Origin of the sequence: Curtobacterium sp. MCBA15_009 (assembly GCF_001864895.1) — a bacterium.
Classification (GTDB): Bacteria; Actinomycetota; Actinomycetes; order Actinomycetales; family Microbacteriaceae; genus Curtobacterium.
The window spans coordinates 148,462-205,150 of the sequence record NZ_MJGO01000041.1; the positions used below are offsets into that span (position 1 = coordinate 148,462).

Below are 56,689 nucleotides of genomic sequence, written 5' to 3' on the forward strand. Positions count from 1 at the left end.
CCGCCGCCGCCGCCGCCGCCCGCCGGCCGTGGCCCTCCGCCGCCGCCCGCCGGCCGTGGCCCTCCGCCGCCCGCCGGCCGTGGCCCGATGCCCGCCGTCAGTCGTCCGTCGTCAGCCGTCAGTCGTCCGTCGTCAGCCGTCAGCCGTCAGCCGTCAGTCGTCAGCGAGGATGCGGTCCCGCACCTTGCGCCGGAGCACCTTGCCGATCATCGAGCGCGGCAGGTCGTCGACGACGACGATGCGCCGCGGCACCTTGTAGGCCGCGAGCTGCTCCCGCGCCCAGGCCCGCAGCGCCGCAGGGTCGAACGAGGACGGGTCCTTCGGCACGACGGCGGCGACGACCTGCTCGTTGCCGGCCGTGGTGATGCCGACGACCGCGACCTCCTTGACGCTGGGGTGCTTGAGCAGGGCGTCCTCGACCTCGGAGGGCGAGACGTTGAAGCCGCCCGTGATGATGAGCTCCTTGAGGCGGTCGACGATCCGGACGTACCCGTCCGCGCCGATCGAGACGATGTCACCGGTGCGGAACCAGCCGTCGGACGTGAAGACCTCGTCGGTGGCCTCGGCCTTGCCCCAGTACCCGCGGAACACCTGCGGGCCGCGGACCTGCAGCTCGCCGGGCTCGTCGGTGCCCAGGACCTTCTCGGCGTCGTCCGGGTCGACCACGCGGGCCTCGGTCGACGAGAGCGGCAGCCCGATCGACCCGAGGCGCCGCTCCGGCGACACCGGGTTCGCCATGAGCACGGGGGAGCACTCGGACAGGCCGTAGCCCTCGACCAGGTAGCCGCCGGTCCGGGACTCCCACGGTTCGACGATCTCCTGCGAGAGCGGCATCGCGCCGGAGATGCCGATCTCGATGCCCGCGAGCGACACCTTCGCCGAGTCCGCCGCGTGCTGCAGGCGGGCGTAGATCGGCGGCACGGCCGGCAGGAACGTCGGCGGGTGCTTCTTCACGGCGGTGAGCACGAGTGCCGGGTCGAAGGACGGGAACAGCACGAGCCGCGAGGCCATGCTCATCGCGAAGGTCAGGCACAGCGTCAGGCCGTACGCGTGGAACATCGGCAGCACCGCGTACACGACGTTGTCGCCCCGGCGGACCTGGGGGACCCACGCTCGGGACTGCGCGGCGTTGGCGAGCAGGTTCCGGTGTGTCAGGACCGCACCCTTCGGCGTGCCCGTCGTGCCGGAGGTGTACTGGATGAGCGCGACGTCGTCGGTGGACGGCCGCGGGTGGCGCTTCGACAGCTTGCGCGAGCCGACCAGGTCGTCCCACTTCGTCGTGCCGCGCACCGAGGTCGTCAGCTTCGCACGGGACTCGCGGGCCTTCGCGACGGGCAGGGCGAGCGCGAGGCGCGTGCTGCGGGGCATCGCGCGGGTGAGGTCGACGGACACGATCGCGTCGAGTGCGACGTCCGCCGGGAAGTCCTGCAGCGTCGCCACGGACTTGTCCCAGGCGATGGCGACCTTCGCCCCGTGGTCCTCGAACTGGTGGCGCAGCTCGCGCGGCGTGTAGAGCGGGTTGTGCTCCACCACGATCGCGCCGAGCCGGAGCACCGCGTAGAACGCCACGACGTGCTGCGGGCAGTTCGGCAGCACGATCGCCACCCGGTCGCCGGCGCCGACCCCGAGCTTCCGCAGACCGTTCGCCGCCCGGCGGATCTGCTCCTCGAGTTCGCCGTAGCTGGTGGTGCGCTTGAAGAACTCCAACGCCACCCTGCGGGGGAACTCCTGCGCGGACTGTTCGACGAGGTCGACGAGCGAACCGCGCTGTTCGTCGATGTCGTGCGGGACCCCCGGGGCGTACGAGGCAAGCCAGGGACGAGGCGTGTCGATGCTCACGCGACCAACCTAGCGGCCTCCCCGAGCGCATTGTCAGGGGCGCGACGGACCATGGCGTCATGCCCTCTGTCTCCGACGCCTTCCGCTCCCGCCTCAACGACACGTTCACGGGTGGGGCGACCGGCAAGCCGGAGTGGATCGACGAGCTCGAACAGGGCGACGACGCCGGCTTCTTCGGCCCGGGATCGGCCACGTGGGCCGTGCACGGCGGCAAGCAGACCATCGTCGCCGGCGTCCGGGCGCTCCTCGTGCAGGCCCTGCACCCGGGGGCGCTCGCCGGGGTCGCCGACCACTCCCGGTACCGCGAGGACCCGTTCGGGCGGCTCGCGGGCACCATCCGCTGGATCTACACCGTCTCGCACGGCGACACCGCGACGGCCCGGGGCGCGAGCGCCTGGGTGCTCCGCCTGCACGAGCGGGTGCGGGGCCAGTACGTCGACGGGCACGGCATGCCCCGCGACTACTCGGCGAACGACCCCGACCTGGCGAAGTGGGTCCACCTGGCCTTCACCGACGCCTTCCTGCGTGCTGCCCAGCGCTGGGGCGACCCGATCCCGGGCGGTGCCGACGCCTACGTGCGCGAGTGGGCGACGGCCGGCCGGCTCATGAACGTGGTCGACCCGCCAGAGTCCGAACCGGAGCTCCGCGCGCAGATGGACGGCTACCTGGACCGCGGCGAGCTCGCCGTCACCCCGCGGACCCGCGACGTGGTGAAGTTCATCCGCAACCCGCCGCTCGCGCTCATGCTCCGGCCGGGGTACCAGGCGCTCTTCCAGGGCGCGGTCTCGACGCTCGACCCCCGCCACCGCTCGATGCTCGGCCTGCGGTCGCCGTCGATCGGCCCCGTGGAGCTGCCGGTCGGGCGGGCGACGGGCCTCGTGCTCGACGGCCTCGGCGCGGTGCTCGGCGACCAGACCGGCACCGAGCGCGCAGCGCTCGTCCGCATCGCGCGGCTCGACCGCGAGCGCGGCGTGGCAGCGGCGGGTGCGGACCTGGACCCGGCCGTGTGACGGACGGGAGGCCCGGTGCCAGCCGGCACCGGGCCTCCTGTCCGGCAGGTGGTGCGTCAGAAACCGGACGGCACCCGGGGTGTGTACGCGGAACCGAGCCGCGTGACCTCGTCGTCGGTGAGCGTGATCGAGGCGGCGGCCACCGCGTCGTCGATGTGGTGCTCCTTCGTCGCGCCGACGATCGGGGCGGAGACCGCGGGCTGCCGCATCACCCAGGCGAGGGCGACCTGCGCCATGCTCGCGTCGTGGGCCTCGGCGACCTGCTGCACCGCGTCGACGATCGCGCGGTTCGCGTCCTCGTCCTGCTTGTAGAGCGTCTTGCCGAACTGGTCGGTCTCGGCCCTGCTCCCGGAACCCTGCGCGTCCCACGGGCGCGTGAGCTTGCCGCGGGCGAGGGGGCTCCACGGGATGACGCCGACGCCGGTGTGCGCGCAGAAGGGGAGCATCTCGCGCTCCTCCTCGCGCTCGAGCAGGTTGTACTGGTCCTGCATGCTGACGAAGCGGGTCCAGCCGTGCAGGTCGGCGACGTGCTGCATCTCGGCGAACTGCCACGTCCACATGCTGCTCGCGCCGATGTACCGGGCCTTGCCGGCCTTGACGACGTCGTGCAGGGCCTCCATCGTCTCCTCGATCGGCGTGTGCGGGTCGAAGCGGTGGATCTGGTACAGGTCGACGTAGTCCGTGCCGAGGCGGGTGAGCGACGCGTCGATCTCGTGCATGATCGCCGCACGGGACAGCCCGGCACCGTTCCTGCCCGGGCGCATCCGGTTGAAGACCTTCGTGAAGACCTGGACGTCCTCGCGCGGGGCGAGCTCCTTGAGGAGCGTGCCGGTGATCTCCTCGCTGCTGCCGGCCGAGTACACGTTCGCGGTGTCGAACGTGGTGATGCCCTGCTCGTAGGCACGGCGGACGAACGGGCGGGCGTCGTCGAGGCCGACGCTCCACTCGTGCGAGCCCTTGCCCGGGTCGCCGTAGGACATCATGCCGAGGACGACGCTGCTCATCTCGAGGCCGGAGGCGCCGAGGCGGACGGTGCCGGCGGTCGGGGTGCTCGTGCTGCCCGGGCCGTGGGTGCTCGTGGCGGTGTTGGTGCTCGTGGGGGTGCTCGTGGTCGTGCTCGTTCCCGTGGGGTCGTTGCTCGTGTCGGTCGTCATGCGGCCACCCTGGCATCGCGGCCTGTGACCGCGAGCAGGCGGGTCTGGAGCGGGGCGTCCTCGGTCACGTCGACCGGCGCCGCGTACAGCCCGGTGGCGGCGAGGTCCTCGATCTGCGGCTCGAAGTACTCCCACACCGCCTGCACGAGCTCCGGCGGCAGCGTCTCCTCGGTGCCGGTCGCCCGCGCGAGGTCCCACGTGTGGATCGTGATGTCGCTCGTCTGCTCGGTGAGGTACTGCGCGGCGGGCACCACGTCGGTGCTGAGGTGCACGGGCACGTCGGCGGGCGTCCGCTGCCACGCCTCGCCGGCCGCGGCGGCGTACCTCGCCCACTCGGCGGCGAGGTCGTCGCCGATCGGCTCGAGGTCCGCCGCCGCCTGCGCGTGGTCGCACCCCGTCAGGAGCTTCGGGATCCACCGCTGCTCGTCGACCACGTGGGCCACGAGGTCACGGGTGGACCACTCGGAGTCCGGGGTGGGGGCGTCCCAGTCCGTGACGGCGGCGACCCGGCGGCCGAACTCGGCTGCCGCGAGGGCCTGCATCGCGATCCAGTCGGTGGCCATGGGGTGCTCCTGTTCGTCGTGCGAGGGTGCTCGGTGTTCTCGTGTTGCTGGTGGTGCTCGATGTTCTCGTGTTCGTTGCCAACGGGGGAGCGCTGGTGGGGATTCCCGGTGGTGTTGGGCTTCCCGCGGTCGCCCCGGCTCTCGGTCGGGTGGTCGCCCTGCAGGCTGGGGTCCGTTGGGGGGTCGGCTTGCGGGCTGCTGTCTGGCGTCTGGCGCCTCTCCGTTGACGTTACGCGAAGGTGGCCGCCGCCGAGCGGGCGGTAGACCCGGGTCCTCGGAGGTGGTAGTCGGGTCTTTCGCCCGTTCGGTCTGACCTCGATCCGTTGTGGCGCTCGAGGCTCGCCCGGTGACTGTAGCGGTCCTGGTGGCGGAGTCGGGCGAGGGTGCCGGGTGCCGGGTGCCGGGTGCCGGGTGCCGGGTGCCGGGTATCGGGCGGGGTGCGGGGTGCGGCGGGTCGAGCGGGCGAAATGACGGAGTCGCGTCCGGGCTGCACTGAGCATCTCCGCCCGGTCAGCTCGAGCGCTCGCAGCGGGCCTGGTGTGCTCACACGGCAACGTCGTCGGAGGTGCCGAGCGGGCGGAGTTGCTGGGTCGAGCGTGGTCGTGACCCGGGTGTTTCGCCCGGTCGCGACGTCCCCGGTGGGCAAGGCGGCATGGCGGGATTTGTCGGCCGATGGGGTTCGGGGCGTTGGGTCGGATGCGCCGGGAAACGACGAACGCCCCGACTCCGTGGGGAGCCGGGGCGATTGTCTCGGGTTCGGGTGGTGCTGTTCGGTGCCCTCGGTGGGGCTTGTCCGAAGGGGACTCAGGCCGCCTGGAGGACGAACTGGACGTCGAGGTTGATGGTGACGTCGTTGCCCAGGGTGAAGCCGCCGGCCTCGAGCGCAGCGTTCCAGTTCACGCCGAACTCGGTGCGGTCGATCTTCGTCGTGGCCTCGGCGCCGAGCTTGACCTGGCCGTAGCCGTCGGTGGTGACGCCACCGAACTCGGTCTTCAGGGTGACGTTCTTCGTGACGCCACGGAGCGAGAGCTCGCCGTCGATGAGCATGTCGTCGCCGTCTTCGCGGATGCCGGTCGACTTGAAGGTCATCTGCGGGTGCTCCTCGGCGAGGAAGAAGTCGCCGGTCGCGAGGTGCTGGTCACGCTGCTGCTGCTTGGTGTTGACGCTGGCGACGTCGATCGAAGCCTCGAGCGTCGTGTCGAGGGGGTTCTCGGCGGTCACGAGGGTCGCGTCGAAGCGCTCGAAGGAGCCCTTGACCTTGCTGATCGCGAGGTGACGGACCGAGAAGGTGACCTCGGAGTGCGTCGGGTCGATCTTCCAGGTGCCGGTCTGGTAGCCGGGGATGGCGGAGGCGGTGAGCGTCATGAGGGTCCTTCTTCCGAACGAGAGTGGGTCGTGTAGCACGATCGATGCGCCTGCATCGAGTTGATAGTACGACAGTCTGCACCCTTTTGGTTGAAGCGTCAACCAATGTTCACTGTCATGTCGCGAGACCTTCGATCGTGCGGTCCGTGGATGCCGGTCTGCAACAGGCGTCTCAGGCGCTGGACGAAGCGTTCGACGCCGCGGCCCACGTCGACTGCGGTCGCGCGAACGAGCCACCAGTCGACGTCCTTCAAGTGCTCGCCTCGGGTGAGGTCCTTCCGGAACGTCGACGGATCGGTGCGGTGCAGGTCACTCTCGTACTCGATGGCCACACGGGCCTCGACGTAGGCGAGGTCCACGCACGCCACCCACCTGCCGTCGACGACCACGTCGTGGTTCAGCGACGGTTCCGGTAGCCCGTGCCGCACGAGGGCCAGCCGTGTCCTGGTCTCGCCAGGAGACCGTGACCCGGCACGGATCTCGTCGAGGGCGAGTCGGAGCTTCCGGACGCCCCTGCAGCCCCTCCGCTCGGCGACCGCTGCGGCGAGCTCGTCGAGTGTCGCCCATCCCAGCCATCCGACCAGCGCGTCACCTGCCACGATGAGCTCGTCGAGGGTGAGCATCGTCGCGAGCGCGACGAACGTGTCGGCGGGAGCGCTGAGACGGACCCCGCGGGATTGCGTCGCCCGCACCGTTCCAGCGCGCGCTCGATGGCCGACTGCCCCGCGAACGCGGAGCGCCTGGTCGGGTCCGATGGTCGTGACGTGCAGCCGAGGAGCGCCTTCGTGTCGTCGGGGCAGCGGGATGCCGAGGATCGCGGCCGCGGTGACGTGGCTGAAGACCTGATCGCGACGCAGCCGCGGAGCGAGCGCTCGTGCACGTTCCTCGACGGTGCGTGGCGTGGTCGCAGAACGGATGCCATGGAACGGCCGGACGAGGTCCTTTGCGTCGAGTCGACAGCGGGAAACGCCACGGTGCAGGGCATCGCGCACTCGGAACGAGGTGTCGCGGAGGGCCATGGGGAGCCGACGTCTGGCGGTCATTGCCACAGCGTGTGGGCGAGCCGACGTGGTCGGGGTGCATCGACCTGCCGCTGTGGACGGTGGCGAGCGGAGCGCGAGTGTGGAGGAGTACCTGCGCTGCCGAGCGGGCGGAAACCCTGGTCGGAGGGGCGTGCGTACCCGGGTCTTTCGCCCGCTCGCCCACTCGGCCGCGCGGCAAGTGTGGCTCAGGGACGACGGCGAGGACGGCTCGGCCGCGGCGAGGGCGGGTCAGCGCGTCCTGCAGAGGACTCCGCTGCCGAGTGGGCGGAAAGGATCACCGGACGGACATGCAAACCAGGGCCTTTCGCCCGCTCAGCAGCCCGGCGGCCGGCGGCCAGGCGCGCAGCGGCCCAGCGGCCCGCCCGGCGGCCGGCGGCCAGGCGCGCAGCGGCCCAGCGGCCCGCCCGGCGGCCGGCGGCCAGGCGCCCGGCGGCCCGCCCATTAGGCCGCCCGGCGGCCCAGCAGGGCCATTTGGCCAGCAGCACCCCCTCCGATGCTCGCGCCCCTCCGTTGCCCGACCCCGCCCCGCCGCGCCCCGCTCACCCCCGCCCCACCACTTCTCCACAGGTACTCGCACGACCCCGCACGGCGGCGCGCGCTCCAGTAGCGTCGACACCATGGAATTCAGGTACCTGGGCAACTCCGGACTCAAGATCTCCGAGATCACCTACGGCAACTGGCTGACGCACGGCTCGCAGGTCGAGAACGACGTCGCCACCCAGTGCGTGCGGGCAGCGCTCGACGCCGGGATCACCACGTTCGACACCGCGGACACGTACGCCAACACCGCCGCCGAGACCGTCCTCGGCGAGGCGCTCAAGGGCGAGCGGCGCCAGTCCCTCGAGGTCTTCACGAAGGTCTACTGGCCGACCGGCCCGAAGGGGCACAACGACGTCGGGCTCAGCCGCAAGCACATCATGGAGTCGATCGACGGCTCGCTCGAGCGACTGCAGACCGACTACGTGGACCTCTACCAGGCGCACCGCTACGACCACGAGACCCCGCTCGAAGAGACCATGCAGGCCTTCGCCGACGTGGTCCGTCAGGGCAAGGCGCTGTACATCGGTGTCAGCGAGTGGAACGCCGAGCAGATCCGCGCCGGCGCGGCGCTGGCGAAGGAGCTCGGTTTCCAGCTCATCTCGAACCAGCCGCAGTACTCGATGCTCTGGCGGGTCATCGAGGGCGAGGTCGTCCCCGCCTCGAAGCAGCTGGGCCTGAGCCAGATCGTCTGGTCGCCCATCGCGCAGGGCGTGCTCACCGGCAAGTACAAGCCGGGTCAGCCCCTGCCCGAGGGTTCGCGAGCCACCGACGAGAAGGGCGGCGCGGACATGATCAAGCGGTTCATGCGCGATGAGGTCCTCGAGGGTGTCCAGCGCCTCCAGCCCGTGGCCGACCAGGCGGGTCTGACGCTCGCGCAGCTCGCGATCGCGTGGACGCTCCAGAACGAGAACGTCGCGAGTGCGATCGTCGGGGCCTCCCGCCCGGAGCAGGTCACCGACAACGTGAAGGCAGCGGGCGTCACGCTCGACGCGGACGCGCTGCGCGCGATCGACGAGGCACTCGGCGACATCCCGGAGCGCGACGCGTCGAAGACGGTCAGCCCCGCGTCGCGCCCCGCGTAGACGCAACCGCACGACGGACGGGAGGCCCGTGGCGACGTCGCCACGGGCCTCCCGTTCGATCCGGAGCCGATCTGGAGCCGATCTGGACCCGATCCGGCCCGATCCGGCGTCGACCCGGCGTTCCCGGCGGATGAACGGCATGTGTCGCCAAGCTGGCAGACGCCTCCGTAAGCCTGTACCCCACCCAAACCCCATCGAGGAGTCCCCCGAATCGGGGGCATGACCCGATTGGATACCCCCGTTCTGGTGTCGCCCGACACCGGGACGGTGGCGGCCGTGCGACCCGGCACGGTAGCGCGCCTGCTCGCCACCGCGAGGCAACTCGCGTCCTTCGGCACCATCGGTGCCGTCTGCTTCGTGATCGACCTCGGCGTCTACAACCTGTTGCGCGCAACGGTCATGCCCGACGGCCCCATCGCCGCGAAGATCGTGTCCGCCGTCGTGTCGACCGCGGTGGCGTGGCTCGGCAACCGGTTCATCACGTTCCGCGCCGAGCGCCAGATCGGCCGACGCGAGACCGTGCGCGAAGGCCTGCTCTTCGCTGCGACGAACCTCGTCGGCCTCGGCATCGCCGCGGCGTGCCTCTTCGTCTCGCACTACGTCCTCGGGTTCACCTCCACCCTCGCCGACAACGTCGCCGGCAACGGCGTGGGGCTCGTGCTCGGCACCGTGTTCCGGTTCGCCGCGTACAAGGCCCTCGTCTTCCGTTCCACCGACGCTCACGCGAAGGAGCTCGCCGAATGACCATCTCCGCCACGCTGCTGACGGCCGCAGGGCCGCTGCTCCAGCCCGACGACGGGACCGGGACGACGCGGAACGTCCCGAACCGTGGGACCACCGACGTGCCGACGGGAGGCTCGGGTCAGGTCTCGCAGACCGCCTGGTCGGTCGGCGAGTGGGTCGGCTACTCCGCTCTGGTCGCCGTGTCCGTGCTGCTCACGATCATCGCGTTGACGACGCTCTGGTGGATGCTGCACGCCTGGCGCTCGCGCGACGCGCTCAAGTCGACGAGCTTCAGCCAGACGCCGCGTCCGGCCGCGCACCGGTTCACCCTGCTGGTGCCGGGCCGCCACGAGCAGGACGTCATGGGCCAGACCCTCGACATGCTCGCGACCCAGGACCACCCCGACTTCGAGATCATCGCGATCGTCGGCGAGGACGACCCCGAGACGGACGCGGTCGTGCGTGCGGCGGCGGCTCGGCACCCCTCGCTGATCAAGGTCGTCGTCGACGACACCGCGCCGAAGAACAAGCCCAAGGCGATGAACCTCGCGCTCGAGCACGCGACGGGCGACATCGTCGGCGTGTTCGACGCCGAGGACGAGGTGTACCCGCACCTGCTGACCCTCGTCGACTCGCGGTTCCAGGAGACCGACGCCGACGTGGTGCAGGGCGGCGTGCAGCTCATGAACTTCCGGTCGAGCTGGTGGTCGCTCCGGAACGTGCTCGAGTACTACTTCTGGTTCCGTTCGCGCCTGCACTTCCACGCCGGTTCGAAGTTCATCCCGCTCGGCGGCAACACGGTCTTCGTGACCCGTGAGCGGCTGGAGTGGTCGAACGGCTGGGACGCACACTGCCTCGCCGAGGACTGCGAGCTCGGCGTCCGGCTCTCGGCCGACGGCGCGAAGGTCGTCGTCGCCTACAGCCCCGAGGCCGTCACCCGCGAGGAGACCCCGCCGACCTTCGCCTCGCTGCTGAAGCAGCGGACGCGGTGGAACCAGGGCTTCCTGCAGGTCCTCGGCAAGGGGGAGTGGAAGAAGCTGCCGTCGTTCCGCCAGCGCTTCTTCGCCCGCTACATGCTCACGATGCCGTTCATCCAGGCGGCCACCGGGCTGCTCATCCCGCTGAGCGTCCTCATGATCCTGTTCGTGAAGGTGCCGACGGCGATCGCCCTCGTGTCCTTCATCCCGGTCGCGCCGACGCTCATGCTGCTCGCGGTCGAGGTCGTCGGACTCAACGAGTTCGGCCGCCTCTACAAGGAGAAGGTGCGGATCCGCGACTACGTGAAGCTCGTGCTCGGCCTCGTGCCGTACCAGGTCTTCCTCGCCGCCGCGGCCGTGCGGGCCGTCGTCCGGCACGTCAAGGGCCAGAACGGCTGGGAGAAGACCGAGCACACCGGTCAGCACCGGACCGCCGTGCAGACGGACGAGGTCGTCGGGTTCGCCTCGTCGCTCACCGGTGCCGCCGCTGCGGTCCCGGAGGACCGTGAACTCGCCGGCACGACCGCCGGAGCCGGCTCGACCACTGGAGGCGCCCGATGACCGCCAGCATCACCAACACCACGGGCATCCCGATCCGGGGCGCCGCGGCGTCCTCGGGCGCTGGTGCCTGGTTCCGCCGGCACGCCGCCAGCCTGGCCTGGCTGCTGCCCGTCGTCGCCGTCACCGTGATGGTGCAGCTCTGGAACATGTCCGGCACCCCGCAGCGCATCGACGACGAGGGCACGTACACCGCCCAGGCCTGGTCGATCCTGCACCTCGGCGAGATCACCCACTACACCTACTGGTACGACCACCCGCCGCTCGGCTGGGTGCAAATCGCCGGCTACACCGGACTGACCGGGGCGTTCGGACGCTACGAGTTCGCCGTCGAGGCCGCTCGTGAGGCGATGGTCTTCTTCTCCGCCGTCTCGAGCATCCTGCTGTTCGTCCTGGCCCGCCGCCTCGGTGCCGGGCGGATCACCGCCGCCGCCGCGAGCCTCGTGTTCGCCGTGTCGCCGCTCGCCCTGCAGTACCACCGCACGGTCTACATCGACAACGTGGCGACGCCGTGGCTCCTCGCCGCGTTCGTGCTCGTGCTCAGCCGCCGTCAGCAGCTCGCCGGGTTCACCGCGGCTGCCGCCTGCCTCGGTGTGGCGGTGCTCTCCAAGGAGACGTACCTGCTCGCGCTGCCGTTCCTCATCTGGCTCGCGGTCCGCCGTGCGGACAAGAGCACGCGCCGCTACACCCTCAGCGTCGCCGGCGCGGTGCTCGTCGTCATCGGCGGCGGGTACCTGCTGCTCGCCGCAGTGAAGGGCGAGCTGCTGCCGGGCAGTGGACGGGTCAGCCTGTGGGAGGGCATCACCTACCAGCTCGGTTCCCGTGCAGCGTCCGGTTCGGTGTTCGACGGAGGCAGCCTGGCGAACGACGCCGCGGCGCAGTGGTGGGCGCTCGACCCGGTGTTCATCGTGCTCGGGTCCGCCGCAGCCGTCGTCGGACTGTTCCTGCGCCGCGTGCGACCGATCGCCGCGATGCTCGTGTTCCTGCTCGCGTTCATGTTCCGCCCGAACGGCTACCTGCCGGTGCCGTACGTGATCATGCTCATCCCGTTCGCCGCACTCCTCGTGGCGTACACGGCCGAGCGTGCCCTGCTGTCGGTCGCCGGACGCGTCCGCACCCGCACACGTCTGAGCGGCGCCACCCGACGGGGCCTCGGCATCACGTGGGCCGTGGTCACCGCGGCTGCGCTCGTCGTGGCCGTTCCGCTCTGGGGGACGCAGCTGCGCGGCTTCCTGTTCGGGAACCTCGACCTGCCGATGCAGCAGGCCGAGCAGTGGGTCGGCGACAACGTCTCGAAGTCCTCGCGGCTGCTCGTCGACGACGCGATGTGGGTCGACCTGGTCGACGACGGCTTCGCCCGGAACAACGTCGTCTGGTACTACAAGCTCGACACCGACGGAGCCGTGGAGCGGCAGTCGCCGAACGGGTGGAAGGACTCGGACTACGTCATCACGACGGACTCCATGCGGACCGGCGGCAACTCGTCCGCCGACGTCAGCCAGGCGATCCGCAACTCCACCGCGGTCGCGTCCTTCGGCGCCGGTGACCAGCAGGTCGAGGTCCGCCGCATCCACTCCGAGGGCCTGACCGCCGCCGAGACCGCCATCACCCGCGCGACCGACGTGCGCAAGACGATGGGGACCGAGCTGGCGTCCAACCCGGCGCTGCGTGCGGACGACGGCACGAAGTCGCAGTTCCGCGCCGGCCAGGTCGACTCCCGCGCCATGATCGCCCTCGGCCAGGTGCTCGCCGACCAGGACGTGCGGGTCAGCCGCTTCACGCCGCTCACCGGCGAGGACGGCCAGCCCTTCCGCACGGTCGTGCTGCACACGAGCGACGCCGCGGGTGCCGAGCGGGTGGCGGCGACCTTCCAGGCGCTGTCGTCCTCGTTCCGTCCGAGTTCGGTCGAGCGGGACGGGGAGCGCGTCACCGTGACGTACGCCCCGTCCGACCCGACCACGACGCCCACGAGCGCCTCGTGACCCCGGCGACGGACGGGACCAGCCAGGGGCGCGAGGTGGCCGCGGCGTCCGTCCCCGCTGGGGAGTTCGCGTCCGCCGGCGCCAGCGGCACGGTCGGTCGTGTCTTCGTCGTCGCCGCCGGCGAACGGGCGAAATGCCCGAGTCCCGTCGGGAACGACCATGGTCTTCCGCCCGCTCGCCGAGGGGGACCGGAGGCAGGGGCGGGCACGACCGAGTCCGACACCGGCGAGCGGGCGAAATGCCCGGGTCCGGTCCAGGGCGACCGTGGTCTTCCGCCCGCTCGCCGAGCGGGACCGGAGGCAGGGGCGGGTGCGGCCGAACCCGTCGCCGACGAGCGGGCGGAATGCCCGGGTTCCGTCCGGGACGACCGTGGTCTTCCGCCCGCTCGCGGAACCCGGACGGCCGCCGGCCCGAGCAGGACCAGGACCCCGACCCCGACCAGCACCCCGAACCCGACCAGCACCCTGCACCCGAGCAGCACCCCGCACCTGACCCGCACCACGACCCGAAGGAGCACGACCATGCACGCATCCGCCGCCACGTCATCCACGGCATCCACGTCATCCGCCTCCACCCACGGACGTCGCACCCGTCGACGCCGCACCCTCGTCGTCGGCGGCCTCGCCGCCACCCTCGTGGCCGCGACCGTCGGCCTCGCCGCGCCGCAGACCGCATCCGCCGCCACCGCCGAGCAGGGGTGGCTCCGCGTCGGGCACCTCTCGCCCGACACGAAGGGGGTCGACGTCGAGCTCTCGAGCCTGTCCGGCGGCAAGACCGTCTTCGAGCTCGACGACGTCACGTACGGCCAGGTCAGCGGCTACGAGAAGCTGCCGGTCGGCACCTACGTGCTCTCGATGCGCGCCGCGGACGCCCCCGACTCCACGCCGGTGATCTCCACCGACGTCTCGGTCCAGCAGGGCGACGCGAGCACCGTCGTCGCGTACGGCACGAACGACGACCTCAAGACGACGGCGTTCACCGACGACCTGCAGCAGCCCGGCGACGGCAAGGCGAAGCTCCGGCTCGTCCAGGCCGCCACCACCGCGAAGAAGGTCGACGTCAGCACCTCCGAGGGCACCGCCATCGCCGAGGACGCCGCGTTCGGCAGCGCCACGAAGTACGCCACGGTCGACGCGGGCAAGTGGACGCTCGACGTCTCGGGCAGCGGGCAGCGTGGTACTGCGAAGGTCGACCTCGCGGGCAACACCGTCTCGACCCTGTTCGTCCTCGACGACAGCAAGGGCGACCTCACGGTGGTCCCGGTGACGGACGCCGCGGCGACCGCCGCGACCCCTGCCGGCGGCGTGCAGACCGGCGGTGGCGGCGCAGCCGCCGACCGTCCGCTCACCGAGGCGGTCCACACCGCCATCGCGACGCTCCGTTCGCTGTTCCGCTGAGCGCGCGGACGGGAGGCCCGTGGTGCGCGGGCAGATCGCCTGACGCACCCCGGGCCTCCCGTCCGGCACCGCCGGCGCGGCCGACACGGCCGCTGCAGCGCACGACGCAACCATCCACGGAAAGGCAGGCCCGCATGACCCGCAGGACCTGGGTACCCCTCACCGCCGCCGCGGCGATCGTCGTCGCCGTCGGGATCGCCCTCGTGGCGGTACGACCCTGGGGCACGGGGACGACCGCGGAGGGCGGCCCCGCCGCCACGCCGATCTCGACCAGCGCGCCCGACACCGCGCGGACGCCCGGGGCGTTGCGCTCCGAGTTCCTCGACCGCTACGTGCAGGACGGTCGCGTCGTCCGCACCGACCAGGGCGGCGACACCGTCAGCGAGGGGCAGGCCTACGGGCTGCTCATCGCCTTCGCGAACGACGACCGCGAGCGGTTCGACGCGATCTGGGACTGGACGAGCACGCACCTGGTCACCGACGACGACCTGCTCGCCTGGCGGTGGACGCCCGACGAGGGCATCGCCGACGGCCAGTCCGCGAGCGACGCCGACCTCGACGCGGCACGGGCCCTCGTGCTCGCCGGCTCCGCCTGGGGCGAGGAGCGGTACACCGCCGCCGGCAAGCGCATCGCGGCCGCGATCCTCGAGCACGAGACCGCGGAGACCGAACTCGGCACGATCCTGCTGCCCGGGCCGTGGGCGGACACCGGGTCGGCGGCCGGCGCCGGACCCTACCGGTACAACGCGTCGTACGCGTCGCCCGCCGCGTTCACCGTGCTGGCGGACGCGACCGGCGACGACCGGTGGAACGCGCTCGACCGGGGTTCCCGGGCGGTCACGACGGCCGTGCTCGACGGCGCACGGCTGCCGAGCGACTGGTCGCAGGTGCACCGCGACGGGAAGGTCGACCCGATGCCCGCCACGGGCGGGGACGGCCAGGTCGTGTACGGGTACGACGCCATGCGGATGCCGCTGCGGTACGCGGAGTCCTGCACGGCCGACGACCGGGCGCTCGCCGGGGCACTCGCCCCGACCCTCGGGCGGTCGACGCAGCTCGCGTCGCAGCTCGACCTGGGCGGCACCGCGGTGACCGGGGACACCAACGCGCTGGCCTTCGTCGCGCGGGCTGCCGCCGAGCAGGCCGCCGGGTCGGACGAGGCGGCGCGTGCCGACCTCGGACGCGCGGACCGGACGGCAGCGACCACGCCGACCTACTTCGGTGACGCGTGGGCGGCGCTCGGCGCCACGATGCTCACCTCGACGGTGCTCGGGGGGTGCGCCTCGTGAGCGGGGAGGATCTCCGCCCGGGTGACGGCGCCGGCGACGGTGCTGGTGGAGCCGGGTTCGGTGGGCGTCGGGGACGGCGCTCGTCGGGGCGGTCGACCACCGGTCGGCGCCGGGAGCTCGTCGTCGGTGCGGTCGTGGCCGCGGTCCTGGTGGCCGGCGGCGTCACCGGCGTGGCGGTCGCCGGGGGGTCACGCGGGACCGAGGGGACACCGGTCACGGACCCGTCGTCTCCTCCCTCGTCGTCGTCTTCCTCGCCGTCGTCTCCTTCGTCCTCGGATCCCTCTCGGGCCGACGGCTTCCAGGACCCGGCCGCCCCGCAGGCGCGTTCGACCGCCACCCCGGTGCGCGTCTCGATCCCGGCCATCGGCGTGGAGTCCTCGCTCGAGGACCTGCACCGCGGCGCCGGCGGCGAGCTCGACCCGCCCGTCGACTGGGACAGCGCCGGGTGGTTCAGCGACGGCATCGTCCCCGGGGCGGTCGGTCCGTCGGTGATCGCCGGTCACGTCGACAGCCCCACCAGCGCCGCCGTCTTCTTCCGGCTCGACGAGCTGGTCGCCGGCGACGAGGTCCACGTCCGCATGTCGGACGGCAGCACCCGCACCTTCACCGTCGACCGGTCGGAGCGCGCCGCGAAGGCGGCGTTCCCGACGAGCGACGTCTACGGCACCACCCCGACACCGCAACTGCGGCTGATCACCTGCGACGGCACGTTCGACACCGCCACGGGGCACTACACGGACAATCTGATCGTGTTCGCAGACCTCTCGTCGGACTGACCAACGAGCAACCGATACATTCGATGTGGAGCACGAGGAGCACCATGAGCGAGACCCTGGTCATCATCCCGACCTACGACGAGGCAGAGAACGTCCGTCCCATCGTCGAGCGCACGCTCGCCGCGACCGACGACAGCGTGCACGTGCTCGTCGTCGACGACAACTCGCCCGACGGCACCGGAGCGATCGCCGACGCCATCGCCCGCGAGACCGACCGGGTCCACGTCATGCACCGCACCGTCAAGGACGGCCTCGGCGGCGCGTACCTGTCCGGCTTCGCCTGGGGCCTCGAGCACGGCTACGACAAGCTCGTCGAGATGGACGCCGACGGCTCCCACCACCCGGAGTACCTGCCGTGGATGCTCGAGCTCGCCGACACGAACGACCTCGTGCTCGGGTCCCGCTGGATCAAGGGCGGCGAGGTCGAGAACTGGCCCTGGTACCGCGAGCTGCTCTCGCGTGGCGGCAACCTGTACACCCGCCTGGCCCTCGGCATCGCCGTCCGGGACGCGACCGGCGGGTTCCGGGTCTTCACCTCGCGGGCGTTCGAGCGCATCGACCTGGCCGGCGTCGCCTCGAAGGGCTACTGCTTCCAGGTCGATCTCTGCTGGCGCGCCCTCGAGGCCGGTCTGCGGGTCGTCGAGACCCCGATCACCTTCACCGAGCGGGAGTTCGGCGTCTCGAAGATGAGCGGCAACATCGTGCGTGAGAGCCTGGCCCTCGTGACGAAGTGGGGCATCGACCGCCGTCTCCGCGAGGCGCGCTCCCTGGTCAAGGACCACCGGAAGCTGCCGTCGGTGCGGGCCAACGCGCACGCCGTGGCGGACCACACCGCCTGACCGTCGCCAGCCGGGCCCCGGTCGGGTTCCGGGGTCGGGTTCGGGGTCGGGCCGCGGCGCAGGACGGGGCCGGCTGGGCCGTCTGGCTCGTGCGGCCGAGTACCGCGCCGAAGCGACACTGTTCCGCGGGTGTTCGGCAGCAGGATGACGCGTTCGCGGGAGCAACCGTCAGCCTCCGCCGGACAGCCCGCGCCAGGACCGACAGCCCCGGCGTCGACGACGGGGCGACCCCAACGACGGCGCCCACAACGGCGGCGCCCGCATCGGCGGCGCCCGCAACGACGACAGCCTCCCGCTCGCGCGGGAGGCTGTCGTCGTCTGACGCAGGGGGAGGGCCGCTAGCGCAGCACCACCACACCACGCCCACGGAACCGCACGCAGCCGGCCTCGACGTCGGCCGCGCCGAAGCGGTAGAGCTCCTCGCCGGTGGCGCCGGGCACGGGGACCTCGGCAGCGTCGTCGAGGAAGTTCACGACGACGTGCACCGGGGTGACGTCCGGTCCGAGCAGACCACGGGTCAGCACGAGCCAGCGACGGTCCTCGCTGAACCGCACGGCGTTCGCTTCGTACCGGTGGTCGACGAACGCCTGGTCCGTCCGGCGCAGCGCCACGAGGACCCGGTAGGCCCGCAGGATCGTCGCGCCCCGCTCCGAACTGACGTCGGCCCAGTCGAGCTTCGAGTTCGTGAACGTCGTCGGGTCCTGCGGGTCCGGGACGATCGACTCGTCCCAGCCGTGCTCGGCGAACTCGGCGATGCGCCCCTCTGCCGTCGCCTTGCCGAGGTCGGGCTCGGGGTGTGAGGTGAAGAACTGCCACGGTGTCGTCGCGGCGAACTCCTCGCCCATGAACAGCATCGGTGTGAACGGCCCGAGCAGGGTGAGCGCGGCAGCGATCACCAGGCCCTCGTCGTCCAGCGTCGCCGCGAGGCGGTCGCCGGCGGCGCGGTTGCCGATCTGGTCGTGGTTCTGGTTCGTCACGACCAGAGCGGTCGCGGGCGAGGTCGCCCGGTCGATCGGACGCCCGTGCCGCTTCCCTCGGAACGACGACCACGTGCCGTCGTGGAAGAACCCGTGCTCGAGCACCTTCGCCAGCGCCGACAGGGGGGCGAAGTCGGCGTAGTAGCCGTTCGTCTCTCCGGTCAGGGCCACGTGCACCGCGTGGTGGAAGTCGTCCGACCACTGCCCGGTCAGCCCGTAGCCCGCGGCCTCGCGCGGACGGAACATCACCGGGTCGTTCAGGTCGGACTCGGCGATGAGCGACAGCGGCCGTCCGACGGACGCCGAGTAGGCGTCGGTCTCGTCCGCCATCTCGGCGAGCACGTGCGGGCGCGAGGTGTCGCGGATCGCGTGCACGGCGTCGAGCCGGAGCCCGTCGACGTGGTGGTCGCGGAACCACATGCGGACGTTGTCCAGGACGTACCGGCGGACCTCGGGGTGCTCGACGTTCACGGAGTCGCCCCAAGTGTTCGCGAGGCCCTGCACCAGGTACGGCCCGTACAGCGGCAGGTAGTTCCCGCTCGGTCCGAGGTGGTTGTAGACGACGTCCTGGATGACGCCGAGGCCGAGCGAGTGCGCCGTGTCCACGAAGCGGTCGTACGCGTCGGGTCCGCCGTACGGGGCGTGCACCGCGAACCAGCCGACGCCGTCGTAGCCCCAGTTCCACTCGCCGTTGACGGCGTTGACCGGCAGCAGCTCGACGAACTCGACGCCGAGCTCGACCAGGTGGTCGAGCTTCTGCGCCGCCGCGTCGAGGGTGCCCTCGGGCGTGAAGGTGCCGATGTGCATCTCGTAGACGACGCCGCCGCGTGCCGGCCGCCCGGTCCAGGCCTCGTCGGTCCACGCGAAGCGCGCGGGGTCGACGACCTCGGACGTGCCGTGCACGCCGTCGGGCTGGTACCGGCTGCGCGGGTCCGGCCGGACGGCGTCGTCGTCACCGATGCGGAACCCGTAGCGGGCGCCGACGACCGGCGCGATCGCGTCGGTCGTCCACCAGTCGTCGTCGCCGCGGGTCAGCGGGTACTCGACGTCGTCGACGACCAGCCGGACGCGGTCCGGCTCGGGCGCCCAGACGGCGTAGCGGTCGGGTGCGGTCATGCGTGACCCTCCAGGATGTCGATCTCGGCCTGCGCATCGGTCTCGGGTGCGTCGGTCGTCGCGGCGGTGGCCGGACGGGAGGCCCGGCTCGTCTCCGGTGCAGCGGTCGCCGCGTCGACGTGGTCGGGATCGACCACGGTCTCGGCGGGGACGAGCAGCGCGACCGGGTAGGTGGCGAGCAGTTCGGACAGGGCGATGCCCCGCGATGCCGGGAACCGTCGGCCGGTGAGCACGTCGACCCGCTCGAGGGGGACCGGGTGGACGAGCGTGTCGCCCCACCCGCCGACCCGCTCGAGGCCGATCGGCAGCCGCGTCGCGACCGTCACGGCGCCGCCGCGGTCGAAGGCGAGCACGTGGTCCGCCGCGCTGCCGGACGCCTCGAGCGCCAGGTACCGGGTGAAGAGCTCCTGGTGGTCGCGACGGAGCCGCAGGGCACGCGTCGTCACGAGGAGCTTCACCGCACCGTCGAGACCGACGTCCGGCAGGCGCTGCGGCCCGTCGTCGTCCGGGCCGTCGACGGCGGCGAGCGTGTGCCGGCGTTCGGTGTAGTCGACCGGCCGACGGTTGTCGGGGTCGACGAGGGAGCGGTCCCAGAACTCGGTGCCCTGGTAGACGTCGGGGACGCCGGGGGCGGTGAGCTGCACGAGCTTCTGGCCGAGGCCGTTCGACCAGCCCGCCTGGTCGATGCGCTCGTCGAGGGCGTCGAGCACGGCGACCACGGCGGGGTCGTCGAACGCGGCGTCGACGATCGCGTGCATCTGCGACTCGAAGGCCTCGTCCGGCTCGGTCCACGTGGTGCTGTCACCGGCTTCGCGCGAGGCCTTCTCGGCGTAGGCGTGCAGGCGCTCACGGCTCGCGGGCCGGGCGCCGACGATCGCCTGCCAGAGCAGGTCGGCGAAGACGCGGTCCTCGAGCGGCACGAGCGACTGGAGCCGCTCGAGCGTCGCGCTCCACTCGGCGCCCAGCTCGGCGAGCACGGCGATGCGTGCGCGGGTGTCCTCGCTGCGCTTGGTGTCGTGCGTGGTGAGGGTCGTCATCGTGTTCGGCCAGCTGCCGAGCCGCTCGCGCTGCGCCTGGTGGAAGGCGTCCACCGGGACAGCGAAGACGCTCGGGTCGCTGCCGACCTCGCTGAGCGACGACAGGCGCGAGGTGCGGTAGAACGCGGTGTCCTCGACGCCCTTCGCCATCACCATGCCGCTCGTCTGCTGCAGCCGGAGCGCCGCCGCGTTCATCGGGTCGACGAGCGCGGGAGCGATCCGGTCGATGACGTCGTCGAGGTCGGGTCGAGCCTCGGCGGCGCGTTCGAGCGCGGTGATGAGGTGGTGGGCGCCCTCGGGCAGGTACGTGCGGTACACGTCGAAGGACGCCACGAGCTCGGCGACCGCGTCGACGACGCGCTCGTGCGTGATGGCGTCCGACCCGGCGACGGTCGGTGCGAGCAGCCGCGCGAGCCGCTCGACCTCGCTGCCGAGGATGCCGTCCGCGATGCCGCGGCGGGTGTCGTGCGTGAGCTGCTGCCAGTCGGCCGGCTCGGCGCCGGACGCGGCCGTCAGGTCGGTCTCGCCGGCGGGGTCGACGAACACGCGGTCGAAGACGCCGAGGGCGTCGTAGCCCGTCGTGCCGTCGACCGGCCAGGAAGACGGCAACTGCTCGCCCGGCTCGAGGATCTTCTCGACCAGGGTGTACGCCCCGCCGGTCAGCTCCGCCAGGTCCTGCAGGTACCCGGCCGGGTCGAACAGACCGTCCGGGTGGTCGATGCGGAGACCGTCGACCAGACCGTCGCGGAACCAGCCGCCGATGACGCCGTGCGAGGCCGCGAAGACCTCGGGCTCCTCGACGCGGATCGCCGCGAGGGTGTTCACCGCGAAGAACCGGCGGTAGTTCAGGTCGTGGTCGGCGCGCTTCCAGTGCACGAAGGCGTAGTGCTGCCGCTCGTGCACCGCGTCGACGGTGTCGCCGTCGTGCACGGTGCCGGGAGCCGTCGGGTACGCGGTCTCGCCGACCCGGAGCACCGGCCGTGCCGGGTCCGTGGTGTCGAGCGTGACCGCCTTGAGCAGACGGTCGTCGAGCACCGGGACGCGGACCTTGCCGTCGCCGGCGTCCCAGTCCACGTCGAACGCCCAGGCGACGGGCGAGCCCTGCCCGAGTTCGAGCAGGGACCACCACCAGGGGTTCGACTCGGGCGTCGCGACGCCGACGTGGTTCGGGACCACGTCGACGAGGACGCCGAGTCCGGCGGTGTGCGCGGCCTCGGCGACGGCACGGAGCGCGTCGTCGCCGCCGCGCTCGTCGTCGACCCGCGTGTGGTCGACGACGTCGTAGCCGTGGTTCGACCCCGACTCGGCCTGCAGGACGGGGGACAGGTAGATCCAGTCCGCCCCGAGGTCGCGCACGTAGTCGACGACGTCGCGCGCCGCCGTGAGGTCGAAGTCCGCCGAGACCTGCAGGCGGTACGTGGACACCGGGACGCGTCGTGCGGCGCCCGTTGCGTCGGCGGTCATCGGGCGGTTCCGCTCGGCGCGGTCGAGCCGGCCGGGTTCGCCGGGGTGACGGCGTCCTGCGGGGCCACGGGCGCCGGAGCGCCGTCGTGCTGGACCTCGACGGGGGTGACGGTGACCTCGTGGTCGGGCTCGGCGCGCAGCACGATCATCGACCGCGCCGGGACGTCGAGCGGGGTCCCCGCCTCGACGACCTCGTCGCGGGCGCCGGGCTGGGCGGTGTCGATGCGGACGGTCCAGCCGGGCGCGTACTCCTCGGGCGGCAGGGTGAAGGTCACCACGTCGTCGTGCGCGTTGAAGTACGTGATGAACGCGACGTCGGTGACCCGCTCGCCGCGGGCGTCACGCCCACGGATGCCCTCGCCGTTCAGGTACATGCCGACGCTCTTGCCGAAGCCGGAGTCCCAGTCCTCGGGGTCCATCGCGTCGCCCGAGGGGGTGAGCCAGACCACGTCGGGCAGGGGCTCGCCCTCGCCGCGGCGGACCGGACGACCGTTGAAGTACCGGGTGCGTCGGAACGTCGGGTGGTCGTGGCGGAGCTTGACGACGTCGGCCGTGAACTGGATGAGTTCCTCGTCCGCGGTGTCCCAGTCGATCCAGCTCAGCTCGGAGTCCTGCGCGTAGACGTTGTTGTTGCCGGACTGCGACCGGCCGAGTTCGTCACCGTGCGCGAGCATCGGCACGCCCTGGCTCAGGAGCAGGGTCGCCAGGAAGTTCCGGCGACGCTGGAGCCGCAGCTCGTTGACGGCCTCGTCGTCGGTCGGGCCCTCGGCGCCGGAGTTCCAGGACCGGTTGTGGCTCTCGCCGTCGTTGTTGTCCTCGCCGTTGGCCTCGTTGTGCTTCTCGTTGTAGGCGACGAGGTCGTACAGCGTGAAGCCGTCGTGCGCGGTGATGAAGTTGATGCTCGCCTTGGGCGTGCGGCCGTCGTGCTCGTACAGGTCGGCCGAGCCCGAGATCCGGGAGGCGAACTCGCCGAGCGTCGACGACTCCCCGCGCCAGAAGTCGCGGACGGTGTCGCGGTACTTGCCGTTCCACTCGGACCACTGGGGCGGGAAGTTGCCGACCTGGTAGCCGCCGGGGCCGACGTCCCACGGCTCGGCGATGAGCTTGACCTGCGACACGATCGGGTCCTGCTGCACCAGTTCGAAGAAGGCCGACAGCCGGTCGACCTCGTAGAACTCGCGCGCCAGTGCCGACGCGAGGTCGAAGCGGAACCCGTCGACGTGCATCTCGGTCACCCAGTAGCGCAGCGAGTCGAGGATGAGCTGCAACGAGTGCGGGTGCCCGACGTTGAGCGAGTTCCCCGTGCCCGTGTAGTCCATGTAGAACTTCTTGTCGTCGTCGACGAGGCGGTAGTAGGCCGCGTTGTCGATGCCGCGGAACGACAGCGTCGGGCCGAGGTGGTTGCCCTCGGCGGTGTGGTTGTAGACGACGTCGAGGACGACCTCGATGCCGGCGCGGTGCAGCTCGCGCACCATCGTCTTGAACTCCTGGACCTGCTGGCCCTGGTCGCCCGACGACGAGTACGCGGAGTGCGGCGCGAAGAAGCCGATCGTGTTGTAGCCCCAGTAGTTCGACAGACCCTTGTCCTGCAGGGTCGAGTCGTTCACGAACTGGTGCACGGGCATGAGCTCGAGCGTCGTGATGCCCAGGCGCTGGAGATGCTCGATCACCGCGGGGTGCGCGACGCCGGCGTAGGTGCCCCGCTGCTCTTCCGGCACGTCGGGGTGGGTCTCGGTGAGGCCCTTGACGTGCGCCTCGTAGATGACGGTCTCGCCGTAGGGCGTGCGCGGCGGACGGTCCCCCTGCCAGTCGAAGAAGGGGTTGATGACGACGCCCTTCATCATGTGCGAGGCGGAGTCGTCGTCGTTCGTGGAGTCCGGGTCGCCGAACGTGTACGAGAAGAGCGACTGGTCCCAGTCGATCTCGCCGCTGGTCGCCTTGGCGTAGGGGTCGAGCAGGAGCTTCGACGGGTTCGAACGCGCGCCGCTGGCGGGGTCGTACGGCCCGTGGACGCGGAAGCCGTACTCCTGACCGGGACCGACGTTCGGCAGGTAGGCGTGCCAGACGTAGGCATCGACCTCGAGGAGGGGGACGCACTCTTCGTTGCCGTCGGAGTCGAAGAGACAGAGTTCGACACGCTCGGCGACCTCGCTGAAGAGCGCGAAGTTCGTGCCGCTTCCGTCGTAGGTCGCACCGAGCGGGTACGGGTTGCCGGGCCAGGTGTGCAAGTGGTCCTCCAGGTGTGGGTTTCGCCAACATATCGGTGTGACCCGACCGCGTCCGCAGACAAGTCGAAGGTGTGGACTGCTCACGCGGGACCCCACTTGTGGAGGGATGGACGAGTAGCGTCACGCCCATGGCCAACATCGTGTCCCAGATCGCAGATAAGGTCCGCCCGACCGGCGTCTCCACGAACTACGGAGATCCCGTCGAGGTCGGCGACCAGACCATCATCCCGGTGTCCCTCGGCTGGTTCGGCTTCGGCGGCGGCGGGGACGACGAGAACGGCGGCGGCGGGGGCGGCGGGGGCGGCGGCGCCTCGGTGCCCGTCGGCGCGTACGTCCGTCGGCCCGGCCAGGACCTCGAGTTCGAGCCGAACCTCATCTCCCTCGTCGCGGTGAGCATCCCGCTGGTCTGGGTGGCCGGCAAGGCGCTCAGCAAGGTGATCCGCGCCCTGAAGAAGTGAGCCACTGACGGAACGGGAGGCCCGTGGCGGATCCGCCACGGGCCTCCCGTCCGTCACGCGGTCGCGACCGCGTCTAGACTGCGAGGACACACACGGGAGTCCGGGACCACCGGGCTGAGAGGGAGCGAACGGCGCTCCGACCGTCGAACCTGATCCGGATCATGCCGGCGCAGGGAGGAGTCCAGCACCATGTCTTCTGGCACGTCCACGAACGTCCCCACCAGCCCTCGACGATCGCTGCGGTGGCGCGTCGTCGACATTGTCGTCGCGAGCGTCCTCGCCGTGGCGCTCGGCGTCGTCTTCCGCCTCTGGGAGTTCGGCTACGAACCGATTAGTGTCGTCATGGACCTGGTCCTGCCGGGCACCAAGGCCCTGTTCGGCGGTGTCTGGCTGCTCGCCGGCCCCGTCGTCGCCATCGTCGTCCGGAAGCCCGGCGCTGCCCTCTACGGCGAGATGGTCGCGGCCTCGGTCGAGGCGCTCTTCGGCACCCAGTGGGGGTGGCTGACGCTCGAGGCCGGGCTCGTGCAGGGCCTCGGCGCCGAGGTCGTCCTCGCCCTGTTCCTGTACCGCGTGTACCGCCTGCCCGTCGTCGTGCTCGCCGGTGCGGCGGCCGGCCTCGCGCTCGGCATCAACGACACGGTGCTCTGGTACCCCGGGCTCGACGTCGCCTTCAAGCTCGTCTACGTGGTCTGCGCGATCATCTCCGGCGCGGTGATCGCCGGCGCCGGCTCGTGGGCCGTCGTCCGGGCGCTCGCCCGCACCGGCGTCCTGTCGTCCTTCGCGGCCGGGCGAGAGCACACGCGGCGCTCGCCGCGCGCCCTGGTGTGACGGCGTCGGGTCCCGCCGGCACGGGGGCGGCCCGCATCGCCTTCCGCGGGTGGGGGTGGCGGTACCCGGAGCGTGCCGAGTGGGCGGTCCGTGGCGTCGACCTGACCGTCGAGCCGGGGGAGCGGGTCGCGGTCGTCGGACCCTCCGGCGCCGGCAAGTCCACCCTGCTCCGGGCCGTCGCCGCAGTGCTGCCCGACGAGCCGGACGCCTCCGACGACACAGCGGCCTCGGCCTCGGGCACGGTCCTCGTCGACGGCGTCGACCCCCGCTCCGTCCGCGGACGGGTCGGCCTCGTCATGCAGGACCCCGAGGCGCACACCGTGATGTCCCGCATCGGCGACGACGTCGCGTTCGGCTGCGAGAACACCGCCGTGCCGCGGGACGAGACCTGGGCGCGGGTCGTCGAGGCCCTCGGCGTCGTCGACCTCGACCTGCCGCTCGACCGCTCGACCACGCAGCTGTCCGGTGGGCAGCGGCAGCGGTTGGCGCTCGCGGGCGTGCTCGCGATGCGCCCCGGCGCACTCGTGCTCGACGAACCCTGCGCCAACCTCGACCCGGCCGGCGTCGTGCAGGTCCACGACGCCGTCCGGGCACTGCTCGACGAGACCGGGGCGACGCTGCTCGTCGTGGAGCACCGCATCGGCACCTGGCTCGACCTGGTCGACCGGCTCGTGCTCCTCGAGCCCGCCGGAGGCGTCGTGGCCGACGGCCCCGTGGCCGAGGTGCTCGCCGCGCACGGCCCCGCGCTCACCGCCGCGGGCGTCTGGGTGCCCGGGGCCGAGCCGGCGCGGGGGTCGGCGCGCCGGGGTGGGGGCGCGGGTGCGGGTGCGGGCGCGGGTGCGGGTGGCCGCGGGGGGAGCGGGGTGATCGGCCGTTCTTCGCGAGCGGGCGGAATGCCCGGGTCGGTCGGCGGGGAGAGTGCGGCATTCCGCCCGCTCGGTGAGCCCGCGGCCGAGGGGGCCGCCGTGAGCGCGAGTTCGAGCGAGAACTCGGGCTCGGCTGCGGACGCTGGCTCGGGTGCGCGTCGTGGGCGAGGTCCTTCCGCGCGAGCGGGCGAAAGACCTGGGTCGTCGAGTGAGAGCACTGCGGCATACCGCCCGCTCGGCGAGTCTGCGGCCGACGGAGCTCCAGGGAGACCGCGTCGGGTTTCGGGTGGCCGCCGTGGGTGGGCCCTGCCTGCGCGAGCGGGCGAAAGCCCCGGGTCCTCCGTCGAGAGCAGTGCGGCATTCCGCCCGCTCGACGTACCGAGCGCCCTCGACACCGCCGCCGAGCCCGGCGCCCAGCAGGACGTCGTGCTGCTCGAGGCCGTGGGACTCAGCACCGGACGAAGCACCACGTGGGGCAGCGCGGCCAGCCCAGCCAGCGCAGCCAGCAGCCCCGCGAGCACGTCGGGCCCCGGTCGCTCCGCTGCCCAGGCGGTCGGCCGGGGGATCGACCTCCGGGTCCGGGCCGGCAGGGTCCTCGCGATCACCGGCCCGAACGGCGTGGGGAAGACGACGCTCGGCCTGACCCTCGCCGGGCTCCTGCCCCCGGTCGCCGGGACACTCCGTGCCACCGACGCCCTGACCCGCGGTGCGGGTCCGGCGCCACACGCCTGGTCGAGCCGCGTGCTCGCAGCCCGCATCGGGACGGTCTTCCAGGACCCCGAACACCAGATCGTCGCCCGCACGGTACGCGACGAGGTGCTCGCCGGTCCGCGTGCGCTCGGTCACGCGGACACCGCGGACGGCCTGGAGGCCCTGCTCACCACCTTCGGGTTGGCCCACCTGGCCGACGTGGACCCGTTCACCCTGTCCGGCGGCGAGCAACGTCGGCTCGCGATCGCCTCCGCCATCGCGACGCGCCCGCCGGTGCTCGTCCTCGACGAACCGACGTCCGGTCAGGACCGAGCGACGTGGGAAGCCGTCGTGCAGCGCCTCGGGGCCCTCGCCGACGACGGGACCGCGGTCGTCGTCGTCACGCACGACCGTGACCTGGTGCGGGCGCTCGACGCCGACGAGGTGGTGCTCGGTCCGGACGGGATCGTGCCCGTGCCGGCAGCGGACGGCGATGTGGCAGTGCTCGCGCCTGTGCGGCGGCCGGACGTGGCCGGTCTCGTGATGAGTGCGGGCGCGATCCTGCCCCTGGGACGCGACCCGGAGCAGGACGCGCCGACCGTCTCCGAGACGCGGGCGGTGTCGTCGGGGCGGGTCGTGCCTCCCGGCCCGTCCGCGACCCGTGGGGTCGACGGCGTGCAGCCGGTCGCTTCGTTGCTCGGGGTGCTCGCGCTCGGGGTGTGCCTGGTGCTGAGCCTGGACATCGTGTCGGCGGCCGTCGCCCTGGCGATCGAGGTCGTGCTGCTGCCGCTCCTGCGGATCCCGGTGTGGACGCTGCTGGTGCGGACGTCACCGGTGCTGGTCGCCGCGCCGCTGACCGCGGTGAGCATCGCGCTGTACGGCAGTCCCTCCGGTCGGGAGTGGTTCGACCTCGGCTTCGCACACGTGACCGACGGGTCGCTGACGCTCGCGCTCGCCACAGCGCTCCGTGTGCTGGCCGTGGGGGTGCCGGCGCTGGCGCTCTTCGTCCGGGTGGACCCCACCGACCTGGCGGACGGGCTCGCCCAGGTGCTGCGGCTGCCCGCGCGGTTCGTGCTCGGGGCGCTCGCGGCGATCCGCATGACGACGCTGCTCGTCGACGACTGGCGGCAGCTCGCGATGGCCCGGCGGGCGCGGGGCCTGGCGGACTCGGGGCGGCTGCGGCGTGCGGCGTCGATGGCCTTCTCGCTGCTCGTGCTGGCACTGCGCCGGGCGACGACGCTCGCGGTGGCGATGGAGTCGCGGGGGTTCGGCGCTCCCGGGCCGCGGACCTGGGCCAGGGCGGCGCGGTTTTCGTGGCCGGAGTGGGCGATGGTCGGCGTGCTCGTCGGCATCGGGGCGGCGTCGATCGCCGTGGCGGTCGTCGCGGGGACCTGGCGTGGCTGACACCGGCGGCGCAGCCGACCGAGCGGCGGTCGAGCCGGCCGCCGTGGACGCCGGCGGGGGTGCCGACGGGGCAGCGAACGGAGCGGCGGTGGAGCCGGCCGCGGCGGACGCCGGCGGGGCAGCCGGCGGGGCGGCGGTCGAGCCGGCCGCCGTGGACGCCGGTGGGGCTGCGGACGGGCTGGCGCAGGACCTCGCGGCGGTCGCCGCCGGGGCGGCCGCGGCGTCGGGCGGGCGGCTCGTGGTGCTCGTCGACGGGCGGTCGGGGACGGGCAAGACGACGCTCGGCAACGCCCTGGCGGGGTGGCTCGGCGCCGAGGTCGTGCACCTCGACGACGTCTACCCGGGATGGGACGGGCTGCGGGCAGCGGCGGACGCGGTGGTGCGGGACGTGCTCGGCGGCCCCTCCGGCTACCGGCGCTGGGACTGGGAAGCGGGGGGCCCGGCCGGCTGGATCTCGATCCAGCCCGGTGTGCCGATCGTCGTCGAGGGCTGCGGTGCGCTGTCCCGGGGGTCGGCGCCGCTGGCCTCGCTGCGGGTCTGGCTCGAGGCCGACGACACCGTGCGCCGGGAGCGGGCGATCGGACGCGACGGCGAGGTGTTCGCCCGTGAGTGGGAGCGCTGGGCCGCGCAGGAACGCGCCTTCATCGACGCCGAGCAGCCGGCCGTGCTGGCGGACGTGGTCGTGCGGACGTAGGACCCCAGAGCCCCTGAGCCCCGGGCGAGGCGAACCGGGCCAGGCGCGGCCCCTGGTCAGGCGTGGCCCCTGGCCAGGCGCGACCCGGGCCAGGAACGACCCGGGCCAGGCGTGGCACCGGGTCCGACGTGGCCCCGGGCCGCACGTCGCCCGGCGGAGCGGGCGCGGGGCCGCTCGCTCACCGCGAGACCCGCACCTCCGGTGTCTCCGGCTCCGCAGCGCGCCCCGCCCGCTCGGCCCGCTCCGTCCGCCGCTCGGCCGCCCGCGGGTCCACCGCGAACACCGCCGCCACGATGCTCAGCACCGCGTAGACCCCGAGGTACCCGCACAGGATCCACGGGGAGCCCCCGCCGAGCTCCACGAACACCGCGGCCAGCAGCGGCGTCAGCCCCACCGAGAAGATCGACCCGATCTGGTAGCCGAGCGACATCCCCGAGTACCGCCGCCCGGTCGGGAACTGCTCGGCGAACCACGCCGCCTGCGGCCCGTAGATGCTGTCGTGGAACACGCACATGCCGATCAGCGCCACGAGCGGCAGGAGCACGAGCGGCCCGGCGTCGAGGAACGCGAAGAACGGCCAGATCAGGACGGCGATGCCGACGGCCGACCAGATCGTGAGCACCCGCCGGCCGACCCGGTCGGACAGCCAGCCCCAGAACGGCGTCGTCACGAGCGACACCGCCGAGATGACGAGGACCGCCCGGAGCCCGGCGTCCGCGCCGTCCGGACCGCGCACGTTCCCGAGGTAGGTCAGCGAGTACGTCGTCAGGATCGAGTACAGCGCCGGCTGCACGAGCCGCAGGCCGGCGGTCACCAGGATCGAGCGCGGGTGCTGCCGGATCGCCTGCCACACCGGGAACCGCTCGACCCCACCGGAGGCGCGGAGCTCCTGGAACACCGGGGCGTCCTGCACGCCGAGCCGGATCACGAGCCCCACCGCCACGATCACCGCGGAGAACAGGAACGGCAGCCGCCAGCCCCAGGCCAGGAAGGCCTCGTTGCCGAGCAGCGTCCGCACGAGCGTGAAGACACCGGTCGCCAGGAGCATCCCACCGGCGGACCCCATCTGCGTGAACGCCCCGAACAAGCCGCGGTGCCGCGCGGGAGCGTGCTCGACGGACAGCAGCGCCGAGCCGCCCCACTCCGCTCCCGCGGCGACGCCCTGCAGCAGCCGCAGGACCACGAGCGCCACGACGGCGCCGACCCCGATGGTCGACGCGGACGGGATCGCCCCGATGAGCGTCGAGGCGATCCCCATGAGCACGAGCGACGCGACGAGCAGCTTCTTCCGCCCAATGCGGTCACCGAGGTGCCCGGCGACGATCCCGCCCAGGGGCCGCGCCACGAAGCCGACGCCGTACGTCGCGAAGGACGCGATCACGCCGACCGCGGGCGTCACCGACGGGAAGAACGTCGGTGCGAACACCAGCGCCGACGCCGTCGCGTACAGGTAGAAGTCGTAGTACTCGACGGTCGTGCCGACGAACGAGGCGAGGGCGACACGACGCCGGGTCGCGGCGGTCGTCGGGTCGGGACGACGGACGGGAGGCGCGGCTGCAGTGGTCGGGGTCGACATGCCTCAGGAGCATGGTCGCGTCCGGCGTCGTGCGGAACATCCCGCGTAACGCGAGGTCACGTCGCTGTCGTCGGGCGGTGCCCGCCGACCACGATGGAGGCATGAGCGATGCACCGAACCGCCCGCTGCGCTTCGCGGCCTTCGTCATGAACACGACGTCGCACATCCAGCACGGCCTCTGGCGGCACCCGGACGCCCGGCAGGCCGACTTCGACGACGTGACGCTGTGGACCGACCTGGCGAGGACGCTCGAGCGCGGCAAGTTCGACGCGATGTTCTTCGCGGACGTCGTCGGCACCTACGGCCCCGGCCGAGGCGACTACTCGACCAACCTGCGCGAGGGGCTGCAGATCCCCTCGAACGACCCGTCGGTGCTGCTCTCCGCGCTCGCCGTGTCGACCGAGCACCTCGGGCTCGCGTTCACCTCGAGCGTCATCCAGGCGCACCCGTTCGACTTCGCCCGCAAGGTCTCCACGCTCGACCACATCACCCGCGGCCGCATCGGCTGGAACGTCGTCACGAGCGCCCTCGACAGCGCCGCCCGGAACTTCGGCGCCGACCGGCTCGAGGAGCACGACGAGCGCTACGTCTGGGCCGAGGAGTACCTCGAGGTCTGCGCGAAGCTCTGGGAGGGCTCGTGGGAGGACGGCGCCGTGCTGAAGGACCCCGTCCGCGGCTACGCCGATCCCGACAAGGTGCACCGCATCGACCACCACGGCACCCGCTACGACGTGCAGGGTCCGCACCTGTCGGCGCCGTCGCCGCAGCGGACCCCGGTGCTGTTCCAGGCCGGGTCCTCGCCGGCCGGCCGGGCCTTCGCCGCCCGGAACGCCGAGGCGCAGTTCATCCTCACCTCGAACCGGGACGCCACCGAGCAGCTCATCCGCGAGACCCGCGACCTGGCTTCGGCAGCCGGCCGGGACCGTGACGACATCGCCTTCTTCCTCGGCCTGACCTTCGTCACCGGCTCCACCGAGGCCGAGGCGAAGGCCAAGGAAGCGGAGATCGACGAGTACCTGGCCGCCGACGGGTTCCTGGTGCACTCGAACCTCGGCTTCGACCCGGACACCGGCGAGCCCCTCGACCCGGACACCCCGTTGTCCGAGGTCCGCACCCACGCCGGGCAGTCGCACCTGCAGTGGCTCCGCGAGGCCGCCGGCGACCGCGAACCGACCATCGCCGACCTCGCCCGGCTGTCCGCCAAGCTCCGCGCCCGGGTCGTCGGGACGCCGGAGCAGATCGCCGACGAGCTCGCCGACTGGCAGCGGATCGGCGTCGACGGCGTCAACGTCATCAACTGGACGCTGCCCGGCTCGTACGAGGAGTTCGTCGACCACATCGCGCCGACCCTGCAGGAGCGCGGCCTGATGCAGTCCGAGTACCGCGAGGGCACCCTGCGCGAGAAGCTCTTCGGGCACGCGCAACTGCCGGACTCGCACCCCGCCCGACGGTGGCGCGGTGCGTTCACCGGCGGCGCGAGCGGCGTCGCGGACGCGGCACGTGCCGTGGAGGTGACCGCATGACGGCGGCGACGACGACCGACGGGCGCGGGACGGGCCTCCCGGCCGACCGCCTGGCCACGTTGCGGGCGCGCTTCGCACCGCTGTTCGCGACCATCCGCGACGGTGCGGTCGAGCGCGAGCTCGCCTCCGGGACGCCGGGGGACCGGCCGCTGCCGCACGCCGAGGTCCGCGCGCTCGCCGACGCGGGGTTCGGTCGGTTGCGCGTGCCGGAGGAGCGCGGGGGCTTCGGGGTGACCCTCGTCGAACTCGCGCACCTCGTGGCGGACCTGGCCGCCGCGGACTCGAACGTCGCCCACCTGTGGCGCGGGCACTTCGGGTACACCGAGCTCGTGCTCCTCCGGCCGTCGTCGGCCGGACGGGACGAGTGGCTCCAGCGCATCGTCGACGGAGCGGTCATCGGGAACGCGACGTCCGAGCGGACCGGCACGACGCTCGCCGACATCTCGACGACCGTGACACCCGCCGGCGACTCCCTCCGACTCGACGGGCGGAAGTTCTACTCGACCGGCACCCTCTACGCGGACTGGATCTACCTGGCGGCGGACCGTGACGGGGAGCGCGTGACGTTCGCCGTCGACGCCGCCGCACCGGGCGTCAGCTCGATCGACGACTGGGACGGCTTCGGGCAGCGGTTGACCGCGTCCGGCACCACGGTGTTCGACGGGGTGTCGGTCGACCCCTCGGTGGTGTCGGCGTACCGGGACGCCCCGCTGTCGCACATCCAGGCCTTCTACCAGCTGTACCTGCTGGCGGTCCTCGCCGGGATCGGGCAGGCGGTGTCGGACGACGCCGTCGCCTTCGTCCGACCGCGGACCCGGACCTACATCCACGCCAACGCCGCCACCCCGGGCGAGGACCCGCAGGTCCTCGCCGTGCTCGGCCGACTGTCGGCCGGCGCGTTCGCCGCCCGCTCGCTCGTCGTCGCCGCCGCGGCGCTGCTCGACGGGGTCGTCGCGACGAACGAGCCCGGCGTCGGTGTCGACCTCGCCCTGCTCGACGCAGCCGAGAACGCCGTCTACCAGGCGCAGGTCGAAATCGGGCCGCGGGTGCTGCGGTCGGCGTCCGAGCTGTTCGAGGTCGGCGGAGCCTCTGCCGCGGACCGGACCCGGGCGCTCGACCGGCACTGGCGGAACGCCCGGGTCGTGGCCTCGCACAACCCGGCGGTCTACAAGGAGCGGCTCGTGGGGGAGTACGCGCTGCACGGGCGCGGACCCGTCGGCGCATGGGAGAAGTACCACGAGGTGGGGCCGACGCGGTTCTGAGGCGGGGTGCGGTTGCGCGGGGCGTCGCTGGCGGCTGGTAGCTGCGCGCTGTCCGGCTGCTGACTGCTGGCGGGTGGCGGCTTGCTGGCCGCTACGCCCAGCCGAGCTCGTGGAGCCGCTCGTCGTCGATGCCGTAGAAGTGGCCGATCTCGTGCACCAGGGTCGTGTGCACCTCGTCCTTGAGCTCGTCGAGGGTGTCGCACTCGGCCAGGTGCTGCTTGCGGAACACCACGATCCGGTCGGGCAGCTCGCCGAACCCGTACTGCCCGCGCTCGGTCGCCGCGACGCCGTCGTACACGCCGAACAGGTCGGAGCCGTCCTCAGGCTCGTCCTCGACGACGAAGACGACGTTGTCGAGCCCGTCCACCATCTCGTCGGGCAGCAGGTCGAGTTCGTCGGTCACGAGTTGCTCGAACTCGTCGGCGGACATCTCCATCACGGGCTCGATCGTCGCACACCGGGCAGGACGTCTCCCTGACGCAGCAGATCGAGGAGCGCCGGAGCCGAGGCGACGGACGCCTCGGGCGTGGTGTGCACCGGATCGAAGCGGGTCAGCACGGAGTCGATGACGAGTGGACAGGACCCGGCGGCGCACCAGAGCGGCGTCGAGTCGAGCACGGTCGTGTCCTGCACGTCCGCGAGCAGCCCGGTGAGGGCACGGATCTGCGTCCGGGCGACCTCGTCCCCCGAGCGACAGTCCTGCGGACCGCGGGTGCCCGCGACGCAGCTGACCGGTGCGTACCCCGGCGGAGTGGCCGGCACGACGACGACTCGGCCGACGTGCTCCCGCACGGCTGCGATCATGTCGCGTGTCCCCGACGCGTAGTCGTCCTCCGCGATGGACTCGAGGCTCGGATCGTCCTGGTCCCAGAACCGGTTCGTGACGACGAGCAGCTCCGGTTCCGTCCGCTCCAGCTCGTCGACGACCTCGGCGTTGTGCGCCGCGCAGCTCTCGGTGTCCGACGGCAGCGCCGTCGTCGAGAACGGGCACCCGATCTGTGCGCCGTTGCGCACCCGCAGTCGCGCGTCCGAGTCCTCGGCGAGTGCCCGCCAGCCCGGCGCCGAGAACGCGCCGGTCGAGTCGCCGGTCAGCAGGACGTCGGTGGTGCGGCCGTCCTCCGGCCCCCAGACGCAGCCGTCGCTCCGCCAGTCCGCCCCGATCAGCGAGCACCCGAGGGTCGAGGCCCAGTCCGAGGTCTTCGTCAACGAGTCCACGTACCCGCTCGCGCTGATCGCATCGGCGCTCGGCGTCAGGTCTGCCGGCCAGGTCCGGGCGCCCGCGCCCGCGGCCACATCCCGCGCGCGTGCCCGCAGCGTCGGGAAGGCCTCGTCCTCCGCTGGCAGGGCCTCGGCCGCAGCAGCCGGCACGGCCGGGAGCGGCCGCACGCGTTCCGCAGCGAACGACGTCGTCACGACGGTCAGCACGGTCATCGCCGCCAGCCCACCGAGCTGCACGCGCAGGCGGTTCTCGCGCAGTGTCCTCCGCAGGCCGGGTCGTCGGAACACCGTCTCGAGGGTCGCGTGGCTCGCGATCGCGGTGACCAGGGCCAACGCGACCACCACCGGCATCGGGACCGGCGCGACGAGCGGGAGCAGCAGGATGAACGGCCAGTGCCAGAGGTACAACGAGTAACTGATCGTCCCGAGCCCGACGAGCGGCCGCCACCGGAGCAACGCTGCCGCCCGAGGCCCCGCACCGGAACCCGAACCCGCCAGCAGGACGAGCGCGGTGCCGGCCGTCGGGACGAGCGCGAGCGGCGCCGGCACGCCCGACGACTCCCGCCCGATCAGGACCGACGCGCTGACGGCGACGAGCCCGACGACCACCATGCCCTCGCCGAGCAGCGGGCGGACGCTCCGACCCCGGGCACGGAGCGCGGCCAGGGCGACGAGGACCCCGAGCCCCAGCTCCCAGGCGCGGGTCGCCGTCGAGAAGTACGCCGCAGCGGGGTCCGCCGACACCGCGAGGAACGCCCAGACGACCGAGCAGAGGACGAGGACGCCGAGCACCGTCGCCGTCAGGCGGGTCCGCCCGGGGTTGGTCCCGCGGCCGAGCAGCACGACCATCAGGATCGGCAGCACGAGGTAGAACTGCTCCTCGACGCCGAGCGACCAGAAGTGCTGGAACGGCGACGGTGCGGTGGTCGCCGCGAAGTAGTCGGTGCCCTCGGCCGCGAGCCGCCAGTTCTGCAGGGCTCCGGCCGACCACAGCGCGTCGGTGAGGACCGTCCCGAGGCGGCTCGGGGTCAGCAAGAACCAGGCCGCCGTGACCGTCGTCACCAGCACGGCGAGCGACGCCGGCGCGAGCCGTCGGACCCGCCGGAGTGCGAACGCACCGAGGCGGATGCGCCCCGTCCGAGCACGCTCGCGCAGCAGCCCGGTCGCGATGACGAACCCTGAGATCACGAAGAAGACGTCGACCCCGAGGAAGCCACCCACCGGCCACCGGAAGGCGTGGTCCAGCACGACCGCGAGGACGGCGAGTCCGCGGAGCCCTTGGATGTCCGGTCGGAGGCGGGAAGTCTGCACCGCTCGACCGTACGAGGGCCGGGACGCTCGGACCGAACATTCCACATGTGTGGCCGCCTGCAGCTGGGGATGACCTGCTCGTCCGATGCACGACGAAGGCCCCGGTCCATCGGACCGGGGCCTTCAGCTGATCTCGATCAGCACTGGGGTGAATAACGGGTCTCGAACCCGCGACCTCCTAGACCACAACCAGGCGCTCTACCAACTGAGCTATATCCACCATGTGTGCACCGGCGACCGGCGCGACCACTCAATACTAGTACATACCGCGACCGGTGCCGACCACCCGTGTCGTCACTCGGCCGCAGGCTGGGCCAGGCGCGGTTCCCACTTCTCGACGACCTCGGCCTGGACCGCACGGACGTCGTCGGTCGTCGGGCCGGGCTCGGCGACGAAGCCGGCGCGACGGTAGTACTCGAGCTCGCGGATCGACTCGAGGATGTCCGCCAGCGCGCGGTGGCCGCCGTGCTTCTCCGGCGAGTTGAAGTACACCCGCGGGAACCAGCGACGGCAGAGCTCCTTGATGCTCGACACGTCGACGCTGCGGTAGTGCAGGTGGCCGTCCACGCGGGGCATGTACTTCGACAGGAACGCGCGGTCGGTGCCGATGGTGTTGCCGGCCAGGGGAGCGGACCCCTCGGCCGGGACGTGCTCGAGGATGTACTCGAGCACCTGGTACTCGGCGTCCGCAAGGCTCACGCCGTTCGGGATCTCCTCGATGAGCCCCGAGGTCGTGTGCATGTTCGTCACGAACTCGTTCATGTTGTCGAGCGCCGACTGGTCCGGCTTGATGACGATGTCGAACCCGGGGTGCACGGGCTCGAGGTCGAAGTCGGTGATGACCACGGCCACCTCGACGAGTTCGTCGACCTCGAGGTCGAGGCCGGTCATCTCGCAGTCGATCCAGACGAGGCGGTCATTCGCGGTTGCCATGCCCTCGATCCTATTGCCGACCGCCGACGCCCCTGGCGCACGCTGTCGGTGACCGTGCTGACCCGCGCCCGTGCCGCGCTGGTCGACGGGACGCCCGCCCTCGGGAACGGGTGCTCGTCGTCGCGGACCGGTCCCGCCTGGGCCCTCCGGGCAGCGGCGGCGGCGGCAGCGGCCGCAGTGGCGTCAGCGGCGGCGGCCGGCGAACGCGAGCGGGCGGCAGCGGCGGTCGGCGAACGCGAGCGGGCGGAATGCCGTACTCGCCAGCGTGGTGACCCGGGTCTTTCGCCCGCTCAGCGCGGCGTCCCGGTCGGAACCCGCCGGCGGGCCCGAACGGTACGGGCTGGAGCGGTGTCGCCAGCGTCCCGTTCGATACCCGTCCACGTACCGGGCCGGAGCGGGCCGGAGCGGCGGCGCGGGTAGCCGAGCGGGCGAAATGCCGCACTCCTCCGTGGCATGGCCCTGGTCTTTCGCTCGTTCAGCGCACGCGCTCCGTCCGCAACCGGTCCGTGAGCCTGTCTCCGACCTGTCCCCGACCAGTCCGCGGCCAGTGACGAGCCGTGCAGAGGAGCCCGGCCACCCGAGCGGGCGGAAGGTCGCAGTGGCGGGCCGTGGGCACCCGGGTCTTTCGCCCACTCAGCCCAGGGCGCCCCCGCTCAGCCCAGCGCGCCCTGGCTCGGCCGGGTTGCGACCTGGGCCGCGGCGCCTAACGTCCGATGTCCATCCGGCACCGGCACCGGCACCGGCACCGGCACCGTCACCTGCATCACGAACGGGCGAAAGGCCTGGGTCGCCGAAGCGATCACCCGGGTCTTTCGCCCGCTCGGCACACCGGACCCTCGCGCAGGACGAGCACGACCCACCCCCGGAACGCCCTCCCGGAACGCCGCCTGAGAACCCGGAGACCCCCGAAGGCCCCGGAGACCCCCGAAGGCCCCGGAGACCCCCGAACCCCCGACCCCCGACCCCCGAAACCCCCGACGCCCCCTACGCCATCTCCCCGGCCGAGATCGCCTCGGCCTCGACCCGCTCGGGCTCCGGGCCGTCGTCCACCCGGCGCAGGACCTTCGTCGTGCAGACGACCACCACGAAGGCGACGGCGACGGACGCCCCCGCGAAGACGTAGGCGGCCGAGGGCGAGAACGCGTCGGCGAGCAGGGTCGCGACGGGCGGGGCGATGGCGCCGCCGATGAACCGGACGGCGGAGTACGCGCTCGAGGCGACCGAGCGGGGCAGGTCGGTGGCCTCCATGACGGACTCGGTCAGGACGGTGTTGAGGACACCGAGCACGAGCCCGCCGATGACCACGCAGACCACGAGGCCGACCTGCGAGCGCACGACCACGGCCGCGGCGAACAGGTCGAGTGCGAGCAGGGGCAGAGCGATCTTCAGCACGGTCGTCCTGCGCAGGCGGGCGGTGAGCATCGGGGCGACCCACACGGAGGTGACGGCGAGGCCGACGCCCCAGCCGAAGAACGTGAAGCCGATGCCGAGTGCGCCGAAGCCGAGCGGGAACGGCGTGTAGGCGAGGAGGACGAAGAAGCCGATGTTGTAGAAGAGGGCGGTGGCCGCGAGTGCTGCCAGCGCCGGCCGACCGAGTGCACGGAACGGGGCGGAGAGCTTGGTCGGCGTGGGCTTCTCGAGGCTGCCGGACTTGAGCAGGGCGACGACGGCGACGAACGCGACGGCCATCAGGGTGGTGACGCCGAAGAACGGGCCGCGCCAGCTGACGGAGCCGAGCAGGCCGCCGACGAGCGGGCCGATCGCGATCCCGAGGCCGAGGGCGGCCTCGTACAGGATGATGGCCGACGCGGTGCCGCCGGAGGCCGCCCCGACGATCGTGGCGAGTGCGGTGGAGATGAAGAGGGCGTTGCCGAGGCCCCATCCGGCGCGGAAGTCGATGATGTTCCACACGCTGTTCGACGTGGCCGCGAGGACCGAGAACAGGACGATGAGCGCGAGCCCGATGAGCAGGGTGCGCTTCGCGCCGATGCGGCTGGAGACCCAGCTCGTGAAGAACATCGCGACGCCGGTGACGGCCAGGTAGCTCGTGAACAGGAGCTCGGTCTGTGCCGGGGTGGCGCGGAGCGACGACGCGATGGCGGGCAGGATCGGGTCGACGAGGCCGATGCCCATGAAGGCGACGACGCAGGCGAAGGCGATCGCCCAGACCGCGGACGACTGCTTGAGGATGGAGCCGGACGAGCCGGCGGGTGCGTGGGCGTTCACGCTGTGGTCTCCTGTCTGGTGGACGTGGGGGTCGTCCTGGTGCGCTCGGCGATCAGGGCGGTGGCGTGGTGCAGGGCGTCCCAGTCCTCGTCGGAGAGGTCCGAGAAGACCGGTCCGACGGTGTCGGTCAGGGTCGCCCGCCACGCGGTGAGTCGGGCGCGGCCGTCGTCGGTGATGCCGATGCGCTGGCCGCGGGAGTCGTCGGGGTCGACGGCGCGGGTGACGAGGCCGTCGGCGAGCATGCCGGTGACGAGCCGCGTCATGGTGGGCTGGGCGACGCGGGACGCGGCGGCGAGTTCGCCGAGGCGCATCGGCTCGTCCAGCTCGAGGATGCCGAGGGTCCGCCACACGGCCGGCGAGGTCGTGTTGCCGGTGGACTGCACGGCGGTCCGGATCAGGCGGTTGACGGAGACGAGGAGCGTCTCGATCGTCTGCGCCCGTGTTTGTTCCATGTCCGAACTATATAGCAGTGCTATGCATCCCGCAACAGGCGACGCCTGGTAGAAGGGACGCATGAGCGACATCACCATCCACGAAGGCGACGAGTACACCGCGATCTTCCACGGCGGTCCCTTCGACGGCACGACCGACACCCGCACCGCGACGAGCGACGCGCTGGACGACGAGGTCACGGTGTTCGCCGACGTCGAGGGCCTGCAGACCGCCCTGACCTACCGCATGACGAAGTCCCGCCAGGTCGTCGACCAGATCTCGGCCGAGTTCGAGTACGTCCCGAGCGAGTCCGACCCCGTGGACGACCTGCAGGACCGCGGCGACCGCAGCGGCGGCTTCGACCGGGAGTAGATCCCCCACCTGCCGCGTTGCACGATCACATGCAGCTCGACCTCTGGACGTCCGCCTTCTGTGCGCCGTGCGCCGCCGCCCGCCGGGTGTCGGCCGAGGCTGCGGCGCTCGTCCCCGGGCTCACCGTGACCGAGCGCGACGTGGCGGCGCACCCCGACGACGCGGAGGGCCTCGGCATCCGGTCCACGCCCACGATCATCGTGCGGCAGGACGACGGAGCCGAGGTCTTCCGGTCACCCGGCGTCCCCACCCGCGACCAACTCCTGCTCGCGGTCGCGAAGGCCGTCTGACCCCGGGTCGGGACGACGCCCGCCCGCCACGCGTTGTGAGGTCGGCGCAGCGACCACCACCGGCTCCGGCGGGTGGACGACCGCCAGGACCCGTCGCGCCAGGCGCTTCGCCGCCCGGATCGGCGCGCCGATCACCAGCGCGACGGCCCCGAGGAGGCTCCGGTCGGCGCCGCCGAGCGCGTTCTTGCGCTCCCACGCCCGACGGAGCGCGCCACCCCGACTGCGCCGGGCAGCCGGCCGGTCGACCAGCATGCCGGCGTCGCGCTGCGCCATGAGTGCGCCGAGCCGATCGGCCCAGTCGTCGTCGGACGCCGGGTGGAAGTAGTTGTCCCGCATCCAGCTCGCCCGCACCCGACCGAACCGGCCGTCCACCAGGTCGACCGCGTCGCCCTCCAGGCCGCTCGCCACGAAGACCTCGTTGATGAGGTGCCGTCCCGTCCCGAAGTCGGTCAGGGTGAGTGCGGGGACGCCACGTGCTGCTGCCTCGAGCACGGCCGTCGAGCTGATCGTCACGAGCGCGACCGCCCGGTCGAGGTGCTCGCCCATCGGCCCGCCCGCCACGACGAGGTTCGCGGGCGCGTCGGCCGGCACGAGGTCGGCGTAGGGGTGCTCCTCGCGGTGCGTCTGCTGTTCCCCCGTGACGGCGCGGGTCTTGACGACGACACGCCACTCCGGGTGCCGTCGCGCCGTCTCGACGAGTCGGTCGACGACGAGCGCCCGGTCCGCTCGTTCGAGGGGCACACTCGGCTGCGCCGCGAAGACGACGGAGTCGCGGACGCGGTCCGGGTCGGACAGCGCACCGGCGGCCCCCTGCGCGAAGGGCAGCGTCGCGAGCGCGAAGTGCGGTTCCACACCGCCGTCGACCGCCATCTCCTCGTAGGCCCGGACCTCGCGGTGGCTGTGCAGGACGAACAGGTCGGCACGCGCACGGAAGAAGACGCCCTTCCACTTCGCCGGGAACGAGATGCCCGGCAGCCCCGTCACGAGCACCGGTCGCCGCGGGATCCGTCGGTGCACCTCCTCGAGCACGAGTTCGGCCACCGGCCCGATCGTCGAGACGAGCACGGCGTCGGGCGGGTCGCGCCGTAGGTCCTCGACGATCGCGTCGACGCTCCGCGCCGCCGGGGGAGCCGTCCGCAGGTGCGCCAGCCGGGCGTCCAGCCCGCGGAACGCCGCGCGCAGTTGCGCCGTGCTCGCGGACCGCGGGGTGGCGACCGTCCAGACCTCCAGGTCCCAGTCCGGCGGTGCGGTGGCGAGCAGGTGCGCGCCCCACTTCGCGAACGAGTCGGTGTCGACCAGGCCGACCACCCGTCGGGCGCGTGGTGCCGTGTCGGACGGGAGGCGCGCCTCCCGTCCGACGGTCGACGCACGACCGTCGGCGGCTGCGTCCAGGGCGCGCGCCTCGTCGACCCCGCCCGTCACGCGCCGACGCGGCGCAGCTTCGCGAGGGGCGCCTGCTCGCCGGGGAAGATGCGCTTGACGCCGTCGCCGAGGGCGGTCTCGATGATGCGGACGTCGCGCGCGAGCGTCTGCAGGCCGTGCGGCTCGAGCGATGCCGCGTGGTCGGAGCCCCACATCGTGCGGTCGAGCGTGATGTGCCGTTCCACGGCCGTGGCGCCGAGTGCGACCGCGGCGATCGAGATCTGCAGGCCGGGCTCGTGGCCGGAGTAGCCGACCGGCACGCCGGCGTACCGGTTCGCGAGGGTGTCGATCATGCGGAGGTTCGCCTCCTCCGCCGGCAGCGGGTACGTCGACGTCGCGTGCATGAGGACGAGGCGGTCGGTGCCGAGCGTCTCGACGGCGGCGTCGATCTGCTCGAGCGTGGACATGCCGGTCGACAGGATGACGGGCTTGCCGGTCGCGGCGACGGCGGCGAGCATGCCGAGGTCGGTCACCGACGCCGAGGCGATCTTGTACGCGACGACGTTGAGGTCCTCGAGGAAGTCGACCGAGGGCTCGTCCCACGGGGACGCGAACCAGTCGAGACCGCGGAGCGTCGCGTGGTCGCCGATCTCGATGTACTGGTCGCGGTCGAACTCGACGCGGTAGCGGTACTCCAGGTAGGTCATGTCGCCCCACGGGGTGCTGCGCGGCGTGTTCTTCATGTGCTCGGGCGTCGAGATCTCCGGCGTGCGCTTCTGGAACTTCACGGCCTGCAGCCCGGCGTCCGCCGCGACGTCGATGAGCTGCTTCGCGATCTCGACGCTCCCGTTGTGGTTCAGGCCGATCTCGCCGATGAGGTACGCGGGGTGGCCCGCGCCGATCGTGGACGTACCGATGGTGACGGTCATGGTGCTCCGTTCGGTGCGGGCACGGCCCGCGTCGGGGATGGGGTCGAGGGGGTGGCCCCGACCGGTCGGGTGCTTCTCGACGAGGGGAGCGCGCCGGCGATCGCCTCCGCGACGGCCAGGTCGGACGGTTCGTCGACGTCGATCGCGGTGGCCGCGTCCACCACGTGCAGTTCCACGCGCCCGTGGAACCGGTGCCGGTGCTGCCGGAAGCCGGCGGTCCGCAGGACGGTGAAGGAGCCGGTCTCGCGGTACTCGGGCTCGCGGTCCTGGCGTCGGGGCCGGGTGGCGGCGTCGTGGTTGACGGCCACGGCGGACCCGTCCGGCGCGGTCCGCCACAGGAACGCGTGCGACGGGGCGGCCGCGAGGACCACGTCCGCGTGGCCCTGCACGACCCGGTCGATCGCAGCGTCGAGGTCGGCGGGTTCGATGAACGGCGAGGTCGCCTGCAGGAACACCAGGACCTCGGGGTCCGGCGCTCCCGTCGCGGCGAGCTCGTCGAGCACGTGCAGGAGCGCGGACTCCGACGAGGCCTCGTCCCCGGCCAGCTCGTCGGGGCGGCGGACGACGAGGGCCCCGGCCGCGCGGGCCTCGGCGGCGATGTCGTCCCCGTCGGTCGTCACGACGACGGCGTCGACCCGCTCCGCACCCAGGGCGGACTCGACCGCGCGCCGGACGAGCGAACGGCCGGCGACGGGACGGAGGTTCTTGCCCGGGACGCCCTTCGAACCGGCGCGGGCGGGCACCACGGCGAGGACGGAACCGGTGGAGCGCATGCCCCGGACGCTACGAACCGAGGGTGTCCCGGAAGCGAACGGCGGGCAGACGCGGACCGAACCGTTCCGGAAGCGTGCGGCGCCGGGTCGCCGCTAGAATCGACGTCGCTCGCCTCCGTAGCTCAGTGGATAGAGCAGGTGGTTTCTACCCACCGTGCCGCGGGTTCGATTCCTGCCGGGGGCACCGACGCGAACGGGCCGCCATCCTTCCGGATGGCGGCCCGTTCCTCGTCCGGGTGTCGACCCGGGCGCGGGTGGTGCTACTCGTCGTCGGCGGCCCGGCGGCGGAGCTCCGCGGCGCTGATCGGCTGCGTGTGGGTGGCCTCGGAGGTCTCGTCGGCGTCGGTCGGCTCGGCCGGTGCCTGCGACAGGCGGGTGGGGATCGACGTGGTGTTCGTCGTCCCCGCGGCGTCGAGCCGGGGTGCGCGGGCGGGGACGTCGTTCGCGGGGGTGCGGTTGACGTGCGACTCGGCGGCGGTCGGGGTCACGGCCGATCCGCCGAACACCTGCGTGGTGGCGCGGTCGTCCACGACCTCGGTGTCGTCGGTGTCGCGGGACGTACCCGAGGCGCCGGCCGGGCCGGTGCTGCCCGGGGTGGTCCGTGCGGGCTGGGCCGGGGTGCCGAGCGTCGGTCGCACGGGCGGCGTCGGCGCGGACGACGGGTCGTCGCCGTAGACCCGCGTCGTGTTCTGCCCGAAGGAGCGGGTGGCGTCGGCGTCGGAACCGCCACGGTTGACCGAGAACGCCGGGGTGGACGGGCCCTGGGCCGGGGTCTGGGACTGCGGGGCCTGCGGGGCCTGCGGGGCGGACGCCGGGGAGCCGTGCGTGCCGGCGCCACCGAGCGTGCCGGCGCTCCCTGCCGTGCCGGTACCGCTCGGCGTGCCGGTGCCGGTGCCGGTGCCGGTGGGGGCCGCTGCGGGCGTGGGCGTCGCCGCCGGGCGCAGGGAGGTCGTGGTCGGGGTGGGCCGCTCGGCCGGGGACGCCGGAGCGGGCGTCGCCGCCTGTGCGCGGGACTGCTCCACCTGGTCGGCGTTCCAGTCCTGCTGGCGCTTGATCAGTTCGGCGTCGGGGTCGGGGGAGTCGAACTTCCAGCGCTCGAGGTCGGCCTTGAAGAGCTTGCGGGCGCGGGACGGACGTGCCTGCCAGTCGAGCAGACGGTCGCGGAACTCGGCCAGCGACTGCTCAGCCTGGAAGCTGAACGTCGACGAGTTCTTCTTGATGTCCGCGATCTCGTGCTGGGTCCAGTTGGCGGCCAGCGGTGCACCGGGGACCGGGAGCAGACGCAGACGGATGTCGGCGTCCTCGGCGAGGTGGTCGGCGTAGCGGCGCTCGTCGTGTCCGAGCGCACCCCAGGCGGCCGCCTTGCGGGCCGCCGAGACGATCGCGGTGACCGCGGCGTTCTTCGCCTCGCGCTCCTGCAGGGCGACGACGCGCTTGGTCGCTCCGCGTCCGATCAGCGCGGCGATCACACCCGCCACGACGATGGCGACGAAGGGGATGACGGCGCCCGAGAGCACACGCCAGCCGTCGTCCGATGCGGTCCAGTCGCTCAGGTCGTTCCACCAGTCCATGCGCGCACCATACCCACGAAACGATCAGGCGCCGGGGAGGCCGGTCGGTGATCCGCCCATCCGGTCCGACACGATTCCAATGTGGAACATCATGACCAGCGGAGGGTGTCGACGGCGTCGTCGGCCGACCAGACGTTCGGCAGCTCGACGAAGCGACGCTCGGTCGCGACGTAGCGCCGGGCGCGGTACGCCGTGTCGCCCGCGACGTCGATCCGGTCGACGTACCCGACGATCTCGCCGTTCGCGCGGGTGACCCGGCTCAGGTCGTCGCGGACGTCGAGGACCCGGTAGTCACCGTGCGAGCGGGCGAGCGGGACACTGCGGATCCGCAGGACGGGTTCGTGTGTGGTCTGCATCGCTGCTCTCGGGTCGGTGTGGTCGATGACGGTGTGTCCGTCGGTGTGCAGCTGACGCTACGGGCGACCACCGACACGCCGACGCCTCCGGCGCGATCTGGGGAGGAGGGCGCCGAGCGCGCGCGGTGTGGAGGACCTGCACCCCGCGCCCTCGCCGTCGCAGCACGCCGGAGTACGGTGGCGACATGACGACGTTCGTGCTCGCAGGTGGATGTTTCTGGTGTCTCGACGCCGTGTACCGCACGCTCCAGGGGGTGCAGGAGGTGGTGTCCGGCTACGTCGGCGGACACGTGGACGACCCGTCGTACGAGCTGGTCTGCACCGGCACGACCGGTCACGCCGAGGCCGTCGCGGTGACCTTCGACGAGACCGTGCTCCCGGCCGAGGTGGTCCTCGACGTGTTCTTCACGCTGCACGACCCGCGGCAGCTGAACCGGCAGGGCGCCGACGTCGGCACGCAGTACCGCTCGGCGATGTTCCCCGCCGACGACGTGCAGCGCGAGCTGTTCGAGCGCGCGATCGAGCGTGCGGCCGAGATCTGGGACGGCGGGATCGTCACGACGATCGAGCCGCTGTCGACCTTCTTCACGGCAGAGGAGCACCACCAGGACTTCTTCGCGAAGAACCCCGGACAGGGCTACTGCCTCGCCGTCGCACTGCCCAAGGTGAACAAGGTCCGCAAGGCGTACGGTCAGTACATCCTGGCGTCCTGATCCCGGGGCGTCGGGGCCACGAGGAGGTGGTTCGAACATGACGGACGACACGGGGACCTGGGTCGCGATCGGTCCGGCCGGCGCGGTGGGCAGCATCCACCGGGCGGCGGACGGCTTCACGGTCGAGCTCTACGGACGACGACGGGCGGGTGGCGTGTACCCGTCGCTCGAGTCGGCGAAGGGCGCGGTCCACGCCGCGCTCGGCCCGTTGGCGGCCCGGCCCGAGTTCCACGCGCACTGACGGGCGTCGGTCAGGAGGCCCGGGGGACTCGTCCTCCACAGGTCGCCTCGACCGGTCCACACGTCACAGGTCGAGCCCGGGCCCGCTCACGCGGTCCCGGGCTCGATGACGATCGACGCATGAACGACATCATCACCGTCTGCGGAATCGTCGCCACCGAGCCCCGGCACCTCGTCACCGAGACCGGCATCGCCATCACGAGCCTCCGGCTCGCGTCACCCTCGCGTCGTTGGGACCGGGCCAGCGCCGCCTGGGTCAACGGCACCACGAACTGGTACACCGTCACCGCGTTCCGGTCGCTCGCGTCGAACGTCTTCAAGTCCCTGAAGAAGGGCGACCGGATCGTGGTCGCCGGTCGCGTCCGGATCCGTACCTGGGAGCGCGACGGCCGCGGCGGCACCTCCGTCGAGATCGACGCCGACGGCATCGGTCACGACCTGGCGTGGGGCATCAGCAACTGGGTCCGGGTACCGCGGCAGGTGAACGACCCATCGACGGGCCACGGCAGCACGCAGCAGGTCGACCTGCGCACCGGCGAGATCGGCGCCGGGGCACTGCCCACCGCGCCGGACCACACCGACCTCGACGCCGCCGCGACCTCCGGACCGGCGGAGGAGGCGCCCGACGCCGGGTACGAGGACCCAGCCCTGGCCGGGCCGGCGGTCGACACGCCGCCGCACCACGGCGCGCCCGGACTCGACGAGCACGACGTCCCTGACGCGCACGACGACGACCCGGTCGGGTCGTCCGCCGTCAGGGACGCCGCGTGACGCAGCTCAGCCGCGTCGGCCCGTCACCACTTCTGCGCGATCATCCCGATGCCGGAGACCTGCGCGGTGTCCCAGTTGCCGCCCTTCGGCAGACCCGAGACCCGGCCGTCGATCGTGAAGGACGCCCCCTGCACCCGCGGGCTGTTGGTCTGCTTCGCCTTGATCCCGTGGAACGTGAAGCTCGTGTCCCACTTGCCGTTCAGGCCGGTGTTCGACTTGCGGTCGCCGACCGTGATGCGGGTGTTCTGCACGGTGGAGTGCACGACGTCGCCGTTCAGCCGGGCGTTCGCCTCGGCGTTGAAGAACAGGCGGCCGTCCAGGTTGACCTTGAGCGTGCCGATCGTCTTGTGGTTGACGATCATCGTCGCGACGTCGTTCTTGTACCAGCGCATCCCGATGGGCGTCAGCTTGTTCGTCGCGGGGCCGAGGTAGCCGTAGGTGAACTTGCCGTTCTGCACCCGCTCCCAGATGTAGCGCGGCTTGCCCTTGCTCTGCGGCGAGCCCTTGTCCGACTGGATCCCGAACGAGTACGCGTTGTTGTGGGCGTCGTGGACGTTGATGTACGACGAGTAGCCGGTGCCGGAGCCGTTCGCGCTGATGCTCGCGGTGTACAGCAGGTACGGGTCGCCCTTCGGGACGGCACCGGCGGCCGAGGCCGGAGCGGCTGGGGCGAGGAGCGCGGCGGTGAGCGCCAGCGCGCCGACGAAGGGGACCGCGAGGCGGCGGAGTCGAGTGGTGGTGGTGAGCCTGGTCATGCCGGTCGTCCTCTTCGTGTTCCTGTTCCTGTCCGCGTCGTGGTCGGCGACGGGGCTCCGTGGTGGCGGGGCGTGGACACGCTACGTCGTCGTCCGACGGTGCGACAGACCCTCGTTGCGGGGTGCGCGATCCGGCGATCGGTCCGGGCGCGAGCGGGGGACGGGCGGGGTCACTACACTTGGGCGCGATATGGCTGAGTACATCTACCAGATGGTCCGCGCCCGCAAGGCGGTCGGCGACAAGCTGATCCTCGACGACGTCACGATGTCGTTCCTCCCCGGCGCCAAGATCGGCGTCGTCGGACCGAACGGCGCGGGCAAGTCGACGATCCTGAAGATCATGGCCGGTCTCGACCAGCCCTCCAACGGCGAGGCCAAGCTCTCGCCCGGCTTCACCGTGGGCATCCTCATGCAGGAGCCGGAGCTCGACGAGTCGAAGACCGTGCTCGAGAACGTGCAAGAGGGCGTCGGCGAGATCCACGGCAAGCTCGCCCGCTTCAACGAGATCTCGGCGCTCATGGCCGAGCCGGACGCCGACTTCGACGCCCTGCTCGCCGAGATGGGCACCCTGCAGGAAGAGATCGACGCCGCTGACGCGTGGGACCTCGACTCGCAGCTCGAGCAGGCGATGGCCGCGCTCCAGTGCCCCCCGGGCGACGAGCTCGTCACGCACCTGTCCGGTGGTGAGAAGCGCCGCGTCGCGCTCTGCAAGCTCCTGCTCCAGAAGCCCGACCTGCTCCTGCTCGACGAGCCCACCAACCACCTCGACGCCGAGAGCGTGCAGTGGCTCGAGCAGCACCTGCAGCAGTACCACGGTGCCGTCCTCGCCGTCACCCACGACCGGTACTTCCTCGACCACGTCGCGCAGTGGATCGCCGAGGTCGACCGCGGCCGTCTGTACCCGTACGAGGGCAACTACTCGACCTACCTCGAGAAGAAGCGTGCGCGCCTCGAGGTCCAGGGCAAGAAGGACGCCAAGCTCGCGAAGCGTCTGTCCTCGGAGCTCGACTGGGTCCGCAGCAACACCAAGGGCCGTCAGGCGAAGTCGAAGGCCCGTCTCGCCCGGTACGAGGAGATGGTCACCGAGGCCGAGCGCACCCGCAAGCTCGACTTCGAGGAGATCGTCATCCCCGTGGGCCCGCGTCTGGGCTCCCAGGTCATCGACGCCGAGAAGCTGCACAAGCAGTTCGGTGAGCGCGTCATCATCGGCGACCTGTCCTTCACGCTGCCCCGCAACGGCATCGTCGGCGTCATCGGCCCGAACGGTGTCGGCAAGACGACGCTCTTCAAGACCATCGTCGGCCTCGAGCCGCTCGACGGGGGCACCCTGAAGATCGGTGAGACGGTCGACATCTCGTACGTCGACCAGAGCCGTGGCGGCATCGACCCGAACAAGAACCTGTGGGAGGTCGTGTCCGACGGGCTCGACTACATCCAGGTCGGCAAGACCGAGATCCCGTCGCGGGCCTACGTCTCGCAGTTCGGGTTCAAGGGCCCGGACCAGCAGAAGCGCGCCGGCATCCTGTCGGGTGGTGAGCGCAACCGTCTGAACCTCGCGCTCACGCTCAAGCAGGGCGGCAACCTGCTGCTCCTCGACGAGCCGACCAACGACCTGGACGTCGAGACCCTCGGCAGCCTCGAGAACGCCCTGCTCGAGTACCCGGGTTGCGCCGTGGTGATCACGCACGACCGGTGGTTCCTCGACCGCATCGCGACCCACATCCTCGCGTGGGAGGGCCTCAACGAGGACGGCACGCCGAACTGGTACTGGTTCGAGGGCAACTTCGAGGCCTACGAGGAGAACAAGATCGAACGCCTCGGTGTCGACGCCGCGAAGCCGGGTCGGTCGACCTACCGCAAGCTCACGCGCGACTGACCGGCGTGACGAGACTGCACGCTCCGATCCGCATGCGGTGGAGCGACATCGACGCGTACGGTCACGTCAACAACTCCGCGATGCTGCGCCTGCTCGAAGAGGCGCGCATCGTGGGGTTCTGGGGCGCGGACCCCGACGAGCGGTCGGCGGACGGCAGCATCCCGGAGCCGATCATCGACGGTCGTCCGGGTTCCGGCACGATGACCGTCATCGCCGGGCAGCGGCTCGAGTACCTCGCGTCGATCCCGTACCTGCGGCAGCCGCTCGACATCCAGATGTGGATCGGGCGGCTCGGCGGCGCGAGCATCGACGTGTCGTACGAGGTCTGGTCCCCGGTGGGGCAGGACCCCGCCGTGCTCTACACCCGGGCGACGACGGCGCTCGTGATGGTCGACGCCGCGACGAACCGTCCTCGTCGCCTGACCGCTCCCGAGCGGGCGGCGTGCGAGGCGTACCTCGAGGAGCCGGTCACCTTCAGCCGGCCGTAGCGGCGCCGGGGGCCGCGCCGGGCACACCGGCACCGACGCGGGGACCGGCACCGGCACCGGCACCGGCGCGGGGACCTACACCGGGACCGGCGCCGACGCGGGCACCGGTCGGGACCCGCGGGTGGCCCCGCAGGGGTCAGCGCGGTACCCGCATCATGCCCTCCTGCGCCACGGTGGCGAGCAGCCGTCCGTCGCGCGAGAACATCCGGCCGAGCGCCAGGCCTCGTCCGCCCTGTGCGCTGGGGGACTCCTCGACGAAGAGCACCCAGTCGTCGGCCCGGCCGTCGCGGTGCCACCACATCGCGTGGTCGAGGCTCGCGCTCTTCACGCCGGGCGTGCCCCAGGCGACACCGTGGCGGCGCATGATCGGTTCGAGGATCGACAGGTCGCTCGCGTAGCCGAGCACCGCGCGGTGCAGGGCGCGGTCCTCGGGCAGGTCGCCCTGCACGCGGAACCACACGGCCTGGTGCGCCACGTGCTCGCCCTGCACGTCGACGAACACGGGACCCTCGACGTGGCGCAGGTCGATGGAGCGCTCGGCCCATGCCTGCGCGACCGGGTGGTCGATCGCGGACAGGATCGATGCCGCCGACGGCAGGGACTCCGGGTCGGGGACGTCCACCGGGACGGCGTCCTGGTGCTCGACCCCGGTGTCGGGCGCCTGGAACGAGGCGATCATCGAGAAGATCGGCACCCCCTGCTGGTACGCCTGCACGCGGCGGGTCGCGAACGACCGGCCGTCGTGGATGCGCTCGACGCCGAACGTGATCGGGGCGTCGATGTCGCCGGGGCGCAGGAAGTAACCGTGCATCGAGTGGATGTCGCGGCCCTCGATGGTGGCCTGCGCGGCGACGATGCACTGCGCGAGCACCTGACCGCCGAACACCCGCCCGCCGGGTGACCAGTGGCTGACGCCGGTCAGGATGGTCTCGCCGGTGCTCGCGCCCGTGTCCTCGAGTCGCAGGGTCCGCAGGAAGTCCGGTTCTCCGTTCACGTGGTGCAGTCTACGAACGGCGGACGGACCCGGTGCACCCGGGCACGGCCGGTAGGATCGGAGCCGACATGAGCACCTCGTTCACGCTTCCCGACGCCGCCTCACTGGGTGACCTCCGCACCTACCTCGGGCGGGCAGCCCGGATCGAGGACGGTTCGGTGCGGCTCATCGCCGACTCCGGTGTCCTCGCGGTGTACACGGCGATCCTCTACCCGCTCGGCCTGCTCGACGAGCTGCCGACCGTGCTGGGGCTGCGCACGTTCTCGTTGACGGAGCCCGCGACGATCGACGTCGTCGTGCCGTTGCAGTCGCTGCTCGAGCGGCTCCGCCTGCTGGCCGAGGCGCAGGACGCCGAGCACGCCGAGGGTGCCGACCCGACGCGGGCGACCCCGATCGAGGTCGAGCTCCCGCACGAGGTCCACACGGTGACGTGGGCGGCCATCTCGCCGCCGCGCGGCGGGTGGGTGCCCCTGCCGGACGTCTCGCCGGAGCTCCTGCGGCGCGCCACGCGCGACGGCATCACCGAGGTCGCCGAGGCCGTGCCGTCGAACGCCGGCGAGGCCATCGTCCGCAAGGTCCGCTCCGAGGTCTGGGGGCGACCGGTTCCGGGCATCGAGCACCTGCCCGCCGGGGCCGGGTTCGCCGGCGAGAGCCTGGGGTTCCTCGGGCACGACCCGGTCCGGCTGTTCGAGACCGGTCCGTGGAGTCGGCTCACGACGTCGCGCGGGCACGTGCTCGTGAAGCGTCGCGCCTGGACGCTCTCCCTCTGACGGGCACCGCTCCGACCGCCGGTGGTTGGGTGGGGGCATGCACGTCTTCCTCACCGGCGCGTCCGGCTTCATCGGCTCCTCCGTCCTGCGTGCGCTGGTGGCGCACGGGCACGACGTCACCGCCCTCGTCCGTTCCGACGAGAAGGCGCAGCGCGTCCGTGACGCCGGGGGCGACGCGGTCGTCGGCGACCTGACCGACGCCGCGGTCGTCGACCGCCTGCTGCAGGAGCACGACGGTGTGGTGCACACCGCGTCGGCGCCCGACGTCGACCCGGACTTCGTCCGCGCGGTCCTCGCGGCGTTCGACGGCACCACGAAGCCCTTCGTGCACACCGGCGGCGTTTTCACCTTCGGCGACTCGACGGACATCTCCGAGCAGTCGCCGGTCGACCCGCCCGCGCTGACCGCGTGGCGGACCGCGAACGAGGCCGCCGTCCGGGCGAGCGCCGTGCGCACCACGATCGTCGCGCCGGGCATCGTGTACGGGCACGGCGGCGGCATCCCCACGATGTTCGTCGGCGACGGCGAGGAACCGGTGCGGCTCGTCGGTGACGGGTCGCAGCGCTGGACCACGGTGCAGGTCGACGATCTCGGTGAGCTCTACGTCCTCGCCCTGGAACGCGCCGAGCAGGACGGCTCCGTCGTCGCCGTGAACGGGGACGCCCCGACGGTGCGCGAGCTCGCCGAGGCCGGCGCACACGGCTCGCCGGTGGTCCCCGAGAGCGCCGACGACAGCCGCGCACGCCTCGGGGCCGACTTCGCCGACGCACTGCTCCTGCACCAGGAGGCGACGGGCGCGCACGCGCGCGCCGCGTACGGCTGGGCCCCGGCCGGCCCGTCACTGGTCGCGGACCTGGCGGACGGGTCCTACCGGGTGTGAGGTGACCGGGTGGCGGGCGGGAGGCCCGTGGTCGTGTCCGCCACGGGCCTCCCGGCCGTCACGGACCGCGGCAGACCGCCGGGCGTCAGTCGAACGTGTTCGTCATGGCGTGCGCGGCTCGGTCGAGGTACGCCCAGAGCTCGGCTTCGTCGAGGGGCGCGAGTCCGAGCGACTCGACGGCCGTGCGCATGTGCTGCAGCCAGTGCTCGCGTGCCTCCGACGTGATGCGGAAGGGCATGTGCCGCATCCGCAGGCGGGGGTGCCCGCGCTCCTCGCTGTAGGTGCCCGGCCCGCCCCAGTACTGCTGCAGGAACGACGACAGCCGCCAGATCGCGCCGTCGAGGTCGTCGGCCGGGTACATCGGCCAGATCACGTCGTCCTGCTGCACGCCCTCGTAGAAGCGGCGGACCAGACGGTCGAAGGTGGGTGCCCCGCCGATGCGGTCGAACAGCGACCCGGTGGCGGCGGCCCCGTTCGCGCCGACGCGCAGTGTGATCGGCTGCCCCGGGGTGCCGGGCATGCCGTTCGGCGACGTGGGGTCGGTCATCTGGCGTCGTTCCCGTCGTCGGGTCGGTCGGTCTGGGCCGGCTTGCCGAGCAGGGTGCGCCGGGGGCGGCGGGGCTGCGTCGGAGCGGGGGTGGGCTGCGTGCGGACGGTGCGCAGGCCGTTGATCGAGGTGGCGTTCTCCCAGCCCTCGGGCATGATCATCGCCATCGCGGGGAGGGTGATGCCGAGCTCGTCGACGGCGCGCTTCAGACGGGTGCGGAGCTCGCGGCCGACGACGTCGAGCTCGGAGGCACGGGTCTTCACGACGAGCCGGAACACCATGCCGTCGTCGGAGATCGACTGCAGCCCCCAGATCTCCGGCTTCTCGACGATCCGCTGGCGCCAGCGGGGCTCCTGCGACATTGTGACCGCGGCCCGGAGCAGGGCGTCCTGCACGGCGTCGATGTCGGTGTCGTAGGGGACCGTGATGTCGACGAGCACGCGCGACCAGCCCTGCGACAGGTTGCCGACCCGCAGGATCTGCCCGTTCGGGACGAACCACAGGATCCCGTTGACGTCGCGGATCTGCATGACCCGCAGGCCGACGTTCTCGACCACGCCCGTGGCCTGGCCGGTGTCGACGACGTCGCCGACGCCGGCTTGGTCCTCGAGGATCATGAAGACGCCGGAGAGCAGGTCCTTGACGATCGACTGCGCGCCGACGGCGAGCCCGGCGGCGACGAGGGAGGCACCGCCGACGATCCCGACGGCGGCGTTCGGGATCGCGACCGGGATGATGATCGCCAGCGCGATGACCACCACGACGACCGTCGCGAGGTTCTCGAGCACGCTCCCGAGGGTCCGGGTGCGCTGGACCACGCGGGCGGTCTGCACCGGGGACGCGACGAGCGCCTGGGTGTCCTCGGCGCCCTGCCGCTTCTTCACGCCGTGCACGACGCGGTCGACGACCTGCTTGATCATGCGCCGGAGGAGCAGCCGCAGCACGATCGCCGCCAGGATCGTGATGACGATCGTGATGGGGACGTGCCAGGCGTCGACGAACTGGGTGAATGCGTTGGACGCCCACTTCGGGACGTCGGTGGTGTCTGCAGCCGAGATCATGTCCGGTCGATGGTAGGGGGACGGGGTGTGGTGTCCCTGGAGGAACGCCACACCCCGTCCGGGTGGGTGGATGCGGCTCAGGCGCCGGTGGTGTCCGCGCCGTCGGCGGCCTGCACGCGGAGCGCACGCTCGGTGCCCGCCAGGCTCTCGGTCACGATGCGGCGCAGGGCCGGCGTCTCCGGGTGCTCCTCGAGCCACGCCGCGGCGGCGTCACGGAGCTCGGTCGACGCGAGGGGCGCCGGGTAGAGGCCCGAGACGATGGTGTCCGCCATGTGGTAGCTCCGCTCGGCCCAGATGCGGGTGAGCACGGCGAAGTACTCCGGCACGAGGCCTTCGAGCACGACCGGGCTGTTCACGTGCTGGAACCCGACCGTGGTCTGCCGCACGATCGCGTTCGGCAGCTCGGCCGAGTCGACCAGCGACGAGAACGCGGCGAGCTTGCCCTCGGCCGTCGGGATCGTCGCCCGGGCGCGGGCCGCGGCCTGCTCACCGGACGCGGTCTTGTCGGCGGCGAGCTCGGCGTCGATCTCGGTGCCGGCAGCCGCACCCGCGAGCACGAGGCCCTCGAGCAGCTCCCAGCGCAGGTCGGTGTCGATCTCCAGGCCCTGCAGCGTGACGGACCCGTCACGCAGGCCCTGGAGCGTCGCGACGTGCTCGGGGGTGGACGGGATCTGCGCGAAGAACTTCACGAACTGGAACTGCGCGTCCGAGCCGGCCTCGGCGCTCGACGCCAGGTTCCACAGCGTGTCGCCGACCGTGCGGACCGTGGCGTCGACCCGCGCCGGTGCCACGTAGTTGCGGGCCGTGAGCAGCAGCTGCGAGAGCGTCGTGCGGATCGTCGTCGACTCGGTCTCGGTCGCGATGTTGCCGAGCACCAGGCGGACGTAGTCGCTCGCGGGCGACTCAGCGTCGCGCGTGGCGTCCCACATCGCACCCCACACGATGGAGCGGGCGAGCGGGTTCGCGATCGACGCGAGGTGCTCGATCGCCGTCGTGCGGGAACGCTCGTCGAGACGGATCTTGGCGTACGCCAGGTCGTCGTCGTTGAGGAGCACGAGGTCGCCGCGGTGCACGCCGACGAGCTCGGGGACCTCGGTGCGGGCGCCGTCGACGTCGATCTCGACGCGGTGGACCCGCTCGAGCGTGCCGCCGGCGGACGCGGCACCGGCGCCGAAGGGCGCGGACGCGTCGTCCTGGAAGGCGTAGACGCCGATCGCCAGACGGTGCGGACGGAGCGTCGGGTGGTCGGCGGGCGCTTCCTGCAGCACGGCGAACGACGTGATCGCGCCGGACTCGTCGACCTCGATCTCCGGGCGGAGTGTGTTCACCCCGGCGGTCTCGAGCCAGGCCTTCGACCACTCGGTGAGCTCACGGCCGCTCGTGGCCTCGAGCTCGACGAGCAGGTCGCGCAGCTCGGTGTTCGAGTGGTGGTGCTTCTTGAAGTACGCCGAGACGCCCGCGAAGAACGCGTCGATGCCGACCCACGCCACGAGCTGCTTCAGGACGGAGCCGCCCTTGGCGTACGTGATGCCGTCGAAGTTGACCTGGACGTCCTCGAGGTCGTTGATCGTCGCGACGATCGGGTGCGTCGAGGGGAGCTGGTCCTGGCGGTAGGCCCAGGACTTCTCCATCGCCTGGAACGTGGTCCACGCCTCGGTCCACTCGGTGGCCTCGGCGGTGGCGATCGTGGAGGCCCACTCGGCGAACGACTCGTTCAGCCAGAGGTCGTTCCACCACTTCATGGTGACGAGGTCGCCGAACCACATGTGGGCGAGCTCGTGCAGGATCGTGACGACCCGGCGCTCCTTGATGGCGTCGGTGACCTTCGACCGGAAGACGTAGGTCTCGGTGAAGGTGACGGCGCCGGCGTTCTCCATCGCGCCCGCGTTGAACTCCGGGACGAACAGCTGGTCGTACTTCTCGAAGGGGTAGGCGACGTCGAACTTCTCCTCGAAGTACGCGAAGCCCTTCTTCGTGGTCTCGAACACGTACTCCGGGTCGAGGTACGCGGCGAGGGACCGGCGCGCGAAGACGCCGAGGGGGATGGTGCGGCCGTCGCGGCTGGTGAGCTCGTCGCGGACGACCTCGTACGGGCCGGCGACGAGCGCCGTGATGTAGCTCGAGATGCGTGCGGTGGGCGGGAACGACCAGGTCGCGACGTCGCCGTCGACGTGCGGCTCCGGGGTGGGGGAGTTCGACACGACCTGCCAGCGCGACGGCGCGGTCACCGTGAAGGTGAACTCGGCCTTGAGGTCGGGCTGCTCGAACACCGCGAACATGCGGCGGGAGTCGGGCACCTCGAACTGCGAGTACAGGTAGACCTCGTCGTCGACGGGGTCGACGAAGCGGTGCAGCCCCTCGCCGGTGTTCGTGTACAGCGCATCGCTGACGACCACGAGCTCGTTCTGCTCCTGCAGGTCGTCGAGCTGGATCCGGACCCCGTCGTTCACCGCCGCCACGTCGAGGGCGGTGCCGTTCAGCGTGATCGAGTGCACCGTCGCGGTGATCGCGTCGATGAAGGTCGAGGCACCGGCCGTCGCGGTGAACCGGACGCGGGTGGT

General features: G+C 72.1%; 48 protein-coding genes, 2 tRNA genes and 1 riboswitch (1 of these 51 cut by a window edge). Of the genes, 25 read left to right on the top strand and 25 right to left on the bottom strand.

The annotated features are described in order from the left end of the window. Positions 1-153: 153 nt before the first annotated feature. On the bottom strand, positions 154-1,839 hold the full coding sequence (locus BIU97_RS16420; protein ID WP_071263240.1) for a long-chain-fatty-acid--CoA ligase: 1,686 nt from the start codon (positions 1,837-1,839) through the stop codon (positions 154-156). A gap of 59 nt (positions 1,840-1,898) precedes the next feature. Between BIU97_RS16420 and BIU97_RS16425 the strand changes: the two genes are divergently transcribed. Next, complete coding sequence (locus BIU97_RS16425; protein WP_071263233.1) at positions 1,899-2,849, top strand: oxygenase MpaB family protein; 951 nt, start codon at positions 1,899-1,901, stop codon at positions 2,847-2,849. 56 nt (positions 2,850-2,905) lie between these two features. Here the strand turns inward: BIU97_RS16425 and BIU97_RS16430 are convergent, their stop codons facing one another. The 4 genes from BIU97_RS16430 to BIU97_RS17815 all read right to left on the bottom strand — a co-directional run bounded on the left by BIU97_RS16430 (position 2,906) and on the right by BIU97_RS17815 (position 6,950). Then, positions 2,906-3,853, bottom strand: coding sequence for an aldo/keto reductase (locus BIU97_RS16430; protein ID WP_071263587.1), 948 nt, complete (start codon positions 3,851-3,853; stop codon positions 2,906-2,908). A gap of 146 nt (positions 3,854-3,999) precedes the next feature. Further along, entirely contained in the window at positions 4,000-4,566 is a 567-nt protein-coding gene (locus BIU97_RS16435) for a TIGR03086 family metal-binding protein (protein ID WP_071263231.1), read from the bottom strand. A gap of 804 nt (positions 4,567-5,370) precedes the next feature. After that, entirely contained in the window at positions 5,371-5,931 is a 561-nt protein-coding gene (locus BIU97_RS16440) for a YceI family protein (RefSeq protein WP_071263229.1), read from the bottom strand. 98 nt (positions 5,932-6,029) lie between these two features. Then, positions 6,030-6,950 (bottom strand): hypothetical protein, encoded by a 921-nt coding sequence (locus BIU97_RS17815; protein WP_139196087.1) that lies wholly within the window; start codon positions 6,948-6,950, stop codon positions 6,030-6,032. Between the two features lie 641 nt (positions 6,951-7,591). On the opposite strand from BIU97_RS17815, the gene BIU97_RS16450 reads away from it, so the two are divergent. The 8 genes from BIU97_RS16450 to BIU97_RS16485 all read left to right on the top strand — a co-directional run bounded on the left by BIU97_RS16450 (position 7,592) and on the right by BIU97_RS16485 (position 17,137). After that, positions 7,592-8,596 (top strand): aldo/keto reductase family protein, encoded by a 1,005-nt coding sequence (locus tag BIU97_RS16450; protein WP_071257075.1) that lies wholly within the window; start codon positions 7,592-7,594, stop codon positions 8,594-8,596. Between the two features lie 219 nt (positions 8,597-8,815). Then, positions 8,816-9,340, top strand: a complete 525-nt coding sequence (locus BIU97_RS16455; RefSeq protein ID WP_083404681.1) for a GtrA family protein — start codon at positions 8,816-8,818, stop codon at positions 9,338-9,340. Further along, positions 9,337-10,857: a glycosyltransferase gene (locus BIU97_RS16460; RefSeq protein ID WP_139196088.1), complete on the top strand. Its 1,521-nt coding sequence runs from the start codon at positions 9,337-9,339 to the stop codon at positions 10,855-10,857. The genes BIU97_RS16455 and BIU97_RS16460 overlap by 4 nt, the downstream gene beginning before the upstream one ends. Next, a complete protein-coding gene (locus BIU97_RS16465; protein WP_071257076.1) occupies positions 10,854-12,836 on the top strand; it encodes an ArnT family glycosyltransferase in 1,983 nt (660 codons plus the stop codon). The genes BIU97_RS16460 and BIU97_RS16465 overlap by 4 nt, the downstream gene beginning before the upstream one ends. A gap of 521 nt (positions 12,837-13,357) precedes the next feature. Then, the gene (locus tag BIU97_RS16470) at positions 13,358-14,233 is read left to right on the top strand and encodes a DUF4397 domain-containing protein (RefSeq protein WP_071257078.1); all 876 of its coding nucleotides are present in this window, start codon (positions 13,358-13,360) and stop codon (positions 14,231-14,233) included. A 134-nt stretch (positions 14,234-14,367) separates the two neighbouring features. Further along, positions 14,368-15,522, top strand: coding sequence for a glycosyl hydrolase family 8 (locus BIU97_RS16475; protein WP_071257079.1), 1,155 nt, complete (start codon positions 14,368-14,370; stop codon positions 15,520-15,522). A gap of 341 nt (positions 15,523-15,863) precedes the next feature. Further along, complete coding sequence (locus tag BIU97_RS18295) at positions 15,864-16,298, top strand: class F sortase (protein ID WP_217639489.1); 435 nt, start codon at positions 15,864-15,866, stop codon at positions 16,296-16,298. A 44-nt stretch (positions 16,299-16,342) separates the two neighbouring features. After that, on the top strand, positions 16,343-17,137 hold the full coding sequence (locus tag BIU97_RS16485) for a polyprenol monophosphomannose synthase (protein WP_071257081.1): 795 nt from the start codon (positions 16,343-16,345) through the stop codon (positions 17,135-17,137). 338 nt (positions 17,138-17,475) lie between these two features. Here BIU97_RS16485 and treZ read toward each other — a convergent pair whose 3' ends face one another. The 3 genes from treZ to glgX are packed head-to-tail and all read right to left on the bottom strand — an operon-like array spanning position 17,476 to position 23,959. Then, on the bottom strand, positions 17,476-19,230 hold the full coding sequence (gene treZ / locus BIU97_RS16490; protein WP_071257083.1) for a malto-oligosyltrehalose trehalohydrolase: 1,755 nt from the start codon (positions 19,228-19,230) through the stop codon (positions 17,476-17,478). Continuing rightward, entirely contained in the window at positions 19,227-21,731 is a 2,505-nt protein-coding gene (gene treY / locus BIU97_RS16495; RefSeq protein WP_071257085.1) for a malto-oligosyltrehalose synthase, read from the bottom strand. Before treY ends, treZ begins: the two co-directional genes overlap by 4 nt. Further along, a complete protein-coding gene (gene glgX, locus BIU97_RS16500; RefSeq protein ID WP_071257087.1) occupies positions 21,728-23,959 on the bottom strand; it encodes a glycogen debranching protein GlgX in 2,232 nt (743 codons plus the stop codon). The genes treY and glgX overlap by 4 nt, the downstream gene beginning before the upstream one ends. Positions 23,960-24,087: 128 nt before the next feature. Here glgX and BIU97_RS16505 point away from each other — a divergent pair, with 128 nt between their 5' ends. The 4 genes from BIU97_RS16505 to BIU97_RS16520 all read left to right on the top strand — a co-directional run bounded on the left by BIU97_RS16505 (position 24,088) and on the right by BIU97_RS16520 (position 28,899). Continuing rightward, on the top strand, positions 24,088-24,417 hold the full coding sequence (locus BIU97_RS16505; RefSeq protein WP_071257090.1) for a hypothetical protein: 330 nt from the start codon (positions 24,088-24,090) through the stop codon (positions 24,415-24,417). Positions 24,418-24,500: 83 nt separating this feature from the next. Next, a riboswitch (TPP riboswitch) is annotated at positions 24,501-24,610 on the top strand. After that, on the top strand, positions 24,607-25,245 hold the full coding sequence (locus BIU97_RS16510) for an ECF transporter S component (RefSeq protein WP_071257092.1): 639 nt from the start codon (positions 24,607-24,609) through the stop codon (positions 25,243-25,245). Its footprint overlaps the riboswitch before it by 4 nt. Continuing rightward, positions 25,242-28,205, top strand: a complete 2,964-nt coding sequence (locus BIU97_RS18405) for an ATP-binding cassette domain-containing protein (RefSeq protein WP_071257094.1) — start codon at positions 25,242-25,244, stop codon at positions 28,203-28,205. Before BIU97_RS16510 ends, BIU97_RS18405 begins: the two co-directional genes overlap by 4 nt. Then, entirely contained in the window at positions 28,198-28,899 is a 702-nt protein-coding gene (locus BIU97_RS16520; protein WP_254783025.1) for an ATP-binding protein, read from the top strand. The genes BIU97_RS18405 and BIU97_RS16520 overlap by 8 nt, the downstream gene beginning before the upstream one ends. A 178-nt stretch (positions 28,900-29,077) precedes the next feature. On the opposite strand, the gene BIU97_RS16525 is transcribed toward BIU97_RS16520, so the two are convergent. Next, positions 29,078-30,475 (bottom strand): MFS transporter, encoded by a 1,398-nt coding sequence (locus BIU97_RS16525; RefSeq protein ID WP_083404683.1) that lies wholly within the window; start codon positions 30,473-30,475, stop codon positions 29,078-29,080. Positions 30,476-30,576: 101 nt separating this feature from the next. Between BIU97_RS16525 and BIU97_RS16530 the strand changes: the two genes are divergently transcribed. Both BIU97_RS16530 and BIU97_RS16535 read left to right on the top strand, forming a co-directional pair. Beyond that, positions 30,577-31,998 (top strand): LLM class flavin-dependent oxidoreductase, encoded by a 1,422-nt coding sequence (locus BIU97_RS16530; RefSeq protein ID WP_071257096.1) that lies wholly within the window; start codon positions 30,577-30,579, stop codon positions 31,996-31,998. Next, positions 31,995-33,260, top strand: coding sequence for an acyl-CoA dehydrogenase family protein (locus BIU97_RS16535; protein ID WP_071257098.1), 1,266 nt, complete (start codon positions 31,995-31,997; stop codon positions 33,258-33,260). Before BIU97_RS16530 ends, BIU97_RS16535 begins: the two co-directional genes overlap by 4 nt. Before the next feature lie 91 nt (positions 33,261-33,351). Here the strand turns inward: BIU97_RS16535 and BIU97_RS16540 are convergent, their stop codons facing one another. The 6 genes from BIU97_RS16540 to BIU97_RS16565 form a co-directional block, all read right to left on the bottom strand. After that, positions 33,352-33,696: a metallopeptidase family protein gene (locus BIU97_RS16540; RefSeq protein ID WP_071257100.1), complete on the bottom strand. Its 345-nt coding sequence runs from the start codon at positions 33,694-33,696 to the stop codon at positions 33,352-33,354. Then, positions 33,696-35,789 carry an acyltransferase family protein gene (locus BIU97_RS16545; protein ID WP_071298178.1) on the bottom strand — a complete coding sequence of 698 codons (2,094 nt, stop codon included), beginning with the start codon at positions 35,787-35,789 and terminating at the stop codon, positions 33,696-33,698. Before BIU97_RS16545 ends, BIU97_RS16540 begins: the two co-directional genes overlap by 1 nt. Before the next feature lie 144 nt (positions 35,790-35,933). Beyond that, positions 35,934-36,009 (bottom strand) — tRNA-His (locus BIU97_RS16550). A gap of 74 nt (positions 36,010-36,083) precedes the next feature. Beyond that, complete coding sequence (gene orn / locus BIU97_RS16555; RefSeq protein ID WP_071257104.1) at positions 36,084-36,722, bottom strand: oligoribonuclease; 639 nt, start codon at positions 36,720-36,722, stop codon at positions 36,084-36,086. Between the two features lie 984 nt (positions 36,723-37,706). Beyond that, the gene (locus BIU97_RS16560; RefSeq protein WP_071257106.1) at positions 37,707-38,948 is read right to left on the bottom strand and encodes an MFS transporter; all 1,242 of its coding nucleotides are present in this window, start codon (positions 38,946-38,948) and stop codon (positions 37,707-37,709) included. Continuing rightward, a complete protein-coding gene (locus BIU97_RS16565; RefSeq protein WP_071257108.1) occupies positions 38,945-39,400 on the bottom strand; it encodes a MarR family winged helix-turn-helix transcriptional regulator in 456 nt (151 codons plus the stop codon). The genes BIU97_RS16560 and BIU97_RS16565 overlap by 4 nt, the downstream gene beginning before the upstream one ends. A 61-nt stretch (positions 39,401-39,461) precedes the next feature. Here BIU97_RS16565 and BIU97_RS16570 point away from each other — a divergent pair, with 61 nt between their 5' ends. After that, positions 39,462-39,752 (top strand): hypothetical protein, encoded by a 291-nt coding sequence (locus BIU97_RS16570; protein ID WP_071257110.1) that lies wholly within the window; start codon positions 39,462-39,464, stop codon positions 39,750-39,752. A gap of 29 nt (positions 39,753-39,781) precedes the next feature. Further along, entirely contained in the window at positions 39,782-40,042 is a 261-nt protein-coding gene (locus BIU97_RS16575; protein WP_071257112.1) for a thioredoxin family protein, read from the top strand. Here the strand turns inward: BIU97_RS16575 and BIU97_RS16580 are convergent. The 3 genes from BIU97_RS16580 to BIU97_RS16590 are packed head-to-tail and all read right to left on the bottom strand — an operon-like array spanning position 39,986 to position 43,106. Further along, positions 39,986-41,464, bottom strand: a complete 1,479-nt coding sequence (locus BIU97_RS16580) for a DUF6716 putative glycosyltransferase (protein ID WP_071257114.1) — start codon at positions 41,462-41,464, stop codon at positions 39,986-39,988. The genes BIU97_RS16575 and BIU97_RS16580 overlap by 57 nt on opposite strands. After that, the gene (locus tag BIU97_RS16585; RefSeq protein ID WP_071257116.1) at positions 41,461-42,333 is read right to left on the bottom strand and encodes an N-acetylneuraminate synthase family protein; all 873 of its coding nucleotides are present in this window, start codon (positions 42,331-42,333) and stop codon (positions 41,461-41,463) included. Before BIU97_RS16585 ends, BIU97_RS16580 begins: the two co-directional genes overlap by 4 nt. Continuing rightward, on the bottom strand, positions 42,330-43,106 hold the full coding sequence (locus BIU97_RS16590) for an acylneuraminate cytidylyltransferase family protein (RefSeq protein ID WP_071257118.1): 777 nt from the start codon (positions 43,104-43,106) through the stop codon (positions 42,330-42,332). The genes BIU97_RS16585 and BIU97_RS16590 overlap by 4 nt, the downstream gene beginning before the upstream one ends. Positions 43,107-43,217: 111 nt before the next feature. Between BIU97_RS16590 and BIU97_RS16595 the strand changes: the two genes are divergently transcribed. Continuing rightward, positions 43,218-43,290 (top strand) — tRNA-Arg (locus BIU97_RS16595). A 76-nt stretch (positions 43,291-43,366) separates the two neighbouring features. Here the strand turns inward: BIU97_RS16595 and BIU97_RS16600 are convergent. Together BIU97_RS16600 and BIU97_RS16605 are read right to left on the bottom strand one after the other, a co-directional pair. Beyond that, positions 43,367-44,677, bottom strand: a complete 1,311-nt coding sequence (locus BIU97_RS16600) for a hypothetical protein (RefSeq protein WP_071257120.1) — start codon at positions 44,675-44,677, stop codon at positions 43,367-43,369. A gap of 89 nt (positions 44,678-44,766) precedes the next feature. Beyond that, positions 44,767-45,033, bottom strand: a complete 267-nt coding sequence (locus tag BIU97_RS16605; protein ID WP_083404686.1) for a hypothetical protein — start codon at positions 45,031-45,033, stop codon at positions 44,767-44,769. Between the two features lie 185 nt (positions 45,034-45,218). Here BIU97_RS16605 and msrA point away from each other — a divergent pair, with 185 nt between their 5' ends. The 3 genes from msrA to BIU97_RS16620 all read left to right on the top strand — a co-directional run bounded on the left by msrA (position 45,219) and on the right by BIU97_RS16620 (position 46,757). Further along, positions 45,219-45,746 (top strand): peptide-methionine (S)-S-oxide reductase MsrA, encoded by a 528-nt coding sequence (msrA, locus tag BIU97_RS16610; protein WP_071257122.1) that lies wholly within the window; start codon positions 45,219-45,221, stop codon positions 45,744-45,746. Between the two features lie 37 nt (positions 45,747-45,783). Next, the gene (locus BIU97_RS16615) at positions 45,784-45,987 is read left to right on the top strand and encodes a hypothetical protein (protein WP_071257124.1); all 204 of its coding nucleotides are present in this window, start codon (positions 45,784-45,786) and stop codon (positions 45,985-45,987) included. 119 nt (positions 45,988-46,106) lie between these two features. Next, the gene (locus BIU97_RS16620) at positions 46,107-46,757 is read left to right on the top strand and encodes a single-stranded DNA-binding protein (RefSeq protein WP_071257126.1); all 651 of its coding nucleotides are present in this window, start codon (positions 46,107-46,109) and stop codon (positions 46,755-46,757) included. 23 nt (positions 46,758-46,780) lie between these two features. Here the strand turns inward: BIU97_RS16620 and BIU97_RS16625 are convergent, their stop codons facing one another. Beyond that, positions 46,781-47,512: a hypothetical protein gene (locus tag BIU97_RS16625; RefSeq protein ID WP_071257128.1), complete on the bottom strand. Its 732-nt coding sequence runs from the start codon at positions 47,510-47,512 to the stop codon at positions 46,781-46,783. A 190-nt stretch (positions 47,513-47,702) separates the two neighbouring features. On the opposite strand from BIU97_RS16625, the gene ettA reads away from it, so the two are divergent. After that, complete coding sequence (ettA, locus tag BIU97_RS16630; RefSeq protein WP_071257130.1) at positions 47,703-49,388, top strand: energy-dependent translational throttle protein EttA; 1,686 nt, start codon at positions 47,703-47,705, stop codon at positions 49,386-49,388. Positions 49,389-49,393: 5 nt separating this feature from the next. Further along, positions 49,394-49,876, top strand: a complete 483-nt coding sequence (locus tag BIU97_RS16635; RefSeq protein WP_441294401.1) for an acyl-CoA thioesterase — start codon at positions 49,394-49,396, stop codon at positions 49,874-49,876. Between the two features lie 136 nt (positions 49,877-50,012). On the opposite strand, the gene BIU97_RS16640 is transcribed toward BIU97_RS16635, so the two are convergent. Then, positions 50,013-50,870 carry an acyl-CoA thioesterase gene (locus BIU97_RS16640; RefSeq protein ID WP_083404687.1) on the bottom strand — a complete coding sequence of 286 codons (858 nt, stop codon included), beginning with the start codon at positions 50,868-50,870 and terminating at the stop codon, positions 50,013-50,015. A 68-nt stretch (positions 50,871-50,938) separates the two neighbouring features. Here BIU97_RS16640 and BIU97_RS16645 point away from each other — a divergent pair, with 68 nt between their 5' ends. Further along, positions 50,939-51,640, top strand: a complete 702-nt coding sequence (locus tag BIU97_RS16645; RefSeq protein ID WP_071257138.1) for a hypothetical protein — start codon at positions 50,939-50,941, stop codon at positions 51,638-51,640. Between the two features lie 37 nt (positions 51,641-51,677). Further along, positions 51,678-52,520, top strand: a complete 843-nt coding sequence (locus BIU97_RS16650) for an NAD-dependent epimerase/dehydratase family protein (protein WP_071257141.1) — start codon at positions 51,678-51,680, stop codon at positions 52,518-52,520. An 85-nt stretch (positions 52,521-52,605) separates the two neighbouring features. On the opposite strand, the gene BIU97_RS16655 is transcribed toward BIU97_RS16650, so the two are convergent. The 3 genes from BIU97_RS16655 to pepN form a co-directional block, all read right to left on the bottom strand. Then, complete coding sequence (locus tag BIU97_RS16655) at positions 52,606-53,067, bottom strand: globin (protein ID WP_254783026.1); 462 nt, start codon at positions 53,065-53,067, stop codon at positions 52,606-52,608. Beyond that, the gene (locus tag BIU97_RS16660) at positions 53,064-54,128 is read right to left on the bottom strand and encodes a mechanosensitive ion channel family protein (protein ID WP_071257143.1); all 1,065 of its coding nucleotides are present in this window, start codon (positions 54,126-54,128) and stop codon (positions 53,064-53,066) included. Before BIU97_RS16660 ends, BIU97_RS16655 begins: the two co-directional genes overlap by 4 nt. A gap of 77 nt (positions 54,129-54,205) precedes the next feature. Continuing rightward, positions 54,206-56,689, bottom strand: partial view of an aminopeptidase N gene (pepN, locus tag BIU97_RS16665; protein ID WP_071257148.1) — the 3' portion only. It continues 114 nt past the right edge of the window; only the last 2,484 of its 2,598 coding nucleotides appear in the window; the start codon falls outside the window, past its right edge; its stop codon occupies positions 54,206-54,208.

What these genes read in the sequence shown, in the direction of transcription:
- BIU97_RS16615 (WP_071257124.1), top strand. Translation starts at nt 45,784, where the DNA reads ATGACGGACGACACGGGGACCTGGGTCGCGATCGGTCCGGCCGGCGCG.
- BIU97_RS16505 (WP_071257090.1), top strand. Translation starts at nt 24,088, where the DNA reads ATGGCCAACATCGTGTCCCAGATCGCAGATAAGGTCCGCCCGACCGGC.
- BIU97_RS16565 (WP_071257108.1), bottom strand. Translation starts at nt 39,400, where the DNA reads ATGGAACAAACACGGGCGCAGACGATCGAGACGCTCCTCGTCTCCGTC.
- BIU97_RS16660 (WP_071257143.1), bottom strand. Translation starts at nt 54,128, where the DNA reads ATGATCTCGGCTGCAGACACCACCGACGTCCCGAAGTGGGCGTCCAAC.
- BIU97_RS16485 (WP_071257081.1), top strand. Translation starts at nt 16,343, where the DNA reads ATGAGCGAGACCCTGGTCATCATCCCGACCTACGACGAGGCAGAGAAC.
- BIU97_RS16605 (WP_083404686.1), bottom strand. Translation starts at nt 45,033, where the DNA reads ATGCAGACCACACACGAACCCGTCCTGCGGATCCGCAGTGTCCCGCTC.
- BIU97_RS16430 (WP_071263587.1), bottom strand. Translation starts at nt 3,853, where the DNA reads ATGAGCAGCGTCGTCCTCGGCATGATGTCCTACGGCGACCCGGGCAAG.
- BIU97_RS16575 (WP_071257112.1), top strand. Translation starts at nt 39,782, where the DNA reads ATGCAGCTCGACCTCTGGACGTCCGCCTTCTGTGCGCCGTGCGCCGCC.
- BIU97_RS16620 (WP_071257126.1), top strand. Translation starts at nt 46,107, where the DNA reads ATGAACGACATCATCACCGTCTGCGGAATCGTCGCCACCGAGCCCCGG.
- BIU97_RS16440 (WP_071263229.1), bottom strand. Translation starts at nt 5,931, where the DNA reads ATGACGCTCACCGCCTCCGCCATCCCCGGCTACCAGACCGGCACCTGG.
- BIU97_RS16460 (WP_139196088.1), top strand. Translation starts at nt 9,337, where the DNA reads ATGACCATCTCCGCCACGCTGCTGACGGCCGCAGGGCCGCTGCTCCAG.
- BIU97_RS16570 (WP_071257110.1), top strand. Translation starts at nt 39,462, where the DNA reads ATGAGCGACATCACCATCCACGAAGGCGACGAGTACACCGCGATCTTC.
- BIU97_RS16470 (WP_071257078.1), top strand. Translation starts at nt 13,358, where the DNA reads ATGCACGCATCCGCCGCCACGTCATCCACGGCATCCACGTCATCCGCC.
- BIU97_RS16625 (WP_071257128.1), bottom strand. Translation starts at nt 47,512, where the DNA reads ATGACCAGGCTCACCACCACCACTCGACTCCGCCGCCTCGCGGTCCCC.
- BIU97_RS16585 (WP_071257116.1), bottom strand. Translation starts at nt 42,333, where the DNA reads ATGACCGTCACCATCGGTACGTCCACGATCGGCGCGGGCCACCCCGCG.
- BIU97_RS16600 (WP_071257120.1), bottom strand. Translation starts at nt 44,677, where the DNA reads ATGGACTGGTGGAACGACCTGAGCGACTGGACCGCATCGGACGACGGC.
- BIU97_RS16455 (WP_083404681.1), top strand. Translation starts at nt 8,816, where the DNA reads ATGACCCGATTGGATACCCCCGTTCTGGTGTCGCCCGACACCGGGACG.
- BIU97_RS16655 (WP_254783026.1), bottom strand. Translation starts at nt 53,067, where the DNA reads ATGACCGACCCCACGTCGCCGAACGGCATGCCCGGCACCCCGGGGCAG.
- ettA (WP_071257130.1), top strand. Translation starts at nt 47,703, where the DNA reads ATGGCTGAGTACATCTACCAGATGGTCCGCGCCCGCAAGGCGGTCGGC.
- BIU97_RS16425 (WP_071263233.1), top strand. Translation starts at nt 1,899, where the DNA reads ATGCCCTCTGTCTCCGACGCCTTCCGCTCCCGCCTCAACGACACGTTC.
- treY (WP_071257085.1), bottom strand. Translation starts at nt 21,731, where the DNA reads ATGACCGCCGACGCAACGGGCGCCGCACGACGCGTCCCGGTGTCCACG.
- BIU97_RS16530 (WP_071257096.1), top strand. Translation starts at nt 30,577, where the DNA reads ATGAGCGATGCACCGAACCGCCCGCTGCGCTTCGCGGCCTTCGTCATG.
- BIU97_RS17815 (WP_139196087.1), bottom strand. Translation starts at nt 6,950, where the DNA reads ATGGCCCTCCGCGACACCTCGTTCCGAGTGCGCGATGCCCTGCACCGT.
- treZ (WP_071257083.1), bottom strand. Translation starts at nt 19,230, where the DNA reads ATGACCGCACCCGACCGCTACGCCGTCTGGGCGCCCGAGCCGGACCGC.
- BIU97_RS16590 (WP_071257118.1), bottom strand. Translation starts at nt 43,106, where the DNA reads ATGCGCTCCACCGGTTCCGTCCTCGCCGTGGTGCCCGCCCGCGCCGGT.
- BIU97_RS16540 (WP_071257100.1), bottom strand. Translation starts at nt 33,696, where the DNA reads ATGGAGATGTCCGCCGACGAGTTCGAGCAACTCGTGACCGACGAACTC.
- BIU97_RS16435 (WP_071263231.1), bottom strand. Translation starts at nt 4,566, where the DNA reads ATGGCCACCGACTGGATCGCGATGCAGGCCCTCGCGGCAGCCGAGTTC.
- BIU97_RS16510 (WP_071257092.1), top strand. Translation starts at nt 24,607, where the DNA reads ATGTCTTCTGGCACGTCCACGAACGTCCCCACCAGCCCTCGACGATCG.
- BIU97_RS16465 (WP_071257076.1), top strand. Translation starts at nt 10,854, where the DNA reads ATGACCGCCAGCATCACCAACACCACGGGCATCCCGATCCGGGGCGCC.
- BIU97_RS16450 (WP_071257075.1), top strand. Translation starts at nt 7,592, where the DNA reads ATGGAATTCAGGTACCTGGGCAACTCCGGACTCAAGATCTCCGAGATC.
- BIU97_RS16475 (WP_071257079.1), top strand. Translation starts at nt 14,368, where the DNA reads ATGACCCGCAGGACCTGGGTACCCCTCACCGCCGCCGCGGCGATCGTC.
- orn (WP_071257104.1), bottom strand. Translation starts at nt 36,722, where the DNA reads ATGGCAACCGCGAATGACCGCCTCGTCTGGATCGACTGCGAGATGACC.
- BIU97_RS16650 (WP_071257141.1), top strand. Translation starts at nt 51,678, where the DNA reads ATGCACGTCTTCCTCACCGGCGCGTCCGGCTTCATCGGCTCCTCCGTC.
- msrA (WP_071257122.1), top strand. Translation starts at nt 45,219, where the DNA reads ATGACGACGTTCGTGCTCGCAGGTGGATGTTTCTGGTGTCTCGACGCC.
- BIU97_RS16645 (WP_071257138.1), top strand. Translation starts at nt 50,939, where the DNA reads ATGAGCACCTCGTTCACGCTTCCCGACGCCGCCTCACTGGGTGACCTC.
- BIU97_RS16525 (WP_083404683.1), bottom strand. Translation starts at nt 30,475, where the DNA reads ATGTCGACCCCGACCACTGCAGCCGCGCCTCCCGTCCGTCGTCCCGAC.
- BIU97_RS16535 (WP_071257098.1), top strand. Translation starts at nt 31,995, where the DNA reads ATGACGGCGGCGACGACGACCGACGGGCGCGGGACGGGCCTCCCGGCC.